Source organism: Allochromatium vinosum DSM 180 (assembly GCF_000025485.1).
GTDB lineage: Bacteria > Pseudomonadota > Gammaproteobacteria > Chromatiales > Chromatiaceae > Thermochromatium > Thermochromatium vinosum.
In genome coordinates, this window is record NC_013851.1 from 1770735 (window position 1) to 1827704 (window position 56970).

General features: G+C 64.7%; 50 protein-coding genes and 1 tRNA gene (2 of these 51 running past the window's edge). 22 read left to right on the forward strand and 29 right to left on the reverse strand.

Annotation, left to right across the window (positions count from 1 at the left end; translation table 11 throughout):
- The 4 genes from feoB to ALVIN_RS07555 all read right to left on the reverse strand — a co-directional run.
- Positions 1 to 277, reverse strand: the beginning of a protein-coding gene (feoB, locus tag ALVIN_RS07540; protein ID WP_012970732.1) for a Fe(2+) transporter permease subunit FeoB. Its footprint begins 2117 nt before the window's first position; the window shows 277 of its 2394 coding nt (coding positions 1-277); its start codon is at positions 275 to 277; its stop codon lies off the left edge, out of view.
- Entirely contained in the window at positions 277 to 510 is a 234-nt protein-coding gene (locus ALVIN_RS07545; RefSeq protein WP_012970733.1) for a FeoA family protein, read from the reverse strand. Before ALVIN_RS07545 ends, feoB begins: the two co-directional genes overlap by 1 nt.
- Complete coding sequence (locus ALVIN_RS07550; protein ID WP_012970734.1) at positions 507 to 833, reverse strand: FeoA family protein; 327 nt, start codon at positions 831 to 833, stop codon at positions 507 to 509. The genes ALVIN_RS07545 and ALVIN_RS07550 overlap by 4 nt, the downstream gene beginning before the upstream one ends.
- 106 nt (positions 834 to 939) lie before the next feature.
- The gene (locus ALVIN_RS07555) at positions 940 to 1215 is read right to left on the reverse strand and encodes a metal/formaldehyde-sensitive transcriptional repressor (protein WP_043795571.1); all 276 of its coding nucleotides are present in this window, start codon (positions 1213 to 1215) and stop codon (positions 940 to 942) included.
- A 68-nt stretch (positions 1216 to 1283) separates the two neighbouring features.
- On the opposite strand from ALVIN_RS07555, the gene dmeF reads away from it, so the two are divergent.
- The 7 genes from dmeF (at position 1284) to ALVIN_RS07590 (ending at position 9024) form a co-directional block, all read left to right on the forward strand.
- A complete protein-coding gene (gene dmeF, locus ALVIN_RS07560) occupies positions 1284 to 2225 on the forward strand; it encodes a CDF family Co(II)/Ni(II) efflux transporter DmeF (RefSeq protein WP_012970736.1) in 942 nt (313 codons plus the stop codon).
- A gap of 91 nt (positions 2226 to 2316) precedes the next feature.
- Positions 2317 to 3264, forward strand: coding sequence for a metalloregulator ArsR/SmtB family transcription factor (locus ALVIN_RS18380; protein ID WP_012970737.1), 948 nt, complete (start codon positions 2317 to 2319; stop codon positions 3262 to 3264).
- 5 nt (positions 3265 to 3269) lie between these two features.
- Positions 3270 to 4223: a permease gene (locus ALVIN_RS07570; RefSeq protein ID WP_012970738.1), complete on the forward strand. Its 954-nt coding sequence runs from the start codon at positions 3270 to 3272 to the stop codon at positions 4221 to 4223.
- 19 nt (positions 4224 to 4242) lie between these two features.
- Positions 4243 to 4479, forward strand: coding sequence for a thioredoxin family protein (locus ALVIN_RS07575; protein ID WP_012970739.1), 237 nt, complete (start codon positions 4243 to 4245; stop codon positions 4477 to 4479).
- Positions 4480 to 4503: 24 nt separating this feature from the next.
- Positions 4504 to 5658: a metallophosphoesterase family protein gene (locus tag ALVIN_RS07580; RefSeq protein WP_012970740.1), complete on the forward strand. Its 1155-nt coding sequence runs from the start codon at positions 4504 to 4506 to the stop codon at positions 5656 to 5658.
- A 14-nt stretch (positions 5659 to 5672) separates the two neighbouring features.
- On the forward strand, positions 5673 to 7652 hold the full coding sequence (locus ALVIN_RS07585) for an ATP-binding protein (protein WP_012970741.1): 1980 nt from the start codon (positions 5673 to 5675) through the stop codon (positions 7650 to 7652).
- An 85-nt stretch (positions 7653 to 7737) separates the two neighbouring features.
- Positions 7738 to 9024, forward strand: coding sequence for a hypothetical protein (locus ALVIN_RS07590; protein WP_012970742.1), 1287 nt, complete (start codon positions 7738 to 7740; stop codon positions 9022 to 9024).
- Here ALVIN_RS07590 and ALVIN_RS07595 read toward each other — a convergent pair.
- The gene (locus ALVIN_RS07595; protein WP_148217473.1) at positions 8984 to 10813 is read right to left on the reverse strand and encodes a GGDEF domain-containing protein; all 1830 of its coding nucleotides are present in this window, start codon (positions 10811 to 10813) and stop codon (positions 8984 to 8986) included. The genes ALVIN_RS07590 and ALVIN_RS07595 overlap by 41 nt on opposite strands.
- Positions 10814 to 11056: 243 nt before the next feature.
- Between ALVIN_RS07595 and ALVIN_RS07600 the strand changes: the two genes are divergently transcribed.
- The 7 genes from ALVIN_RS07600 to ALVIN_RS07630 all read left to right on the forward strand — a co-directional run bounded on the left by ALVIN_RS07600 (position 11057) and on the right by ALVIN_RS07630 (position 23069).
- Positions 11057 to 12079, forward strand: coding sequence for a glycosyltransferase family 2 protein (locus ALVIN_RS07600; protein ID WP_012970744.1), 1023 nt, complete (start codon positions 11057 to 11059; stop codon positions 12077 to 12079).
- Between the two features lie 267 nt (positions 12080 to 12346).
- Positions 12347 to 15262, forward strand: a complete 2916-nt coding sequence (locus ALVIN_RS07605) for a site-specific DNA-methyltransferase (RefSeq protein WP_223295185.1) — start codon at positions 12347 to 12349, stop codon at positions 15260 to 15262.
- The gene (locus tag ALVIN_RS07610; RefSeq protein WP_012970746.1) at positions 15259 to 16422 is read left to right on the forward strand and encodes an AAA family ATPase; all 1164 of its coding nucleotides are present in this window, start codon (positions 15259 to 15261) and stop codon (positions 16420 to 16422) included. The genes ALVIN_RS07605 and ALVIN_RS07610 overlap by 4 nt, the downstream gene beginning before the upstream one ends.
- Positions 16419 to 17018, forward strand: coding sequence for a hypothetical protein (locus tag ALVIN_RS07615; protein WP_012970747.1), 600 nt, complete (start codon positions 16419 to 16421; stop codon positions 17016 to 17018). Before ALVIN_RS07610 ends, ALVIN_RS07615 begins: the two co-directional genes overlap by 4 nt.
- Positions 17011 to 19878: a BPTD_3080 family restriction endonuclease gene (locus ALVIN_RS07620; RefSeq protein ID WP_012970748.1), complete on the forward strand. Its 2868-nt coding sequence runs from the start codon at positions 17011 to 17013 to the stop codon at positions 19876 to 19878. Before ALVIN_RS07615 ends, ALVIN_RS07620 begins: the two co-directional genes overlap by 8 nt.
- A 143-nt stretch (positions 19879 to 20021) precedes the next feature.
- A complete protein-coding gene (locus tag ALVIN_RS07625; protein WP_407637034.1) occupies positions 20022 to 21668 on the forward strand; it encodes an ArnT family glycosyltransferase in 1647 nt (548 codons plus the stop codon).
- 99 nt (positions 21669 to 21767) lie between these two features.
- The gene (locus ALVIN_RS07630; protein WP_012970750.1) at positions 21768 to 23069 is read left to right on the forward strand and encodes a flavohemoglobin expression-modulating QEGLA motif protein; all 1302 of its coding nucleotides are present in this window, start codon (positions 21768 to 21770) and stop codon (positions 23067 to 23069) included.
- Positions 23070 to 23241: 172 nt separating this feature from the next.
- Here ALVIN_RS07630 and ALVIN_RS07635 read toward each other — a convergent pair whose 3' ends face one another.
- The 5 genes from ALVIN_RS07635 to ALVIN_RS07655 form a co-directional block, all read right to left on the reverse strand.
- Complete coding sequence (locus ALVIN_RS07635; protein WP_012970751.1) at positions 23242 to 24519, reverse strand: O-acetylhomoserine aminocarboxypropyltransferase/cysteine synthase family protein; 1278 nt, start codon at positions 24517 to 24519, stop codon at positions 23242 to 23244.
- Between the two features lie 168 nt (positions 24520 to 24687).
- Positions 24688 to 24763 (reverse strand) — tRNA-Gly (locus ALVIN_RS07640).
- Positions 24764 to 24818: 55 nt separating this feature from the next.
- A complete protein-coding gene (pgsA, locus tag ALVIN_RS07645; RefSeq protein ID WP_012970752.1) occupies positions 24819 to 25403 on the reverse strand; it encodes a CDP-diacylglycerol--glycerol-3-phosphate 3-phosphatidyltransferase in 585 nt (194 codons plus the stop codon).
- A gap of 4 nt (positions 25404 to 25407) precedes the next feature.
- The gene (gene uvrC, locus ALVIN_RS07650; RefSeq protein WP_012970753.1) at positions 25408 to 27240 is read right to left on the reverse strand and encodes an excinuclease ABC subunit UvrC; all 1833 of its coding nucleotides are present in this window, start codon (positions 27238 to 27240) and stop codon (positions 25408 to 25410) included.
- Positions 27224 to 28099, reverse strand: a complete 876-nt coding sequence (locus ALVIN_RS07655) for an HDOD domain-containing protein (RefSeq protein ID WP_012970754.1) — start codon at positions 28097 to 28099, stop codon at positions 27224 to 27226. Before ALVIN_RS07655 ends, uvrC begins: the two co-directional genes overlap by 17 nt.
- 140 nt (positions 28100 to 28239) lie before the next feature.
- Here ALVIN_RS07655 and ALVIN_RS07660 point away from each other — a divergent pair, with 140 nt between their 5' ends.
- Positions 28240 to 28899 carry a thiopurine S-methyltransferase gene (locus ALVIN_RS07660; RefSeq protein WP_012970755.1) on the forward strand — a complete coding sequence of 220 codons (660 nt, stop codon included), beginning with the start codon at positions 28240 to 28242 and terminating at the stop codon, positions 28897 to 28899.
- Here ALVIN_RS07660 and ALVIN_RS07665 read toward each other — a convergent pair.
- The 4 genes from ALVIN_RS07665 to gpmI are packed head-to-tail and all read right to left on the reverse strand — an operon-like array spanning position 28883 to position 33263.
- The gene (locus tag ALVIN_RS07665; protein WP_012970756.1) at positions 28883 to 29782 is read right to left on the reverse strand and encodes an alpha/beta fold hydrolase; all 900 of its coding nucleotides are present in this window, start codon (positions 29780 to 29782) and stop codon (positions 28883 to 28885) included. The two genes, ALVIN_RS07660 and ALVIN_RS07665, sit on opposite strands and share 17 nt — an antisense overlap.
- A 48-nt stretch (positions 29783 to 29830) precedes the next feature.
- On the reverse strand, positions 29831 to 30847 hold the full coding sequence (gene sohB, locus ALVIN_RS07670) for a protease SohB (protein ID WP_012970757.1): 1017 nt from the start codon (positions 30845 to 30847) through the stop codon (positions 29831 to 29833).
- A 36-nt stretch (positions 30848 to 30883) separates the two neighbouring features.
- On the reverse strand, positions 30884 to 31723 hold the full coding sequence (locus tag ALVIN_RS07675) for a thymidylate synthase (RefSeq protein ID WP_012970758.1): 840 nt from the start codon (positions 31721 to 31723) through the stop codon (positions 30884 to 30886).
- Between the two features lie 4 nt (positions 31724 to 31727).
- Positions 31728 to 33263 carry a 2,3-bisphosphoglycerate-independent phosphoglycerate mutase gene (gene gpmI / locus ALVIN_RS07680; protein ID WP_012970759.1) on the reverse strand — a complete coding sequence of 512 codons (1536 nt, stop codon included), beginning with the start codon at positions 33261 to 33263 and terminating at the stop codon, positions 31728 to 31730.
- A 152-nt stretch (positions 33264 to 33415) separates the two neighbouring features.
- On the opposite strand from gpmI, the gene argA reads away from it, so the two are divergent.
- From argA to ALVIN_RS07695, 3 genes are all read left to right on the forward strand, one after another.
- Positions 33416 to 34780: an amino-acid N-acetyltransferase gene (gene argA / locus ALVIN_RS07685; protein ID WP_012970760.1), complete on the forward strand. Its 1365-nt coding sequence runs from the start codon at positions 33416 to 33418 to the stop codon at positions 34778 to 34780.
- Between the two features lie 65 nt (positions 34781 to 34845).
- Positions 34846 to 38313 carry a mechanosensitive ion channel domain-containing protein gene (locus ALVIN_RS07690; protein ID WP_012970761.1) on the forward strand — a complete coding sequence of 1156 codons (3468 nt, stop codon included), beginning with the start codon at positions 34846 to 34848 and terminating at the stop codon, positions 38311 to 38313.
- A 12-nt stretch (positions 38314 to 38325) separates the two neighbouring features.
- On the forward strand, positions 38326 to 39300 hold the full coding sequence (locus tag ALVIN_RS07695) for a universal stress protein (RefSeq protein ID WP_012970762.1): 975 nt from the start codon (positions 38326 to 38328) through the stop codon (positions 39298 to 39300).
- A gap of 48 nt (positions 39301 to 39348) precedes the next feature.
- Here ALVIN_RS07695 and ALVIN_RS17980 read toward each other — a convergent pair whose 3' ends face one another.
- Complete coding sequence (locus ALVIN_RS17980; protein WP_223295186.1) at positions 39349 to 39708, reverse strand: PA3496 family putative envelope integrity protein; 360 nt, start codon at positions 39706 to 39708, stop codon at positions 39349 to 39351.
- Between ALVIN_RS17980 and ALVIN_RS07705 the strand changes: the two genes are divergently transcribed.
- Positions 39707 to 41455: a cation:proton antiporter gene (locus tag ALVIN_RS07705; RefSeq protein ID WP_012970764.1), complete on the forward strand. Its 1749-nt coding sequence runs from the start codon at positions 39707 to 39709 to the stop codon at positions 41453 to 41455. The two genes, ALVIN_RS17980 and ALVIN_RS07705, sit on opposite strands and share 2 nt — an antisense overlap.
- Here the strand turns inward: ALVIN_RS07705 and ALVIN_RS07710 are convergent.
- From ALVIN_RS07710 to ALVIN_RS07740, 7 genes are all read right to left on the reverse strand, one after another.
- Complete coding sequence (locus ALVIN_RS07710; protein ID WP_012970765.1) at positions 41424 to 42176, reverse strand: SDR family NAD(P)-dependent oxidoreductase; 753 nt, start codon at positions 42174 to 42176, stop codon at positions 41424 to 41426. The two genes, ALVIN_RS07705 and ALVIN_RS07710, sit on opposite strands and share 32 nt — an antisense overlap.
- A complete protein-coding gene (locus ALVIN_RS07715) occupies positions 42176 to 42877 on the reverse strand; it encodes an SDR family NAD(P)-dependent oxidoreductase (protein ID WP_012970766.1) in 702 nt (233 codons plus the stop codon). The genes ALVIN_RS07710 and ALVIN_RS07715 overlap by 1 nt, the downstream gene beginning before the upstream one ends.
- Positions 42874 to 43398, reverse strand: a complete 525-nt coding sequence (locus ALVIN_RS07720; RefSeq protein WP_012970767.1) for a 6-pyruvoyl trahydropterin synthase family protein — start codon at positions 43396 to 43398, stop codon at positions 42874 to 42876. The genes ALVIN_RS07715 and ALVIN_RS07720 overlap by 4 nt, the downstream gene beginning before the upstream one ends.
- 94 nt (positions 43399 to 43492) lie before the next feature.
- Complete coding sequence (locus ALVIN_RS07725) at positions 43493 to 44371, reverse strand: hypothetical protein (RefSeq protein WP_012970768.1); 879 nt, start codon at positions 44369 to 44371, stop codon at positions 43493 to 43495.
- Between the two features lie 9 nt (positions 44372 to 44380).
- Positions 44381 to 44839, reverse strand: coding sequence for a Fur family transcriptional regulator (locus ALVIN_RS07730; RefSeq protein WP_012970769.1), 459 nt, complete (start codon positions 44837 to 44839; stop codon positions 44381 to 44383).
- An 8-nt stretch (positions 44840 to 44847) separates the two neighbouring features.
- Positions 44848 to 45702: a metal ABC transporter permease gene (locus tag ALVIN_RS07735; RefSeq protein WP_012970770.1), complete on the reverse strand. Its 855-nt coding sequence runs from the start codon at positions 45700 to 45702 to the stop codon at positions 44848 to 44850.
- A complete protein-coding gene (locus ALVIN_RS07740) occupies positions 45695 to 46447 on the reverse strand; it encodes a metal ABC transporter ATP-binding protein (protein WP_223295187.1) in 753 nt (250 codons plus the stop codon). The genes ALVIN_RS07735 and ALVIN_RS07740 overlap by 8 nt, the downstream gene beginning before the upstream one ends.
- A 162-nt stretch (positions 46448 to 46609) precedes the next feature.
- On the opposite strand from ALVIN_RS07740, the gene ALVIN_RS07745 reads away from it, so the two are divergent.
- The gene (locus ALVIN_RS07745; RefSeq protein WP_012970772.1) at positions 46610 to 47305 is read left to right on the forward strand and encodes a hypothetical protein; all 696 of its coding nucleotides are present in this window, start codon (positions 46610 to 46612) and stop codon (positions 47303 to 47305) included.
- Between the two features lie 16 nt (positions 47306 to 47321).
- On the opposite strand, the gene ALVIN_RS07750 is transcribed toward ALVIN_RS07745, so the two are convergent.
- From ALVIN_RS07750 to ALVIN_RS07765, 4 genes are all read right to left on the reverse strand, one after another.
- Positions 47322 to 48191, reverse strand: coding sequence for an HDOD domain-containing protein (locus tag ALVIN_RS07750; protein WP_012970773.1), 870 nt, complete (start codon positions 48189 to 48191; stop codon positions 47322 to 47324).
- 40 nt (positions 48192 to 48231) lie between these two features.
- Positions 48232 to 49452, reverse strand: a complete 1221-nt coding sequence (locus ALVIN_RS07755) for an HDOD domain-containing protein (protein WP_012970774.1) — start codon at positions 49450 to 49452, stop codon at positions 48232 to 48234.
- Positions 49453 to 49597: 145 nt separating this feature from the next.
- Entirely contained in the window at positions 49598 to 50581 is a 984-nt protein-coding gene (locus ALVIN_RS07760; RefSeq protein ID WP_012970775.1) for a hypothetical protein, read from the reverse strand.
- 48 nt (positions 50582 to 50629) lie between these two features.
- The gene (locus tag ALVIN_RS07765) at positions 50630 to 50926 is read right to left on the reverse strand and encodes a PilZ domain-containing protein (protein ID WP_012970776.1); all 297 of its coding nucleotides are present in this window, start codon (positions 50924 to 50926) and stop codon (positions 50630 to 50632) included.
- 275 nt (positions 50927 to 51201) lie between these two features.
- Here ALVIN_RS07765 and ALVIN_RS07770 point away from each other — a divergent pair, with 275 nt between their 5' ends.
- Complete coding sequence (locus ALVIN_RS07770) at positions 51202 to 51414, forward strand: YjfB family protein (RefSeq protein ID WP_012970777.1); 213 nt, start codon at positions 51202 to 51204, stop codon at positions 51412 to 51414.
- Positions 51415 to 51448: 34 nt separating this feature from the next.
- Here the strand turns inward: ALVIN_RS07770 and ALVIN_RS07775 are convergent, their stop codons facing one another.
- Both ALVIN_RS07775 and ALVIN_RS07780 read right to left on the reverse strand, forming a co-directional pair.
- Positions 51449 to 52174: a putative metalloprotease CJM1_0395 family protein gene (locus ALVIN_RS07775; protein ID WP_012970778.1), complete on the reverse strand. Its 726-nt coding sequence runs from the start codon at positions 52172 to 52174 to the stop codon at positions 51449 to 51451.
- Positions 52175 to 52347: 173 nt separating this feature from the next.
- Positions 52348 to 54135 carry an AAA family ATPase gene (locus ALVIN_RS07780; protein ID WP_012970779.1) on the reverse strand — a complete coding sequence of 596 codons (1788 nt, stop codon included), beginning with the start codon at positions 54133 to 54135 and terminating at the stop codon, positions 52348 to 52350.
- A gap of 243 nt (positions 54136 to 54378) precedes the next feature.
- Between ALVIN_RS07780 and ALVIN_RS07785 the strand changes: the two genes are divergently transcribed.
- On the forward strand, positions 54379 to 55995 hold the full coding sequence (locus tag ALVIN_RS07785; RefSeq protein ID WP_012970780.1) for a methyl-accepting chemotaxis protein: 1617 nt from the start codon (positions 54379 to 54381) through the stop codon (positions 55993 to 55995).
- A gap of 13 nt (positions 55996 to 56008) precedes the next feature.
- On the opposite strand, the gene ALVIN_RS07790 is transcribed toward ALVIN_RS07785, so the two are convergent.
- Positions 56009 to 56970, reverse strand: the 3' portion of a protein-coding gene (locus ALVIN_RS07790; RefSeq protein ID WP_012970781.1) for a protein-glutamate methylesterase/protein-glutamine glutaminase. Its footprint extends 157 nt past the window's final position; only the last 962 of its 1119 coding nucleotides appear in the window; its start codon lies beyond the right edge, outside the window; its stop codon occupies positions 56009 to 56011.

Consider the following 56970-nt stretch of genomic DNA (forward strand, 5'->3'; position numbering starts at 1 on the left):
CGAAATCGCGTGCGATGCGCTCGTCGAGCGAAACCGAGGGATCGGTGACGTCGAGCGAATAGGTGCCGGGCAGGTCGACCAGGGTGAACTCGGACTCGCCGAACCGATAGCGTCCGGTCTTGCGCTCGACCGTCACGCCCGACCAGTTGCCGACCTGCTGGCGCGAACCAGTGAGGGCGTTGAAGAGGGTCGTCTTGCCGCAGTTGGGATTGCCGACGACGCCGATGCAGTACGACGGCTTGGATTGGGACTGGGGTTTGGGCTGGATCTGACTCATCACGCGCGCTCCACTTCGAGTACCGCCGCCTCGTCGCGGCGCAGACTGACCGAGGTGCCGCGCACCCGGATCTCGACCGGATCACCCAACGGGGCGACCCGGATCACTTCCAATGCGGCACCGGGCGTGAGTCCCATGGCCAGCAGCTTGCGCCGATAGGTTCCACCGCCGGCCTGAAAACCGAGTACGCGCCCGTGGTCCCCCGCCTTGAAATCCTTGAGTGTCGTGTTCATCCGTCGATCGCCTCCACCAGGATCTTGACGGCCATGCCGCACCCGAGCGCCAGGCGTGTCTCGCCGCGCGCCACCACCAGACCGCCGCCCTGACGTGTCACGATGCACACTTCGGTACCCGGATTCAGACCCAGCTCGGTCAGTCGTTTGGCCAGGCCCTTGCCGCCTTGCAGGGTTTGGATGCGCACCCGCTCACCCTCACCGGCCATGGCGAGCGGGAAGGTCTTGGCTGCCGGCTGACTTTCGCAACGATCGATGTGAACAGCCGGGCAGAAGACGGGGTCACCGATATCGCCCGGATGCGACGAGAGAGCACGAGTCATGGTTAAAAGGCTCCTAGGAATAAGAATAACTCCTAATCCTAGTCAGATGCCTATACGAATGCAATGATTTCTCATTATCCTATCGAGGTCTGATCCCAGACCTGTATCACTTGAGGTATGAGCGCAAGACGCTGACCACCTGTTCGAGATCCTCGCGTCGCTCTTCGGGCGTGCGATCCTCCGCATGCAAGTGGTCGCGCAGGTGACCCTCCAGCACCTGCACCATCAGACCATTGACGGCGCCACGAATCGCGGCGATCTGCTGGAGCACAGCCGAGCACTCGTTTTCCTGTTCGAGTGCACGCTCCAGGGCAGCGGCCTGTCCCTGAATCCGGCGCACGCGCGCGAGCAGGGCGTTTTTCTCTTTGACGGTATGTGGCATGGTGTTTGTCTTGCTGTGACTAGAGTACGGGGGTACAGTATAAATGATGATCAACATCGAGGTCGCTCATGATGCAAGACAGCGCCGTACTCGAAAACCGGCAACATTCCCATGTCTTCGACGAAGGCAATCCGCTCGCTGAGCGCAATACGCGCTGGGTGGTGTGGCTGACGGCCACCATGATGGTCGCCGAAATCACCGGCGGCTGGATCTTCAACTCCATGGCGTTGCTCGCCGACGGCTGGCACATGAGTTCGCATGCGTTTGCGCTCGGACTTTCGGTGCTGGCCTATTGGGGTGCGCGCCGGTTCGCGCATGATCCGCGCTTCGCCTTCGGCACCTGGAAGATCGAGATCCTCGGCGGTTATACCAGTGCGCTCTTTCTGGTGGTCGTCGCCGGATTCATGGTGTATCACTCGGTCGAGCGGCTGCTGGCGCCGATGCCGATCCACTACGATCAGGCGATCGGCATCGCCGTGCTGGGGCTGGTGGTGAATCTGGTCTGCGCCTGGCTGCTCAGGGACGGGCATGGCCACGCGCATCACCATCATCATCACGATGGGCACGCGCACCACGACCATCATCACGATCTGAATCTGCGGGCGGCCTATCTGCATGTGCTGGCAGACGCAGCGACCTCGCTGTTCGCGATCGTCGCGCTGTTCGGCGGCAAACTGTGGGGCGCGGCCTGGCTCGATCCGGTCATGGGGATCATCGGCGCGGCCCTGGTGTCGATCTGGGCCTACGGGCTGCTGCGCGACACCAGTCGGGTGCTCATCGATGCGGAGATGGATCGACCCGTGGTGGCCGAGGTGCGTGAAGTCATCGCGCAGCTGCCGGTCGCGGCCAAGATCGCCGATCTGCACGTGTGGCGGGTGGGGCGGGACAAGTATGCCTGCATCCTGTCGCTGGTGGTGAATGAGCCGCTGGAACCCGATGCCGTCCGGCAGGCGCTGAGCATTCACGAGGAGCTGGTCCACGTGACTGTCGAGATCCATCGTCACCGCTAGCCTCAGACTCTGATTCCGGTACCCGGCACGGTAGATCTCGACGCAAATATACATTTGAAAATATATATAGCCGAATGTATATTTCGTCGCCATGACGACTATCGCCCCACACGATCTCTTTGCAGCCCTCGCCCATGACACGCGCCTGCGCTGTCTGCTGCTGCTCGCCACCCAGGGCGAACTCTGTGTCTGCGAACTGACCCAGGCCACGGGTGTGGTTCAGCCGCATGTCTCGCGCCATCTGGCACAGTTGCGCGAACTGGGGCTGGTGCAGGATCGGCGCGAGGGTGTTTGGATGCACTATCGTTTGCATCCTGATCTGCCGGCCTGGATCCAGGCCATCCTGCGCGAGACGGTCGCGGTCGCGCATACCCAATCACCCTTCATCGAGGATGCGCGCGCGCTGGCGGCGATGTCGAATCGACCCGCGCGCCTCGCTGTCCCCGAACCACTGTTTGCAATAGCCGGCGTCTCGAATCCATCCATCGATCCTGAGTCTCAACGGGAGCCTCCCATGTCCGAGCGTGTCTACAATGTGTTGTTTCTGTGCACCGGCAACTCGGCGCGCAGCATCCTCGCCGAGCGAATCATCGAGCGCTGGGGCAATCGCCACTTCCGGGGCTTCAGCGCCGGCAGCCATCCCAAGGGCGCGGTGCATCCGCTGGCCATCGAGATCCTGAAGCGCAACAACTATCTGACCGAGGGATTGCGCAGTAAGGACTGGGCCGAGTTCGCCCAGCCGGACGCGCCGGTCATGGATTTCGTCTTCACCGTCTGCGATCAGGCCGCCGGTGAGGTGTGCCCGGTCTGGCCCGGTCAGCCGATGACAGCGCACTGGGGTCTGCCCGATCCGGCCGCGGCCGAGGGCGACGAGGTCGCGCGCATGATGGCCTTTCGTAACGCCTTCCGCGAGCTGGAGAACCGGATCAAGATCTTCACCGCCCTGCCGCTGGCCTCGATCGACCGGCTGAAGCTGCAACGCGAACTCGACCGGATCGGCACGACGCACGCACCGGCTCCGGCCGCGGCTGAAGCCTGAGCACGATGTTCGACGCACTCGGCGCGCTGATCGCCTTCCGGCTACTGCACCTGGAGCCGGCCTCGGGTCTGGGCGCGGCGGTCCATTTCTTCGTCATGGACGTGGCCAAGATCTTTGTGCTCCTGGTCATCGTCATCTATGTGATGGGGCTGTTGCGCGCCATGCTCTCGCCCGAGCGGGTGCGCGAGTTCGTGCGCGAGCGTCCCGACTGGCAGGCGCGCGGGATGGCGGTCACGCTGGGCGCGGTCACACCTTTTTGCTCCTGCTCCTCGGTGCCGCTGTTCATCGGTTTCGTCGAGGCCGGGATTCCGCTGGGCGTGACCTTTTCGTTCCTGATTGCCAGCCCGATGATCAACGAGGTGGCCGTCTTCATCTTGGCCGGGGTGCTGGGCTGGAAGCTGACCGCGCTCTATGTGCTCGCCGGTCTGGCGGTGGCCTGGTTCGGCGGAATCGTCATGCAGCGGTTCAGGCTCGAGCGCTGGGTCGAGGGCTATGTCTGGAAGATCCGTCTGGGCGAGGCCAATCGCGTCGAGCCGGATCGGAGTCTGCGGGGACGTCATCGTCAGGCGCTCGCCGAGGTGCGCGAGATCCTGCGCCGGCTGTGGCTGTGGGTGCTCATCGGCATCGGCGTGGGCGCGCTCTTTCACGGCTTCGTGCCGGAAGACTGGGTGAGCCGTCATCTGGGCGGCGAGGCCTGGTATACGGTCCCGGCAGCGGTACTGCTGGGGATTCCACTCTACTCGAACGCGACCGGCGTCATCCCGGTGGCCGAAGCGATGTTGACCAAGGGGGTCGCGGTCGGTACGACCCTGGCCCTGATGATGAGTGTCGCCGCGCTGTCCTTGCCCGAGATGCTGATTCTGCGTAAGGTCATCCGCTGGCCGGCGCTGGCGCTGTTTGCCGGGGTGCTGGCGGTGGCCTTCACGCTGGTCGGCTGGGGATTCAATCTGATTGCCTGATAGTGAGGGATTCTTCCTGATGAAGACATTCAAGGTGCTCGGCGGCGGTTGCCGCAACTGCGAGGTCACGGCCCGCGCGATCGAACAGGCCGCCAAGGAGGCCGGGGTCGCGATCCAACTCGAAAAGATCACGGACATGGCCGAGATCCTGGGGCATGGCGTCATGTCGACGCCCGGCGTGGTGCTGGACGGTCAGGTGATCCACTCGGGCGGCGTACCGGCCCCGGATCAGATACGCGCCTGGATGCGCGACTGATCCGGCCGGATGGAGGGGGCGGCCGTGAAATTCCTCCATACCGCCGACTGGCAACTCGGCAAACCCTTTGCCCGGATTCCGGATCCCGACAAACGGCGCCGGCTCCAACAGGCACGCCTGGACGGCCTGGAACGGCTCGCCGCGATCGCCCGTCGTGCGGAGGCGCGGTTCATCCTGGTCGCGGGCGATCTGTTCGACTCGCCCAGTCCGGCGCGTTCACTGGTCTCGGCGACCTTCCATGCCATCGGCGCGATGCGCCTTCCGGTCGTCGCCATCCCCGGCAACCATGATTTCGGCGGACCGGGCGGCCCCTGGGAGCAGGCGTTCGTGCAGCAGGAAATGGCCGCGCTGGCGCCGAACTTCAGCATCCTCACCGAGGAACGGCCTCTGGTGCTCGACGAGGCCGTGATCCTGCCGGCGCCGCTGCGTCAGCGCCATGTCGCGCACGATCCGACCGGCTGGATCGGCCGGGCCTGTGACGCGCTGCCCGCTGATCGGCCGTGGATCGTGCTGGCGCATGGCAGTGTGCAGGGGTTCGGTTCGGCGGATGAGGAGCAGGGCGCCACCACCTACAATCGGCTCGATCTGAGCCGGCTGCCGGACGGTCAGATCGACTATATCGCGCTCGGCGACTGGCACGGGCTGAAGTCGATCGATCCCAGGATCTGGTATTCGGGCACTCCCGAGATCGACGGCTTTCCGAAGGGCGAGGGCCATCGGCCCGGACATGCGCTGCTGGTCGAGGTCGCACGTGGCGTCGCCCCCCAGGTCGAGGCGGTGGCGACAGGCGCGATTCGCTGGGAACGGATCGGTTTCCACTTCGACGCCGAGTCCTCGCTCGCCCAGCTCGAACGACTCTTCGACGACCGGCTCGGGAGTGGCGCAGAGGGCGCGCTGTTGCACCTGGATCTGAGCGGACAGTTATCGATCGGCGAGCGGCTGGCGCTCGAGCAGCGGCTGGCGACCTGGGAGGCGCGGCTCATTTGGCTCAGGGTCAATGATCAGGTGCGCGAAACGCCGTCCGAGGACGAGATCGAACGCTTGACCCAGCGCGCCGACGATCCGCTGACGGCGCGTGTCGCCCGGCGTCTGCTGGCCGAAACCGCGAGCGCGGATGCCGAAATCGCCGCCATCGCCCGGCTCGCTCTGCGCGAACTCTACCAAGCCGCCAACGCCTGAACGGATTCCCCGCCATGAAGCTCGTCTCGCTCCGGGTTCGTCATTATCGTCTCCATCGCGAACAGCAGATCGCGTTCGATCCCTCGCTGACCCTGATCGGGGGGGCGAACGAGACCGGCAAGAGCACCCTGGTCGAAGCGGCGCATCGCGCGCTCTTCCTCAATCATCGCCGCACCGGGCAGGATCTCGCGGCCATGCGCTCGCGACAGAGCGGGGAGGCGCCTGAGGTCGAACTCGTCTTCGAGCAGCATGGTCGTCCGTACCGGCTGCTGAAGCGATTCAGCGGAGCACGCGGTCATGCCGAGCTGATGCGTCTGGACACGGCCGAACGCTGGCAGAGTGCCGAAGCCGAACTGGCCTTGGCGGCCGTGTTGGGCTATGCCGAGCCGGTGTCGTCCAATCAGGTCCCGTCGCAGTGGGCGCATCTCTGGATCTGGCAGGGGGCGGCGGGCGTCGATCCGACCGGTCAGATCGAGCGCGAACAGACCGCCTTGCTCGAACGGCTGCAAGCCCAGGGCGGAACGGCCGTCATGCAGTCGGCGCTGGACGCGCGCTTGGGCGAGCGGTTTCTCGCCGCCGTCGAGCAGACCTTCACCTCGGCCGGCAAACCGCGAGCCGGCTCTGCCTTGAAGCAGGCCGAGACAGCGCTGCAATCGGCCCGGCAGCGCTTCGAGACCTGTCAGGCCCGCACCGAGGCACTGGCAACGGCCAGACGCGATCATGCGCAGGCGCTACAGCGACGCGCCGAGGCGGCCGAGGCCATACCCCGACTCGAAGCCCGGATCACGGAACTCAGATCAAAACTGGACGAGGCGCAGCGTCTGGCCCAGCAAAGCGCCGCACTCAAGCGATCTCTCGACGAGACCACCAGGCATTATGACGACCTGATCACGGCGGATCGCAAGCTTTGCGCACTGACCGGGACGGCACAGGACTCCGACACCCAGCATCCATTCCATACCGAATCGGATGGACCGCCGGTCGAAGCGGAAACACCGGCCATCCGACCGAATGCCACAATCCTCGAATGGATTTCCGGCTCCGGGCCGGTCATGCTCGACGGCGAGCCGTTGCAGCCCGGCACGACCCGGCTCATCACCACGGCGAGCGAGCTACGGATCGGCGACAACCGTTTCCGCATCCAGCCGCAAGCCGTCGAGCATCCCGACAGCACCGAAGACAACGCAGCTCGCTTGGCCGCCGCACTTCAGACCCTGCTCGAACTCCACGGCGATGAGACCCAGCGCCGGACCCGGATCGCCGACGCCCTGAAGGAGAAAACCCGTCTGGAGCAGGAGATACGTGATCTCGATGAACGTCTGGCCGCACTGCACCCCGACCGCCTGACCGCTGAACTCGCCAGTCATCAAGCTTCACTGAAGATCCGGCAAGACGCCCTGGACGAGGCCAAACAGCGGATCGCCGCGACGCTTGCGCTACTCCAGCGCGATGGTGCCACCGATCCCTACGCCGACCAGCGTGAAGCGCACGCGGATCTGGAACGCATGGAAGAGACCCACAGGACTCAGCTGCGCCGCGCCAAGGCCGTGCAGCGTCTGGCCGAACTGTTCCGCGAGGAGCAGCAGCCGCTCTCGGAGCGCTTCACCGAGCCGCTGATCGGGACGATCGGCGACTATCTGGCGTGTCTGTTCGGTCCCGAGGGCCGCGCCGCGCTGAAGCTTCAGGATGGCGTTTTCCAGGGACTCGAACTCATTCGCCCGGCCGGTCCGTTCGACTTCGATGTACTCAGCGGCGGCACCCGCGAACAGCTCGCCGCCGCCGTGCGGCTGGCCATCGCCGAGGTGCTGGCAGCCAATCATGGCGGCAGCCTGCCGCTCGTCTTCGACGATGCCTTCGCCAATAGCGATCCCGAGCGCATCCAGTCGCTGCACCGGATGCTGGAACTCGCGGCCCGTCGCGGCTTGCAGATCATCGTCCTCACCTGCAACCCCGCTGACTATTCGAGCCTGGGGGCACGAACTATCCTGCTCTGAGGCCGAGATCGAACGACACCCCATGTCGAGCGCGCTTCAACTGCGCTTTACTTGTCGATACGGATTTTCGATCGAGTCACGGCCCATGTGGATCAAACGTCTGCCGCTGTTCATCCTGCTTCTGTCGCTCTGGCCGGCCGGACTGCTCGCCGCACCGGCGCCGGGTTCCGATCTCACGCCGAGCGCCGTGGGCGAAGCGCGCGTCACGCTCCAACTCTTCTGGTCGCGTAACTGCCCGCACTGCCGCGCCGCGCTGGCCTTCATCGAAACCCTGCGCGAGCGTGAACCCTGGCTCGACATCCAGACCTTCGAGCTGACCCAGGATCGCACCAATCTTCAGCGTTATGTCGAGCAGGCACGGGCACTGGGGGAGGAGGCGCGATCCGTACCGGCCTTCTTCCTCTGCGGGCGCATGCTGACCGGATTCGACAACGCGGAGGGCATGGGGCAACAGCTGCTGGGGCTGGCGCGTTTCTGTCGAACGCTTGGTGGGACGTCAGCCGGTTGGATCGGTGCGGGCGGGTCGGCTCTGGAGACCTCCACCGCGATCGACCTGCCGCTACTGGGCCGGGTCGACGCCAACCGGCTGTCTCTGCCTGCGCTGACACTGGTGCTCGCCTCGCTCGACGCCTTCAATCCCTGCGCCTTCTTCGTGCTGCTGTTCCTGCTGAGCCTGATGGTCCATGCCCGAGGACGCGGACGCATGCTGCTGGTCGGCGCGACCTTCGTCGTCTTCTCGGGGCTGGTCTATTTCCTGTTCATGGCCGCCTGGCTCAACCTGTTCCTGGTCGTCGGCGGGGCGGCCGTGGTGACGACCGTCGCCGGTCTGATCGCACTCCTGATCGGCGGACTGAACATCAAGGACTACTTTCTGTTCAAGCAGGGTCCGACCCTGTCGATCCCGGATCAGGCCAAGCCCGGACTCTTCGCCCGAATGCGCGGGCTGATCGCCGCCGATCACCTCGGGACGCTCCTGTTCGGCACGGCCACCCTGGCGCTGGCGGCCAACAGCTATGAGCTGCTCTGCACCGCCGGTTTTCCGATGGTCTTCACGCGCACCCTGACGCTCCAGCAACTCCCGTCCGCGACCTATTACGGCTATCTGGCGCTCTACAACCTGATCTATGTCCTGCCGCTGCTGGCCATTGTGCTGCTGTTCACCTTCACGCTCGGGGCGCGCAAGCTGAGCGAGCCACAGGGCCGCGTCCTCAAGCTGCTCTCGGGGGTCATGATGCTGAGCCTGGGACTGGTCATGCTGCTGGCGCCCGATCTGCTCAGCGTCTACTGGGTCGGGATCGCGCTGCTGAGCGTCGCGCTGCTGGCGACCTGGCTCATCGCGCGTCTGACCCGTCCCGGGAGGAATCCGGCATGACGTACGCCGAACCGTTCGGTTCGCGCTGGAGCACCAGCCCGGAAGGACTCTGTTTGGCCGCATGCTTGAGTTGGGCGATGGTGCGGCCGAGCTCGTCGCCGTCGCTGTAGTCGTCACCCGGACGGATCTCCAGCAGCGCCAGACTACAGCGCATCAGCGGCATCTCGCGGAGCTGACCGTAGCGATCCCTGGCCTGGAGATGGCCGCGCCGGCGATCCTCGGGGTCGTAGAGGCTCTGGACGTCGATCCGGAACTTCTCCAGCAGCCATTCGAGCCGCTTCAGCACTCGGGTCAGCGGCGCGTCCTGAATGCCCGCGAAGAAGTCGTCCCCGCCGACATGCCCGACGAACCAGCCGTGCTGTTCCAGCTCGGCGCGCAGCAGGTCGGCGAAGAGCTGGATGGCGCGATCCCCACGCCGAAAGCCGTAGTAGTCGTTGAACGCCTTAAAGTTGTCGAAGTCGATGTAGGCCAGATGCCAGGCGTGATCGCGCTCGCTGATCGCCCGCGAGACATAGCGATGGATGGGGTTGTTGCCGGGGAGCTTGGTCAGAGGGTTCTGATCGCGTGCCACGGCCAGGTTCTTCTGCTCGACGAGCTTGAGCAGTGAGGTCGCGGAGATGAACCCCTGATAGCGTCCATCGCGGGTGATGAGGATCCCGGCGGTGTCGGAGGCCGCCGAATAGGCTTCCAGCAGCCGATCGATGGGATCATGGATATCGACCAGCGGACAGGGCTGAACGAAGTCGCACACTTGGCGCGCAAAGGCACGATTGACGATGAGGTCACGCCCATAGGCCGAATAGATGAAGTCCTTGATGTCGGATTCGTGCACCAGTCCGAGCGGCCGCTCGGCGTCGTCGAGCACCGGGACGATGTGATGCTGCTTGTCGCGCCGTAGCGCCTCGAACAACCGCGCGATACCCTCGCTGACGCGGATCGGCGGAATGGACTCCAGGAAGGATTCGATCAGCCCCAGATCGCCGGGCAGTTCGCGCTGGTTGCGTTGGTGGATCTCGGCGACCAGGGTGTAATCGGGGAGTAGGGCGCCCGGATCGAGCTGGGGCCGTGCGATCAGATGACCCTGAGCCAGATCGCAGCCGATCTCGCGGCAGGTCAGGAGCTCGCCCTCGGTCTCGATTCCCTTGGCGATGACCTGGACGTTGAGCTGATGGGCCAGTTGCACCGTGTTGGCGACGATCGAGCGTTTGCGGTGATCCGTGTCGATCCCCTGGACGAGGACGCGATCGAGCTTGATGTGGTCGGGCGGGTGCTCATAGAGCCGGCGCAGTCCGGAGTGCCCGTCGCCGAAGTCATCGATGGCGATATGGAGTCGGTGCCGGCGATAGCCGGCGATCATGGCCCCGAGGTTGGGATGGAGGCTATGATCGACGCGCCGGGAGAGTTCGAGACAAAGATTGTCGGGTCTCAAGCCGGGCGGCACGAGCCATTCGAGCGTACATCGTCCATGATCGGTGTCGATCAGATGCGGGTCGAGATTGAAGAACAGCCGGTAGCGCGGCGCGTTCGGCAACGCCGCAAAACGGCTGACCGCCAAGGTGCCGAGCATCGCATCCAGCGCGGCCGAGAGGTTCAGGGTCCGGGCCTGATCGAGCAGGGCATGGACGGTTGCGAATCCCAACCGATCCCAGCCGCGCAGCAGCGCCTCATAACCGAAGACGCTGCCGGTGTGGATGTTGACGATGGGTTGCAGGGCATAGGTCAGGGTGTCGCGAGCCTGGATCATGAACTCGCTTGCCTGATCGCGCTTCGATGTGGATTGTGCGTGCATGATGGTTTGCCGCTGTGATTCAGATGCCGGCCTCACCCGGGGCGAAGGCGGGCGCTGGCTCTGAATCCTCTGATGTGAGTCGATTCTGCTCCGACCAAGATGAGTAGACCAGAGCCTCGTGAAGGATTGATGACCATGTGTCCAGCGTGTGAAAGCGTTCGCACGTGTTGAATTTTCCCCCCAGACCCTTTAGCTTGCCCGCGCTGGGGCGGTGTTGCCCCGAATCCTAGGGTTGTCCGTCCGATGTCCAGTTCTACTGCCACGCCGGGGCGCGCCGAACAGCGCCCACGGCTCTCGATCGTCATTCCGCTCTATCAGGAGATCGACAACGTCGAGCCGTTGCTGACGCGGGTGCACGAGGGGCTGGCGGATTATCGCGGCGACTGGGAGCTGATCTGTGTCGACGACGGCAGCCGCGACGGCACGGGCGCGCGCCTGCGGACTTGGGCCGAACGCTTGGGTTCCCATGTGCGCGTCATCCAGCTGCGACGCAACTTCGGCCAGACGGCGGCCATGCAGGCCGGACTCGACGCGGCGCGCGGCGAGCTGATCGCCACGCTCGACGGCGACTTGCAGAACGACCCGGCCGACATCCCGCGCCTGGTCGACGAGCTGCTGGAACGCGACCTGGATCTGTTACAGGGCTGGCGGCGCCGGCGTCAGGACGATCTGCTGCTGCGCAAGATCCCCTCGCGTTTGGCCAATGCGCTCATCGGGCGGGTGACGGGCGTGGCGCTGCATGACTATGGATGCAGTCTCAAGGTCTATCGCGCCGAGGTCATCCGCGAAGTGCGGCTACTCGGCGAGATGCATCGCTTCATCCCGGTGTGGGTGGCGGCTGTGACCGCACCCGAGCGCATCGGCGAGACCGAGGTCCGCCATCAGGCGCGTCAGTTCGGGGTGTCCAAGTACGGAATCTCGCGCACCTTTCGGGTGCTGCTCGATCTGCTGGCAGCCTTCTTCTTCCTGCGCTTCGGCGCGCGACCGGGGCACTTCTTCGGGTCCATCGGTATCTTCTTCGGTGTGCTCGGCGCGCTGATGATGTCGCACCTGCTGGTGGTCAAGTTCGTCCTGGGCGAATCGATCGGGCAGCGGCCGCTGCTGTTCACGGCGATCCTGTTTCTCGTCGTCTCGATCCAGTTCCTCACAACCGGCGTGCTCGCCGAGCTGATGACGCGGACCTTCTATGCCGCCGGCGAGCACACCCATCATCGTATCCGCTGGGAGTCCGATCCCGAGGCGGCTGGCTGGAAGCCGCCGCGATAGTGGTCGCGGTCGGCATCGCGACCGTATTCGTCCCCGAAGATTCACCCGATCACAAGGAGGCCCCCTGTGTCCGATACCCCTGAGCAGAAGCGCGATCAAGCGTCCGTCGACCTGGCTGATGCCGTCGATCGCTTTGCGCTTCAGAACACGACGGCTCCGGTGTCAGCGCCGAGCGCGCCGGCACCCAAGTCGCGGCGAAAGCAGCCGCCCAAGCCGAGTCGCGACGAGGGGTCGCAGATCCTCAGTTATCGCCATGCCGATCGGCGGGTGAACAATCCCGAGGTCGGCATGGTGACGCCGGCTACCGATCCGGACGCGGGCCGCACGCGCTGGGCCTATGATCCGCATCTCGATCCGGAGTTGCGTTTCGATCCATCGCGCGCGCAGATCGAGGCGTTGATCGATGCGGCGCTGGAGAGCGGCGATCCGGAGCGGATGCGCGAGGCGCTGGAGGAGCTGAAGCGGTTGCAGTCGCCGTATCTCGCTTGGGCGGGGAAGGCCGAGCGGACCAGTTTCGAGCTGGATCTGGTGAGTCTGCATGTGCATGAGCGCATCGATCCGATGAGCATTCTGTCGGCGGTGCGCAAGGCGATGAAGGGGGAGGGGCGTTCCAAGGGCGATGAGCCGTGGCGTCAAGCCGGTCTGTTCGAGGCGCCTTTTGAGAATCTGCCGCTGCGCGATGCCATCGATTTCTATCGTCACGAGCGCGGTTGGGCCAATCGGCTGATCGCGGGCGATAGTCTGCTGGTGATGAACAGTCTGATCCAGAAGGAGAGTCTGGCCGGTCGGGTGCAGATGATCTATATCGATCCGCCGTATGGGATCAAGTACGGCTCGAATTTCCAGCCGTTCGTCGGCAAGCGCGATGTCAAGGACCGCAATGACGCCGATCTGACGCAGGAACCCGAGATGATCAAGGCGTTTCGGGATACCTGGGAGTTGGGCATTCATTCCTATCTGACCTATCTGCGGGATCGGCTGCTGCTGGCGCGCGAGCTACTGCATGAGTCGGGGAGCGTATTCGTGCAGATTTCGGATGAGAATCTGCATCATGTGCGTGAAATTATGGATGAAGTTTTTGGGGTTCGAAACTTTTGTTCAGTCATACAAGTTCAGAAAACTGGCAGCCAAGAAGGCAGCCTTCTCGCCTGCACCGTCGATTTTTTAATTTGGTATGCAAAAGACAAGTCTCAGGTCAAATATCGCCAAATTTACTTAGAGCGGGTTGCGGGTGACAAATCATTTACTCGCTATGATTTTATTCGCTTGCCGAGCGGGATTGAACGGCGCTTATCTCGTCGCGAGCTATTCGGAGAGTCTGCAATTCCTGCAGGCAACCAATTTCGATACACGAGCCTTATCTCGGACGGGCAGTCATCAGGCGACACGACGTTTTCATTTAGAGGGCGGGAGTTTAAACCAAAGACGACCTCGCATTGGAAAACCACTGTCGATTGGCTGCGCCGACTTGATAAGTCTGGCCGAATTAAGGACGGTACCAGCACTGTAAGTTACAAGCGTTTTCTCGATGATTTTCCAGTAGTACCTATCGATGATCACTGGGAGTCTATGCAGATTGGCAAGGAGCTGATGTACGTTGTCCAAACGGCAGAGCGTATTATCGAACGCTGCCTATTGATGACCACCGATCCCGGCGATCTAGTCCTCGACCCAACCTGCGGTAGCGGCACGACCGCCACTGTCGCCGAGAAATGGGGCCGCCGCTGGATCACCTGCGACACCTCGCGCGTCGCCATCACGCTCGCCAAACAGCGCCTGATGACCGCGAGCTTCGACTATTACGAACTCAAATACCCACACGAAGGACTCAAGGGCGGTTTCATCTACAAAACCGTGCCCCACGTCACCCTCAAATCCATCGCCAACAACCCCGAGATCGACGCCATCTACGAGCGCCTGCATCCCGTCATCGAGCAGACCCTGGCCGATCTCAACGCCGCCCTGCGCGCCCACCCCGCGCCACCCTTCAAAGTCCGCACCGGCGGACGCCAGGGCTTCACCGTCGACTTCAGCGCCCCGCTCAACGACACCATGCCCCTGCCCAGCGGCGAACCGGCCCCAACCGGCGCACTGCTCGAATGGGAAGTCCCCTTCGAACTCACAGACCTGCTCGGCGCCGACGCCGAACCCGACGCCACGCTCACCGCTGCCTTCGACGCCTTCCACAGCGCCCGCCAGTCCATGCAACGCCAGATGGACCGCAGCATCGCCGCCCAGGCCGATCAGGAAACGCTCTACGACCAACCCGCCATCACCAAAAACAAACTCCGCATCACCGGCCCCTTCACGGTCGAAGCCGTTCCCTTCCCGAGCGTCAAAGCACTCGACCAGGCCGGCGGCCCGGACGAAGCCGACGACAGCATCGCCCGCACCGGCGAGAGCGGCCGCCAGCACCAGTGGCGCGATGAACTGCTCAAGACCGGCATTCGTGGCAAGGGCGGCCAAATGCTGCGCTTCGCCGACCTCGAACCCCTGGCCGACTGCGCCAGCCTGCACGCCAGCGGCCATCTCGACAGCGGCGAACGCATCGTCGTCAGCTTCGGCCCCGAACACGCCGCCCTCGAACAACGCCAGGTCAGCAACGCCCTCAACGAGGCCGGTAACCTCTTTCCGCTGCCCAAGCTGATCGTCTTCTGCGCCTTCACCTTCGACCCCGAAGCCGCCAAAGACATCGACGCCATCAAAGGCATCACCGCGCTCAAAGCGCAGATGAACACCGACCTGCTGACCGAGGATCTGAAAAAAGCCCGCGCCAGCAATCAGAGCTTCTGGCTCATGGGCCAGCCGGACATCGAAGTCCGCCACCGCGCCGACGGACGCTTCGAGGTCGAAGTGCACGGCTTCGACTATTTCGACACCGCCAAGGGCGAACTCATCTCCGGCGGCAAGCGCCGCATCGCCCTCTGGTCGCTGGATACCGACTACGACGAACGCAGCCTGTTTCCGCGTCAGGTGTTCTTCCCCATGGCCGGCAAGGGCGAGGGCTGGGACAAGCTCAAAAAGAACCTCCGCGCCGAACTCGACGAAACCCGCCTGCGCACCTTCCACGGCACCGTCAGTCTGCCCTTCACAGCGGGCGAGCACCGCCGCATCGCGGTCAAGATCATCGACGATCGCGGGATCGAGTCGTTGAAGGTCGTGAATCTGGAGACGCCGCGATGATCGTGACCCGACTCAAGCTCAAAAACTGGCGTAATTTCCGCGAGGTCGATGTACCGCTCGGGCCGCGCGCCTATGTCATCGGCGCCAATGCGGCCGGCAAATCGAATCTGCTCGACGTCTTTCGCTTTCTGCGCGCCCTGGCTCAAGCCGATGGCGGTGGTTTACAGAAAGCCGTCAAGGAACGGGGCGGACTCGGCAAGTTGCGTAGTCTGCACGCGCGCAAGGATTCCGAGCTGCGCATCGAGGTCGAACTGTCCGAATCCAGTCAGGATGACGCGCCAGTCTGGGTCTATCACCTTGCGTTCAACTCCGATGGCAAGCCCGCGCAACGGGCAATCGTGACCGAAGAGCGCGTGGAACATAACGGTGAACTCATCCTGAGCCGGCCTGATGACTCCGATCGAACAGATCCGGAACGCCTGACCCAGACGCACCTGGAGCAGATCAACAACAACGCCGGATTTCGTGCCATCGTCGAGTTCTTCGCCGCGACCACCTATCTGCATCTGGTTCCGCAGCTACTCAAATACGGTGGCGAGATCAGTAACCGCGTACTCGAAAACGATCCCTTCGGCCAGGGATTGATGCAGCGTATCGCCAAGACGGCGAAACGTACCCGCGACGCACGCCTGAAACGCATCGAGCGCGCCTTGGGGCAAGCCGTGCCGCTGTTCTCCGAGTTGCGCTTCGAGCAGGACAAGGTGACAGGACTCTGGCATCTGGAAGCCAACTTCAAACATTGGCGTCCGCACGGCGCCTGGCAGCAGGAGGATCAGCTATCCGATGGCACCCTGCGCCTGATCGGTCTGCTCTGGGCCTTGCTGGAGAGTGAAGGACTGTTGCTGCTGGAAGAACCTGAGCTGTCGTTGAACGATGGCATCGTCCAGCACATCCCGCTCTTGATCGACCGCGTCCTGCGCGACCGCAAAAAACGCCAGTCGACGGTTCAGGTGTTCATCAGTACGCACAGCGAAATGTTGCTGTCCAAGATCACCGATGCCGACAGTCTCCTGCTGATCGAGGCAGGGAGCGCCGGCTCAACCGTGCGCCAGCCTGATAGTGATGAGCGGCGTGCCATGGATCATGAACTCAACGCCGCCGAAGTGCTGTTACCCAAAACGAGTCCGGCCGGACTGGAGCAATTGGGATTGTTCGGATGAGGCGAGTGCTTGTCGTGGGCGAGGACGCGCTCTGCTGCGCGCTCGGTGAGCGTCTGGTCTCGACCTGTCTCCAAGGCTGGCAGTTGGCCCAAACGCCGATCGATACCAAGGGTGTCACCAAGCTGGCTGCGGCGCTGCCACGCTATCTCGAACAGGCGCGGCATGTTCAGCCGGTGCTGTGCATCGCTGATACTGACGGTCGCTGCGTCGCGGAACTGCTGAGCCAATGGCTGCCGCGTCCGGACGCACGCCTGGTATTGCGCTTGGCCGTCCGCGAGGCCGAAAGCTGGGTGTTGGCTGACCGCGAGGGATTCGCCGAGGCACTCGCTGTGCCGCTGAACAAGCTGCCTCAAGCACCGGATGAAGAATCCGATCCCAAACGGCTGATCCTCACCCTGGTGCGCCGCTCCAAAAAGCGCTTGCTACGGCAGGAAATGGTCTCACCCGACGACCCGAGCAAACCGGGATCGGGTTACAACCTGCATCTGTGCGCTTTCGTGCACCAGCACTGGAATGCGCGTCACGCGGCGCAACGCTCGCCGAGTCTGGCGCGTGCGCTCAGGCGCCTGGAAACCCTTGGAGCCGATCATGGCTGAAGCGACCGACGCCAGACCCTCACTCATCATCAACTCCCCCTTCGAGCGCCCGACACACCACTGGCGTCGCGCCGGCGACAGCCGGCTGGAGCTGATCGCGGGCCGTCGCTCCGCCGGTTACGAAATCTTCGACACCCGCAACAACACCGTGCGCACGGTCGATCTGGAGCTGGTCAACCGTATCCGCGAGCGCCTGGACAACTGGCGTGCGGCGGACTATCCAGGCGTGACCGCCATCACACGCCAACTGCTCGAACACTGGCGCGATCCCGACTCCAGCCGCTCGAATGCGCTCTACTTCTGCCAGCTCGAAGCCATCGAAACCCTGATCTGGCACGTCGAGGCCGCCGCCGAGTTCAAACAGGGGCTGGCCATTCCTGGCGATGGCGGCCCCTGGGAACGGCTGTGCAACAAGATGGCCACCGGCACCGGCAAGACGACCGTGATGGCCATGATCATCGTCTGGCAGGTGCTCAATGCCCTGACCTATCCCAAGCGCCGGCGCGACTTCTCGCATGCGGTCTTCATCGTCACGCCGGGGCTGACGGTCAAGGAACGGCTCCAGGTGTTGCGCCCCGGTCATCCCGACAATTATTACGACGCCTTCGCGCTCTGCCCGAACGAAGCCCTGCGTCAGAAGCTCAACCGGGTCGAGCTGGCAATCGAGAACTGGCACAACCTGATGCCGCTCAAGTCCCAGGAGCGCTCGGTGGTCAAGAAGGGCGCGGAAAGCGACGTTGCTTTCGTCAAGCGCGTGCTCGGACCGCTGGCCGACTGCCGCGATCTGGTCGTCATCAACGACGAGGCCCACCACGCCTATCGCAAACCGGCCGAACTCAAGGTCAGCCGCAAGGAGGCCGACGCACTGGGGCTGGATCTCGATGAGGCCACGCGCTGGATCGAGGGGTTGGACCGCATCCACGGACAACGGCGCATCGGACGCTGTTTCGATCTCTCGGCCACGCCCTTTGCCCCAACCGGCAAGACCAATACCGAGGCTGGACTGTTCGACTGGGTAGTCTCGGACTTCGGACTCTATGACGCCATCGAGGCCGGTCTGGTCAAGACCCCGCGCGTGGTCATCCGCGACGACGCCCTGCCCAACGCCCAGACCTACCGCTCCAAGCTCTACCATCTCTATCGTGAACCCGAGGTGGCCGAGGATCTGAACCGCCGTGGCGCCGAACCGCAGGAAGCCTTGCCGCAACTGGTTCAGGAGGCTTACACCCTGCTGGGGGCCGACTGGCGCGAAACATCGGAGCGCTGGCGAGCCGAAGGGCATGTCACGCCGCCGGCAATGCTGACGGTGTGCAACCGCGTGGAGACCGCTGCGCGCATCGAGCACTATTTCTGCTCCGGCGATGCCTACTGGCCGGAACTGCACGCTCCCGAACGCACGCTGCGCGTCGATTCCAAGGTACTGGACAAGGCCGAGCGCGGCGAGAGTGCCGGCGCCGACAAGGCGTATGAGGCGCGACTGCACGCGATCCTGGACGCCGCTCCGATTCCCGAGACACGCAAAGCCTCGCTGCGCGCGCTGAAAAAGGAGGAGCTGCTGCGCGCCATCGTCGACAACGTCGGCAAGCGCGGCACGGCGGGGCAGGGCGTTCAGAACGTCATCTCGGTCGCCATGCTCTCGGAAGGCTGGGACGCCAAGAACATCACCCACATCCTGGGACTGCGCGCCTTCAGCAGTCAGTTGCTGTGCGAGCAGGTCATCGGGCGCGGCCTGCGTCGGGTGTCGCACGATACCGAGCGGGTCGTGTGTCCGGACGGCCAGGAGCGTTGGCTGTTCAAGCCCGAGTATGTGAACGTTTTTGGGGTGCCGCTTCCCTTTTTCGGCGACACGGGTGACGGCGGCGATCCACCGCCGCCGCCGAAACCCAGCACTCAGGTCGAGTCCATCGCCGAGCGCGCCGAGCTGGAGATCGTCTGGCCGAACGTGGTGCGCGTCGATACCGTGGTCCGTCCTGAGCTGGTCGTGGACTGGTCGCAGATGCCGCCGCTCAAGCTCGACCCGGCCCGGCTCCATGTCAGTGCCGAACTGGCACCGGCTCTGGGCGGCGCGGCCGATCTGTCCAAGGCGGTGTCCATCGACCTGGAACGGCTGCCCGAGGAATTCCGGCTGCAACGCCTGCTGTTCCTCGCCGCGCGCAAGGCGCTGGGCGCCATTGAGCACGGCTGGCGCGGTGGGCGTGACGTGCTCATTCAGCAACTGGTGCGGCTGGTCGAGCAGTTCTTCGACTCCGACCGACTTGAGATCCCGTCGCTGTTCCACCAAGAACCGTCCCGTAAGCGCATCCTGTTCGCGCTGTCAATCGATACTCTCGTCGGTCACGTCGCCGCACAGATCCAGCAGCAGAACAGCGAGCGTCTGGAGCCGGTGTTCGATCCCGAACTACCCATCGGCTCGACCCGTCGGATGCGCACCTGGTATACGACCAAGCCGTGTCTGGAGACGATCAAATCCCAGATCAGTCATGCCGTCGTCGACAGCACTTGGGAGCACTACAGCGTCACCCGGCTGGAACAACGCGCCGAGGTCGTCGCCTATGCCAAGAACGATCATCTGGGACTCCAGATCCTCTATCTGTGGCGCGGCAGCAAGCGACGCTTCCTGCCGGACTTCGTGATCCGGCTGGCCAACGGCAAAAATTTGATCGTCGAGATCAAGGGCGAGGACTCGGAGCAGAACCGCGCCAAGCGGATGGCGCTCGACGCCTGGGTGCGCGCGGTCAATGCGCGCGGCGGGTTCGGCGTCTGGTGCTGGGATGTGGTCAAAGCCGAGCCGGCGCGGCTGGACGATGTGATCTCGCATCACGCCCGGATGGCGACATCGAGCGAACCGCTTGGCGAATGACCGGCTGATGGTCGATCATCGGCCTGGAATTCTTTTCCATCAACCAACCTGAACGGAGGACGCGAGACGGGCAGCCGAGCCGTGCTTGATGCGGTTTGCTCTCCCACCAGGCCGTGAAGCGCCTGGATCTCTCGCACAAGATCATGAATACAGATGCGCTCCCGATGAAGGACGCCGCGCCCAATGGCTGGCGTGGCGCGATGCGACGGGTGATGACCTCGCCCGCACTGCTGGCCCTGGTGGTGGTCCTGAGCTTCTTCTGGCAACTGGGCGCGATGCCGCTCTACGATCTCGACGAGGGCGCCTTCACCGAAGCCACGCGCGAGATGCTCGCCAGCGGCAACTACATCACGCCGCACCGCGACGGCGAGCCGCGCTACGACAAGCCGGTGCTCATCTACTGGCTCCAGGCCGCCTCGACCCAGACGGTCGGCTTCGACGAATTCGGGTTGCGCCTGCCTTCGGCGCTGGCCGCAAGCGTCTGGGTGCTGGCGCTGTGGTTCTTCGTGCGTGAGCGTCTGGATGCGCCGACGGCGACCGTGGCCGGGCTGGCGCTGGCGCTCAGTCTCCAAGTGTCGCTGATCGGCAAGGCGGCGGTGGCCGATGCCTTGCTCAACCTCTTCATCGCGCTGACGTTTTTCGAGATCTATCGCTACTGGCAGGCGCTCGACTTCAAATCCGGCCGGCGCTTCGTACGGCGCGCCTATCTGTGGATGGGACTCGGTTTTCTGACCAAGGGGCCGGTCGCGGTCTTCTTCCCTGTGGTCGTCAGCCTGCTGTTCGTGCTGTCGAGCCTCCGCTGGTCGAAAGCCAGTGCGCTGGCGCTCTGGTACTGGCTGCGCGCCGCCGTCTATCCGCTCGGCTGGTTGATCTTTCTGCTGGTGGCCGGTCCCTGGTATCTGGCCATCTATCTCGACGACGGCGCCGGATTCTTCAAGAGTTTCTTCCTACAGCACAACCTCGGTCGCTTCGAGGGAGCCATGCACGATCACGGCGGCTTCCCCGGCTATTACCTGGTCATGCTGCCGGTCATCCTGCTGCCGTTCACCGGCTGGATGCTGAGTCTGTTCAAGCGCTACCGCTCGGCCTGGCTCGATCCACTCGATCGTTTCCTCTGGATCTGGTTCCTGGTGGTGCTGGTCTTCTTCTCGTTCTCCGGGACGCAGCTTCCGCACTATCTGCTCTATGGCGCCACGCCGCTGTTCATCCTCATGGCGCGCCATCGCGAGGCGCTGACCAATCGCTGGCTGGCGTTCGTACCGCCGCTGGTGTTCTTCGGGTTGCTGCTGGTTCTGCCGTTCGTCCTGGATGTCGCCATGGTGGTGTCCAGCCGGCCCTATGACGTCATTCTGTTCGAGGAGGCGCGGCACGCGATCACACTCGAATACGGCATCGCCGCCCTGGGTGGGCTGCTGCTGACGGCTCTGATGCTGCGCTGGTCGAGTCCGCCGCTGTGGCGGCGGCTGGTGCTGGTGGGGCTGGTGCAGACGCTGGTGGTCTATGGCGAGGTGGCGCCGCGCGTACTCGACACGCTCCAGGCGCCGGTGAAGGAGGCGGCGTTGATCGCCAAGCAGACACAGTTGCCGACCGTGGTCTATCGCACCTCGATGCCAAGCTTCAGTGTCTATCGCGAGGCGATCACGCCCAATCGCGCGCCGCAACCGGGCGAGCTGGTGTTCCTGCGCGTCGACAAACTCGAACATCTGACACGTGAGCATCCCGAGCTGGATCTGGAGCTGGTTTACCATCGCGGACATGTGGCCCTGCTGCGAGCGCGGCCGGGCGCTTGATGGCGGATCGGGTCGATGGCGCGTCAGGCCGGTGACTCGCCGCGCCGGAAAGAGTAGGGGACCGATCAATCCGCGTAGACCGCAGACCGGAGCCATGAGATGACGAACGCGACCGAACGTGAGCAGGAGCGCATCCGTGCCGTCAATCGCGTGTTGCACGGAGCATGCCGGCCACTGCGTATCCTGCGAACGGTTGCCTGGGCGCCGGAAGTGAAGGAGACCTTTCTGGCCCAGGGAGGGCGCGAACTGCCCAATGTGACCTACGCCGCCTTCGATCCCGCACCGACGATCGAAGCCGTGCGCGAGGCACGGCGCCAGATCGTGCCGGTCACGACCATCGATCTCTGGCTCGACCGTCAGGCCAATGCCATCGAACTGAGCGCACGGATGCTGGCGGCAGTCGGTACGTCAGGATTCTTCGAGTACGGTCGCCAGCTCTATGGCGAGCCGACCGCACCCCTACGCTATGTCCCCATCACGCCGCTCGATCTGGCGCAGAGCGTGCTCGACACCATCCGCAATCTGGACCACATCGCGCTCAACACGGCGCCGCCGAGCTATCACACGGCCGAGGAGGTCGCCCAGAGTCTGGGGCAGGCCGTCAGAGCCCACTTCGGAGATCAAGCGCCGGCCATCGAGCTGGTCGACCGGCTCTCGGCCAATGCGCTCGCGACCTCGCGCGCCATCCGCATTCGACAGGGGGCGCGCTTCACCGACCGCGACCTCATCCAGCTCCTGCATCACGAGGCCTATATCCACGTTGCCACCTCGCTCAACGGTCAGGCTCAGACTGACCTGCCGTTGCTGGCGGCCGGGCATCCGGGCACCACGCGCACCCAGGAGGGACTGGCCGTCTTCGCGGAGGTCATCAGCGGCTCGATCGAGCTCGACCGCCTGCGTCGCCTGGCCGATCGGGTGCTGGCGATCCAGATGGCGATCGAGGGGGCGGATTTCCTGGAGGTCTATCGCTATTTCCTGGAGCGCACCGACGACCCGGATCAGTCGTTCGAAAACGCGCGGCGGGTCTTTCGCGGTGGCGTCATCACGGGTGGCGCGCCCTTTACCAAGGATCTGGTCTATCTGCTGGGGTTGCTCCAGGTCGACAACTTCATCCGTGCCGGTTTCGCGGCCGGACGCGCCGACTGTCTCCATCTGCTGTTCTGCGGCAAGCTCGATCTGTTCGACATCCCCGCGCTGTGCGAGCTCTATGCGCTGGGTCTGTGCCGTCCGCCGCGCTTTCTGCCGCCGTGGATCAGCGATCCGCGCTATCTGTTGGCCATGCTGACTTTCTCGGTCTTTACGAGTCGTGTGAGTCTGGAATCGATCGTTGATGTGGCGCGCAAATTGCTAGACAGCGCCCCGGTTGTGCGCATGCCTGCCGATGATGGGCTGACGGACTGATGCGTGGGATCGACGGCCAACTTGGCCACGGCCTTGGGTGGCGTGGCGGCCGATTCAGGCGTCTTGGTAAGTTCGGATAATGTATATTATGTAAAGTGAAGAGTTAAGGCGGCTGTACGTCGGGATTCCATTCCCGCTCCACTCTAGCCTCCTGCTTTAAACACCGCGCGCCTCACCCCGCCGCCGCGAGCGCCTGATCCAGATCTTCGATGATATCGTCGATATGCTCGATACCGATCGAGAGTCGAATCAAATCCTCGGAGACGCCGGCGCGCTTCAGCTCCTCGGGCGACAACTGACGATGCGTCGTCGTCGCCGGATGACAGGCCAATGTCTTGGCATCGCCGATATTGACCAGCCGCACGGTAAGTTTGAGCGCATCGATGAAGCGCCCCCCGGTTTCGCGTCCGCCCTTGATGCCGAACGACAGGATCGAACTTGCCCTGGCGCCATCCATGTATCTCTGGACCAGCGGATAATCCGGGCTGTCCGGCAGCCCGGCGTAACGCACCCAGGCGACCTTGGGATGGTCTTGGAGGTAATTGGCGACAGCGATGGCGTTCTCGCAATGTCGATCCATGCGCACCGGCAACGTCTCGATGCCCTGAAGGATCAGGAAGCTGTTGAACGGCGAGATGGCCGCGCCCATGTTGCGCAGCGGTACGACACGGGCACGCGCGATATAGGCGGCCTCCCCCATCGTCTCGGTATAGACCACGCCGTGATACGAGATGTCCGGCTCGTTGAGCAGCGAAAACCGCTCGGCGTGTTCGGCCCAGGGAAAGCGTCCCGAGTCGACCAGGGCGCCGCCGATGGTGGTTCCGTGCCCGCCCATGTACTTGGTGAGCGCATGAACCACGATATCGGCTCCGTGCTCGAACGGCCGGCACAGATAAGGCGTGGGCACTGTATTGTCGACGATCAGCGGCACGCCATGCGCATGCGCCATATCGGCCATCGGTGCGATATCGGCGACGTTTCCGGCAGGATTGCCGATGGATTCGCAGAAGACGGCCTTGGTGCGCGCATCGATCTGGGCCGCCATGCCCTCGATGTCGTTGGGTGCGGCGAAACGGACCTGGATTCCCAGACGCGGCAAGGTATGCGCAAAAAGATTGTAGCTGCCGCCATAGAGTGTCGACACCGCGATGATATTGTCCCCCGCCTGGGCCAGGGTCAGGATGGAATTGGTCACGGCCGCCATGCCCGAGGCCAACGCCAGAGCGCCGACACCCCCTTCAAGAGCCGAGACGCGCTTTTCCAATACGTCGCTGGTCGGGTTCATGATGCGGGTGTAGATGTTGCCCGCCACTTTGAGATCGAACAGATCCGCGCCATGCTGGGTATCGTCGAACGCATAGCTGGTGGTCTGATAGATGGGTGTCGCCACCGATTTGGTGGCTGGATCAGGCTCAAAACCGGCATGGATGGCCAGGGTTTCGATCTTCATGGATGCTCCTTGGGGCGTTTGGAGTCAGCAGCGGCTGGCTTGCGCGAACCGCCGTGCTTCTCGTTGTTGGGCCAAGGATTATAGATGTTCGTTTGTACGAGTGCCCTACCTGGGCAAAATGAAAAAGGCCAAGCTCGATAAAGCTTGGCCTTTCATCAACTGCGAATTTGGAGCGGGAAACGAGACTCGAACTCGCGACCCCAACCTTGGCAAGGTTGTGCTCTACCAACTGAGCTATTCCCGCTGAAGAGACGCCCATTATAGGCGATTTTTTCAGTCCGTCAAGCTTATTTTTAAATTTATTTTGGCTGACGTTTGTTCGACTGATCCGCTCGCCCCGACAGGCTGGGCCAAGCGGAAACTAAGTATAGCACCATCGACCAGAGCGTGAGAAGGGCCGCGACATAGAGCAGCACCACGCCCAATCCATAGGTCCAGGGACCGAACACCGAGTCGCGCAGGATCAGGATCACGATCGAGATCATCTGGGCCGTGGTCTTGATCTTGCCGAGCGCCGAGACGGCCACCGCCGCGCGCGCGCCGATCTCGGCCATCCACTCGCGCAACGCCGAGACCGTGATCTCGCGCCCGATGATGACGATCACCGGCAAGGCGATCAGTATCCGCGGATCGGCCTGCAACAGCACCACCAGCGCCACGGCCACCATCAGCTTGTCGGCGACCGGATCGAGAAAGGCGCCGAGCGGCGAGGTCTGATCCCATTTGCGCGCCAGATAGCCGTCGAGCCAGTCGGTCAGGGCCGCCGCGCCGAAGACGGCCGCCGCCGCATAGGGCGCCCAGACCGAGTCGAGATAGAAGACGACGACGAACACCGGGATCAGCGCGATCCGCAGCAGCGTCAAGATGTTCGGCAGGTTCCACATGATGTCAGGCTTGGTCTCGATGGAAGGCGGCGTGAATGCGCTGGGCCAGCGGGCGGCTGATGCCCTCGACTCCGGCGATGTCGTCGATCCCGGCGCGCTCCAGACCGCGCAGTCCGCCGAAGTGTTTGAGCAGACGCTGACGGCGTTTGGGGCCGAGTCCGGGGATGTCCTCCAGCGCCGAGGTCGCGCGCGCCTTGGCGCGACGCTGACGATGGCCGGTGATCGCGAAGCGGTGGGCCTCGTCGCGGATCTGCTGGATCAGGTGCATGGCCGGCGAGTCGCTCGGCAGTATAACGGGCACCTCCCGGCCCAACAACCAAAGGCGCTCGGCGCCTGGGCGTCGATCCGGCCCCTTGGAGACGCCGACCAGATTCAGGCCATGCAGACCCAGTTCCTGGAGCGCCTCGTCGACGGCGGCGAGCTGACCGCGTCCACCGTCGATCAGGATCAGATCCGGGATCGGATATTCGCCCTGCCCCACGCGCGTGTAACGGCGCGTCAGCGCCTGATCGAGTGCGGCATAGTCGTCGCCCGGCGTGATGCCGGTGATGTTGAAGCGCCGATAGTCGGACTTGCGCGCGCCCTCGCCGTCGAAGACCACGCATGAAGCCACGGTGTGCTCGCCCTGGGTGTGACTGATGTCGAAGCATTCCATCCGCTCCGGCCGGTCTGCCAGTTCCAGCGCCTCGCGCAGCGACTCCAGCCGCCGCGCATAGCCGGCCTGACTGCCGAGCCGCTGCTGGAGCGCGAAGCGTGCATTGTCACGCGCCATGTCCAGCCAGCGGGCGCGCTCGCCACGCACATCGACCTGAAGCCGAACCGTCCGCCCCGCCCGCTCGGCGAGCGCCGCGTGCAGGATCTCGGCCTCGTCCGGTCGCGTGCTCAGGATCAGGGTGTCCGGAACCTCGTGCATGGCATAGAACTGGGCCAGGAAACCGGCCAGCAGCGCCGATTCCTCCGTGTCCGCCGGAGCCTTGGGGAAGAAGGCGGTGTTGCCGAGGTGGCGTCCGCGCCGCACCACGAACACCTGCACGCACCAGACATCGGCCTCGCGCGCACAGGCGATGAGATCGAGATCACCGTCCTCGCCGATGACCGACTGGCGCTCCAGCACCCGGCGCAGGGCCTGGATGCGGTCGCGATACTGGGCCGCGCGCTCGAATTCCAGCGCCGCCGAGGCCGTCTCCATGGCGCCGATCAGCTCATCGATCACCTCGCCGGCGCGTCCGTCGAGAAACTTAGCGGTGCGCGCCACGTCCTCGGCGTACTGCTCGGGCGTGACCAGACCCACGCAGGGCGCACTACAGCGCTTGATCTGATACTGGAGACAGGGGCGCGAGCGATGGCGGAAGAAACCGTCCTCGCACTGGCGCACCGGAAACAGCTTTTGCAGGATCTGCAGCGTCTCGCGCACCGCCCAGGCGCTCGGATAGGGTCCGAACAGCCGGCCATCGGTCTGACGCGGGCCGCGGTAGAAGGTCAGGCGCGGATAGTCGTCCTGGGTGGTGAGCTGGATGTAGGGATAGCTCTTGTCGTCGCGCAGCAGCACATTGAAGCGCGGCTGGAGCGACTTGATGAGCTGGCTCTCCAGCAGTAGTGCCTCACCCTCGGTGCGGGTGACGGTGACGTCGATGTCAGCGATCAGACTGACCAGACGCGCGTGACGCGGCGTGAGCGTGCGCCCGAAATAGCTGGAGACCCGGCGCTTGAGATTCTTGGCCTTGCCGACATAGAGCACCGTTCCACCGGCGTCGAGCATCCGGTAGACACCGGGGCCGGTGGGCAGATCGTTCAGCCGTCGGCGCGGGTCGGTGGGCGCTTCAGATGCACGGGTCATCGGTCAGGAGACGCACGACGAAAGACCCCCAGGTCTCGGGAGTCACAGCCAGCTCATTGAGTCCCCAGTCGCGCTGATCGAGCAGCACCGGGTTATCCTCAATGCCGCGCCGCAACGCCAGCAGCACGCGCGCGAGTCGGGCGACGGCGATCAGGGCACGCAGATGGACACCGAAGCCACGGGGCGGCTCGAAGTCGTGTTGATGATAGATCGCCAGGGCCACGGACTCGGGCAGACGCCAGGTTCCAGCCAGCAGGAAGCCGACCGTGACATGATCGGTACCCAGGGCGCGGCGCTCATAGTCCATCAGAGCCTGGGGCGCGGTCAGCGCCTGGAGCGTCCATTCGTTGCCGTAGTCTGCGATCAGATCGGCGAAAATGAGGCAACCCACGCCCTGCATCAGACCGAACAGATAGGCTTCGTCCGGCGTCAGTTCGGATGCCAGCGAGGCTACGGCTGATGCGATGCTTGCCTGTTCCTGGATGAAGTCGAGGATCAGACGCGCCCCGCCCTCGCGCTCACCGAGCAGACGGCTGAAGGCTTCGGCCGTCACCAGATTGGTCAGGCGCCGCAGTCCGATCAGGGTGACGGCCTGCCGGATGCTGCTGATCTTGGCACGACTGGCGAAGAGCGGCGAATTGATGGTCTTGAGCACCTGGCCGGTCATGGCCAGATCACGTGCGACCAGATCGGCGGCTTGGATCAGGTCCGGGTCGGGGCGGTGCAATTCGTCGCGCAGACTCAGAACGATGTCGGGAACCTGTGGCACCTTCGCGCGTCGCACAACCTGGAAGGCGGCTTCGAGATCGGAGCGCGGTGGATAGTGATCGCTATGGTTGGAGGCGGCTGAGTTGACCATGAACGCTGAGATTGCCCCTAGATGTCTGAACCCTGAGTACGACCATTAAACCGCGTTTGGACCCGAATCCCAACGACACAATTTCACCGCACTTTTAGCGCATCATGGCGCGCTTCGTCCTCGAATGTGGAGTACGGCTTTTGGACACGCAATTCTGGTTGGACCGCTGGGACCGGCGTGAGACCGGCTGGCATCTCGGCGAGATCAATTCCCACCTCCAGGAGCATTGGCCCAAGCTGGGTCTGGCGCATGAGACGCGCGTCTTCGTGCCGCTGTGCGGCAAGACGCTCGATCTGGTGTGGCTAGTCAGCCGTGGGCATCGGGTCGTCGGGGTGGAGCTGAGCCGGCTCGGCATCGAAGCATTCCTGGCCGAGCATCGGCTCGAACCCCGGATCACCGAGCAAGGGGCGGTGCGCCGCTATCAGGTCGACGAGCTGGTGCTGTTCCAGGGCGATTTCTTCGACCTGCGTCCCGAGCATCTCGACGACGTGGGCGCCGTCTTCGATCGGGCCTCGCTGATCGCCTTGCCGCCGCCGATGCGCGTGCGCTATGCCGAGCATCTGCGCGCCATCCTGCCGCGTCCGGTCGATCGGCTGCTGATCACACTCGACTACGATCAGGCCCAGATGAGCGGTCCGCCCTTCTCGGTCCAGCCGCCCGAAATCGAGCGGCTGTTCGGCGTCGATCATCACATCGAACCGTTGGCCGAGATCGACGCCCTGGCCGAGTCGCCAAACTTTCGCCAGCGTGGACTCACCGCGCTCGTCGAGCGCGTCCACTGGCTCAGGCCGCGCGTTTGAGGGGCGGATGCGCCCAGAAGTCATCGAGCGCCGCGACCGTCTCGGTAAGCTTTTCCCAGTGGGGCAGCCCCTTGTGCGGCTCCAGGGCCACACGATGCCAGGTATCGTGACGCACCACGAAGCTCGGCAGGCGGTCGAAGCGGATGTAGGGATCCTGGTCGGCGATGACCAGCACGGGGAGCTCGGTGAGCCGGTCGTAGAGCAGATCGATGGCGTCGGGCGTGAACAAGCGCATGGCCAGAAAGGTCAGGGGTGCGTGATGCGCCCCCGGCTGGTGCGCGGTGGCCCAAGCATAGTCGATCATTTCTTCCGGCACCGCACCGACGAAGGAGCGCCCGAGGAAATGACGGATGCTCGGGCGCGAGGCGACCAGTCCATAGAGCCACTGGCCGAGCCTGGGCCATTGCATCAGCATCCCGATTGGGCTGGAGCTTGGCAGCGGCTGTTCGCCGAAGCCGGTCGGCGAGATCAGCACCAGCGAGGTCAGATGCTCCGGCGCCAGCCGCGCCGCCTGGGCGGCGAACTCGCCGCTCAGCGAGAGCGCGATCAAATCGGCCGGCTCGCCGACGACCTGGGTGAGGAAGTCGGCGATGGCGTGCGCATAGAGCGCAGGCGAATAGCCTTCGGCACGGCGCTCCGAGTGGCCGAAGCCGGGTAGATCCAGGCTGTAGACCGGGCGCGAGAGACGATAGTGCTCGAACAGCGGGCGCATCTCGAAGCTACTGGACGCGGCGTTGATGCTGTGGATCAGCACCAGCGGCCGGCCTGGATGGAGACGTTCGGCGTAATAGGTCAGGCGCCAGCCGTCGCGGGTCGTGAAGTCGGCGCGCGGAGCCGCGATGGCCTCCGGGAGTGCCTGTTGGCCTGGGTGTTGGCGATGCATCTGTCAGGTACCTCGGTCTAGGAAGACGAAATGTTGGGAGAACCTCACCTACAGCCGTGACGCCGCCGCCAGCACCTGATCCAGCACCCCGCGCACACTCGCCACCAACCGCTCGATCGGTTTCTTGTGCGCCCGGTACTTGAGTTTGAGCAGCTCCATCTCGGCCCCCGCCTCCAGTATGAAATCGTCACTGGTCTGGATGGCGTCGACCAGCCCCAGCTCAACGGCGCGCCGGCCGTGCCAGTATTCGCCGGTCGCCACCCGCTCCAGATCCAGACCGGGCCGGTACTCGGAGACGAACGCCTTGAACAGCCGATGCGTCTCTTCCAGCTGCTCGCGCAGCTTCTGACGCCCCTCGTCGGTGTTCTCGCCAAAGAGCGTCAGCGTGCGCTTGTACTCACCGGCCGTATGCAGCTCGAAGTCCACGCCATAGCGTTCGAGCACGCGATGGAAGTTGGGCAGCTCGGCCAGCACCCCGATCGAACCGATGACGGCAAAGGGCGCGGCAATGATGCGATCGGCGACACAGGCCATGAGATACCCGCCGCTGGCTGCGACCTTGTCGACGGCGATCGTGAGCGGAATGCCCCTGGCACGCAGCCGCGCCAGTTGTGAAGCCGCCAGCCCATGCTCGCTGACCATGCCGCCGGCATTGTCGAGCCGCACCAGCACCTGATCGCCCGCGCGCGCCTCCTGGAGCAGGGTCGTCACCAGCACTCGCAGCGCGCTGACCTCACTGGCGCGAATGTCCCCATTGAACTCGATGATGAACAGCCGCCGCAGCTCCTGATCGCCGGTCTTTTCGCGTTCCTTCTCGCGCTTGCGCTCCTGCTTGAGAAAGGCTTTGTACGCCTTCTCCGGCAGCGAGATCTCCTTGAGCGCATAACTGAGCGAGCGATAACGCTCCTTGAGATCCGTGATCTCCAGTTGCTCGCGCTGCAATCCGCCGCTGGAGCGCACGCGCAACGCCAGCACGATCAGCACCGCGATCCCGGTCAGCAGGGTCAGGGTCTTGGCCAGGAAGAAGAGATAGTCGATCGATGACTCCAGAAACACATCCAGCATGGGCAGAGAACCTTCCGAGGTGAAATGGACCGTGGCTCAAACCGCGATCGGCGCACGAATCGCCGGATGCGGATCGTATCCCTGGAGTTCGATGTCCTCGAACCCATAGTCGAACAGCGTCTCCGGTCGGCGCTTGAGCACCAGACGCGGCAGCGGACGCGGCGCGCGCCCGAGCTGGGCGTGGACGATCTCCGAGGTCAGATGGTTGCGATACAGATGCAGATCGCCGAAGGTGTGGATGAACTCGCCCGGCTCCAGATCGCACTGCTGCGCGATCAGGTGCGTCAGCAGCGCATAGCTGGCGATGTTGAACGGCACACCGAGAAAGAGATCGGCACTGCGCTGATAGAGCTGGCAGGACAGCCGCCCATTGGCCACATGGAACTGGAACAGACAGTGACAGGGCGCCAGCGCCATGCGGCCGGCGCGTACATTGTCCTGTGGACTCAGGGTCTCGTCGGGCAGATCGGCCGGATTCCAGGCCGAGACCACCAGCCGGCGCGAATGCGGCCGGGTGCGGATGGTCGCGACCAGCTCGGCGAGCTGATCGATCGCGCGCCCGTCCGGCGCCGGCCAGGCGCGCCACTGAGCGCCATAGATCGGGCCGAGCGCGTCATGCTCCGTCGCCCACTCGTCCCAGATGCGGATGCCGTGTGCACGCAGCCAGCCGTTATCAGTCGAACCGGACAGGAACCACAGCAGCTCGCCGACCACGCTCTTGAAATGCACGCGCTTGGTGGTCAGCAGCGGAAAGCCCGCCGCCAGGTCGAATCGCACCTGCCGCCCGAAGACCGCGCGCGTCCCGACGCCCGTGCGGTCGGCCTGATCCTGGCCGTTGGCAACGACGTCGCGCAGAAGATCCAGATAGACCTGCATCGCGTCAGACCACCGCCGGGCCGAGCAGCAGCGAGCGCCCGTCCATCACGTCAGGGACCGGGATACCCATCAGCGTGAGCACCGTGGGCGCGATGTCCTTGATCCCGCCGCCGATGGTCAGCCGCCAGGGCGCCTCGTCGACGATCAGGCAGGGCACCGGATAGAGACTGTGCTGGGTGTGCGGATCGCCCGTGACCGGATCGACCAGCTCGTCGCAGTTGCCGTGGTCGGCGGTGAGGATCACCGAATAGCCGCCCGCGACCGCCGCGTCCAGCACCCGCCCGGCCTCGCGATCGAGCACCTCGACCGCCGCGATCACTGCCTCGCGCACCGCCGTGTGCCCGACCATGTCGCCATTGGCAAAGTTGACGACGATGAAGGGATAGACCTGTTTCTCGATCGCCGCGATCACGGCATCGGCCACCTCGGGCGCGCTCATCTCGGGCTTGAGATCATAGGTCGCGACCTTGGGCGAGGGCACCAGCACCCGTTCCTCGCCCGGATACGGCTCGTCACGTCCGCCGTTGAAGAAGAAGGTGACATGGGCGTATTTCTCGGTCTCGGCGCAGTGGAACTGCGGCAGACCGTCGTGGCTCAGCACCTGACCGAGCGTGATCTTGGGCATGTCGTGATCGAAAGCGATCGGCAAACCGTACCACTGGTCGTACTCCATCATGCAGGTCACGTTGACCCCAGTGACGCCGCGCCGGTCGAAGTGATCGAAATCCGGCTTGAACAGCGCCGAGACCAGTTGGCGCGGACGGTCCTTACGGAAGTTGAAATGGATGACCTGATCGCCGCTCTGGATGGTCTCGCCGCCTTCGATCAGGGTCGGACGGATGAACTCGTCGTCCTCGCCCCCGGCATAGGCCGCCTCGATGGCTGCGCGCGCACTCTCTGCCCGGCGCCCTTCCCCGTCGACCAGCGCCCGCCAGGCCAGCTCGGTGCGATCCCAGCGATTGTCGCGGTCCATGGCATAGTAGCGACCCGAGACGCTGGCGATCTGACCGCCGGCCACTTCGAGCGCATTCTCGACGCTCTTGAGATAGTTCAGCGCCGAGCGCGGCGGCGTGTCGCGTCCATCGGTGAACATGTGCACCATGGGGCGCGCGCCCTGATATTTGCACAGCTTGATCAGTGCGTTGAGATGATGGACATGACTGTGCACGCCGCCGTCCGAGACCAGCCCCATCAGATGCAGCGGACGGTTCTGAGCCGCCGCCGCTTGCGCTGCCGCGACCAGGGCGCGGTTCTCATAGAAACTGCGGTCGGAGATCGCCTGATCGATCAGTACCAGATCCTGACGTACCACGCAGCCGGAGCCGAGCGTCATGTGCCCGACCTCGGAATTGCCCATCTGACCGTCCGGCAGCCCGACTGACAGACCAGACGCCTGGATGGCCGTGTGCGGATGGGTCGAGAAATAGCGGTCCAGATTCGGCGTGCGCGCGATCGCCACGGCATTGTTGGCCTTGGACGGATTCAGGCCGAAGCCGTCGAGGATGATCAGGACGACGGGACGGCGTGGGACGTTTTTCATCAGTGACTCCGCGAGAAACTCGACCCTTCCGGGCCGGGAGCGAGCGTGTTCGTCGACTGTCGTGATCCGGCTGTCGGCCCGCTCGCAAAATCAGCTATTCTAAACGGCCTCTGACCTCATCGCCCGGCTTTAAATTCCTGCCTCTACCTTCTATGACCACCAGGCCACATCGCCCTCGCCCAGACGACACCCAGCCCACGCGCGACCCCTTCGTCGACTGGGTGCGCGAGGCCACGCCCTATATTCACGCCCACCGCGGCCGGACCTTCGTCATCGCCTTCGGCGGCGAGGCGGTGGCCGATGCGCGCTTCCCCGAGCTGGTACACGACATCGCCCTGCTGCACGGACTCGGTATCCGGCTGGTGCTGGTGCATGGCGCGCGTCCGCAGATCGAGCAGCGTCTTCGCGATCAGGGGGCGCAACTGCGCTATGTCAACGGTCTGCGCGTCACTGACGACCGGGCGCTCGCCTGTGTCAAGGAGGCCGCCGGCATGGTACGGGTCGAGATCGAGGCCCTGCTGTCGCTGGGACTGGCCAACTCGCCCATGGCCGGGGTGCGCATCCCGGTGGTCTCGGGCAACTTCGTCGCCGCGCGTCCGCTCGGGGTCATCGATGGCGTCGACTACGCCCATACCGGCTCGGTGCGCCGCGTCGATCATCGCACTCTGCGCACCCTGCTCGACCAGGGCATGGTCGCTCTGATGCCGCCGCTCGGCTACTCGCCCACCGGCGAGGTCTTCAACCTGAGCGCGGCGGACGTGGCGCGCAGTGCCGCCGTCGCCCTGGGCGCCGACAAGCTGATCTTTCTGACCGAGAGCATGGAGTCGAGTCAGCATCCGACACTGGCGCCGAACCTGCTCGCGCGCGACGTCGATGCCCTGTTGGCGGCCGAGACGCTCCCCGACGAACTTGCGACCTGTCTGCGCGCCGGCGCCGAAGCCTGCCGCCACGGCATCCGCCGGGTGCATCTGGTCGAGCGCGGCGACCCGGGCGCGCTGCTGCGCGAACTCTTCACCCACGATGGCAGCGGAACCCTGATCTCAGCCGAACCCTACGAGGATCTGCGCCCGGCGCGCATCGACGACGTGACCGGCATCCTGGAGCTGCTGCGTCCGATGGAAGAACGCGGCGTGCTGGTGCGCCGTTCGCGCGAGCGGCTCGAAACCGAGATCGAGTGCTTCCATATCACCGAACGCGACGGGCTGGTCACCGCCTGTGCGGCGCTCTACCCCTATCCGGCCGACGACATGGCCGAGCTGGCCTGTCTGGCCGTCCACCAGGACTATCGGGGCGGACATCGCGGCGAGCGCCTGCTCGAACACCTGTCCACCCTGGCGCGCGCCCAGGGCATCAGCCGGCTGTTCGTGCTCACCACCCAGACGGCGCATTGGTTCCAGGAACGCGGCTTTCAGCCGGCCGGACTCGATGCACTGCCGATGGAAAAGCGCGCGCTCTACAACTTCCAGCGCAATTCGAAGGTCTTCATCAAGACGCTCCAGTCAACGTCCCCGGCCTGAAGGCCGGAACTTGGATATCCGGTATTCCGTCTCACATGACCGCCTCGACAGCCTGCTCTAAGATCATGCCCCAGACATCGCCCACCCACCCGAACGCCTCCCGCTCAGGGGCGCGCATCGCCACGCTCATGGCGGCTCTGTTCGCCGTCCTGATGCTGACCGCGATCAGTGTCCCGGCTCAGGACACAGAGGCCAAAACGTCACTCGCCAGCGTGGCGAGCGCCACGACCTCGCTACCGACCAAGGCCCGGATCGAGGAAGAGCTCGCGGGACTCGAAGCGAGCAGCGGCCTGGACGAGGCGCTCAAATCGACCCTGACCGAACTCTATCGCCGCACACTGGCCAACCTCGATGACATCGCGAAATTCGACGCACGTCTGACCGAGTTGACCGAGTCGCTGAAGACCGCACCCAAGCAGACCCGCGAACTCCAGAAGTCACTGGAGCGCCAGTCGGCCACCAGCGGCGCCCAGCCGCCGAAGATTCCGGATGGACTCACGACCGATCAGCTCAGCCAGCGACTCAATCAGGTACTTGCTGATGCCGCCGCCAACGAGATCCGTGTCAGCGAGCTCGAGAAGCTCATCGATGCCAATCAGGCGCGTCCGGCGACGGCACGCGAGCGCCTGATCGTCATCAAGCAGTCTCTCGACACCCTGGATCAGGATCTCCAGCAAGGCGCACCCGTCGGCGAGTCTCCCGAATTGACCCAGGCCAAGCGCTGGGCGACCGAGACGCAACGTCGGGTTCTCTGGGGCGAGGCCCGGATGCTCGAACAGGAGCTGCTCACGCAATCGGCGAATGAGGCGCTGATCAAAGCCCGTCACGACCTGGCCGCCCTGGAGCTGCGCGAACTCAAGGTTCAGCAGCGCGCACTCGAGGAGGCGTTGAACGAACGGCGCGCCGAGCAGGCACGCACCGAGCAGCTCGCCTCCGAGCGTGCTCAGCGTGAGGCCGAGGACAAGCATCCCCTGGTGCGCGACCTGATCCAGCGCAACGCCGCGCTGACCCAGGCGCTGGGCGAGAGTGCCGACCGCCTCTCGGGGTTGCGCGATGAACTGGCGCGCGTGGAGGCCGAACGCAAGCGCATCGAGGACGAATATCGTGGAGCCAAGCAGCGCCTGGACGTCGCCGGACTCACGCGGGCGCTCGGCCAGGTTCTGCTCGATCAGCGCACTCAGCTTCCCGACCGGCGCCAATATCGCAGCGCTATCGATCAGCGTGAGAGCCAGATCGCCGACGCCACCCTGCGCCAGATCCGTTATCGCGAAGAGGAGCGCCAACTGCGCGATCTCGATCGCTATATCCAGGATCTGGCCCTCAAGGAGCCGGCTGTCGGCAGCAAAGCGGTTCGCCCCGAGTTTCTGGAGGCGCTCAAACAGCGCCGCAGTCTGCTCGGCCAGCTGATCAAGAGCCAGGACGATTACATCCGCCAGCTCGGTGAACTGAACTATGCCGCCGAACAGGTGGTGTTGACCACCCAGCACTACGACGACTTTCTGGCCGAGCGCCTGCTCTGGGTGCGCAGTTCGTCCGCCATCGATCTGGAGACGGTCCGGAGCCTGCCGGCGGCGCTGGGCTGGCTGATCTCGATCGAGGGCTGGAGCGAGGTCGGGCGCGCGCTCATCGAACGTTTGCGCCACTCGCCGCTGTTCTGGGGCGGGCTGGTATTCGTGGCCGTCCTGCTGTGGAAGAATCCAGCCATGCGGCGCGCGATCCGGGCGCGCGCCGAACCTGTGCGCCGCGTGCGCACCGATGGCATCCAGTTCACGCTCGAATCGATCGGTCTGACGCTGGTCGCCGCCCTGCCGTTGGCCGTCCTAAGTTGGCTGATCGGTCAGCAGCTCCTGCTCTCGACCGAGGCTACGGCTTATACGCGCGCCTTCGGTGTTGCCCTGACCCAGGTTGCCTTTGGACTCTATTATCTGCGGGCTTTCCGCCTGCTGTGCATGACCGACGGTGTCGCCGCGCGGCATTTTCGCTGGAACCCCGAAGTGCTCAAGCGTCTGCGGCACGACTTCGGCTGGTTCACGTTCTATATCGTGCCGATCGCGCTCATCGTCATCGCGCTGCATCAATACAATGATCCCGCCCATGCCGATGGACTCGGACGCTTGCTGCTGATCGCCACCATGCTCGGCTTCGCGGTCTTCTTCGCGCGTCTGCTCAATCCCAGTCACGGCGCCGTCAGCCGCTTTCTGGCCGACAACCCCGACGGCTGGTTCCATCGCATGCGTCGGCTCTGGTTTCCGCTGATCGTGGGTGCACCGCTGGCGCTGGCGGTCCTGGCCATCATCGGCTATGTCTACACGGCCGGCATCCTGTTCCAATCGCTGGTCTATCAGGTCTGGGTCATCCTCGCCCTGATCATGCTGCATCAGACCATCGTGCGCTGGCTGATCGTCACGCGCCGTCGCCTAGCCTTCCAGGCGGCACTGGAGCGTCAGGCCGCGCGTCGGGCGCAGGCCCAGCAGGCCGCCGAGGGCGAGCGCAGCGAGACCGGAGCCGTGCCCGAGGTCTTTCAGGTCGAGGAGCCCGAACCGGATCTGGCCGCACTCGATGAGCAGACGCGACGCCTGATCAATGCGTCCATCTTCATCGGCGGCGCCTTCGCCATCTGGGCCACCTGGTCCGAGGTGCTGCCCGCGTTCGGTTTCCTCGAACGCTTCGCGCTCTGGTACCACACCGGCGTGATCGATGGGACCGAGCAGACGATCCCGGTCACGGTGGCCGACATGGGATTGGTGCTGCTGATCCTGGTCGTGGCCACCATCGCCGCGCGCAATCTGCCGGCGCTGTTGGAGATCCTGCTGCTCCAGAGTGATTCGGTCTCGGCCGGGGCGCGTTATACGATCAAGACCCTGTCGAGCTATCTGATCACGGCCGTGGCCTTTCTGCTCGTCTTCAGTACGCTCGGTTTCGACTGGGGGCAGGTGCAATGGCTGGTGGCGGCGCTCGGCGTAGGTATCGGTTTCGGTCTCCAGGAGATCGTCGCCAACTTCATCAGTGGTCTGATCATCCTGTTCGAGCGCCCGGTGCGGGTCGGCGATATCGTAACCATCGGCGACACCACGGGCGTCGTGACCAACATCCGTATCCGCGCCACGACCATCCGCAACTGGGACAAGCAGGAACTGCTGGTGCCGAACAAGGAGTTCATCACCGGACGACTGCTCAACTGGACGCTGACCGATCAGCAGAACCGCCTCACTATTCCGGTCGGAGTCGAGTATGGCAGTGACACCAAGCGGGCGCTCGAACTCCTGACCCGGATCGCTGACGAGCACGAGCGCGTGCTCAAGGATCCGGCACCGCTGATCAGCTTCGAGGCATTCGGGGACAATGCACTGACACTGGTACTGCGAGCCTATATGGACTCGCTCGATGGCCGTATCGGCGTCATCACCGAGCTGCACCAGCGGATCTATGACACCTTCAACGCCGAAGGTATCGGGATCGCCTTCCCGCAGCGGGACGTGCATCTCTATACCAAGGCGCCGCTGGATGTTCGGCTACAGTCCAACGATCAGTAGCAGAGGGACTTCATGCAAGACTTCGACAGGATACTCTTCGTGCTGCAACCCGGAACCGAGTCGGACGGGGCCTTGGCGCGCGCCGGCGCCTTCGCGGTGAGCGTACAGGCAGATCTGACCCTGTTGATGGTTGTCGACCGCCCGGTGGCGACCGCTGAGCTGAATCAGGCGCAGGTCGACACCGCGATCCGCGACCGATGTCTGGCGACGATGCAGCAGGCGTTGGTCGCCCTCGATCCGCCGATCGAGGCCGAGTGTCTGGTCGCCTTCGGTCGGCCGCACATCGAAATCATCCGCACCGTGCTGCGCGGTGGTCATGATCTGGTCATCAAGGCGGCCGAAACCCAGAACGGCGGTCTGCGGGCGCGTCTGTTCGGCAGCCACGACATGCATCTGCTGCGCAAATGCCCCTGTCCGGTGTGGCTGCTGAAGCCCGAGGAACGTCAACCCTATCGCCGAATCCTGGCGACGGTCGATTTCGCGCCCGGTGCCGCGGATGCCGAGACCGAGGGTTTGAACCGCCGCATCCTGGATCTGGCCAGCGCGCTGGCGTTGGCCGAGTTCGCCGAGCTGCATGTCGCGCATGCCTGGGAAGCGCCGGCCACGGGGCTACTGCATCGCTGGGGGGCGGGTGTCTGGGCGACGGATACCACGACCGATGAATTGCGCTATGTCGAGCAGACCCGTAATCAGCATGTGCTGGGCGTGGATGGCTTGATCAAGGGACTCGGCGAACGGATCGGGCCGGAGGGCTTCGCGTATCTGAAGCTCAAATCATACCTGCCGCGCGGCTCGGCGATCGAGGAAATCCCGGCGTTGGCCGCCGAGCTGGACGTGGATCTCATCGTCATGGGCACGGTCGGGCGTGGCGGCATTCCGGGACTACTGATCGGTAACACCGCCGAGACCCTCCTCGATCGCTGCGATCGGGCGGTCCTGGCCGTCAAGCCACCGAGTTTCGAGACGCCTGTCAGTCTGGACGCGTGATGCGAGTGCGGGCGGCGTGAAACGGGACACCGCCGCCCGAGCGCGCTGTCAGCTCAGCTCGTTGAAGTCAGGGTCGTCGAGCAGTTCGCGCAGGCGCTTGATCTCGCGCATGTGCTCGATGCGGCGGCGCACGTCCAGGCTGGCCGCCTGAGCGCGCGGCTCTTGTGACAGGATGGACGGGACGCGCTCCAGGAGCTCATCGCCGTAGCCAACTTCAGGATCCAGCATCTCCTTCTTACCTCGGGGATTGAACGATAACGAGACAATGATGATAGAGGCGCCATATAGCGGATTCAGGTCAGACAGGACAGTCCATTTATTCAATTCTTTGGATTGAGATAAAAAATAGATCGAAGCGTGTCTGGAGGCGCGCCACTCGATACGCCACCCTGGAAGCACTTGATTCATGTTCGATCAGCTCCTGATGCATCTGCTCCTGCTGCTCGGCGCGGCAATTGCCCTGGTCTGGGTCTTCCAGCGCCTGCTGGCTCCGCCAGTGCTCGGTTATCTGCTGGTCGGTGTGCTGCTCGGTCCCTATACGCCCGGCCCCGTGATCGAGGGGCATCAACTGCGTCTGCTGGCCGAGTATGGAATCGTCTTCCTGCTGTTCACGATCGGGTTGAGCTTTTCACGACCGCAGTTGCAGGCATTGCGGCACACCGTGCTGTGGCTCGGCACCGCGCAGGTTGTCCTGACCACGGCCCTGGTCGGCGTACTGGCCTGGCTCCTGGGTCTCGCGCCGGTCGCGGCCTTCGTCGTCGGTGCGGTGTTCGCGCAGTCCTCGACCACCATCCTCAGCAAGCTCCTGGAGGAGCAGCGTGAGGAACAGAGTCGTCATGGACGCCTGGGGCTGGCGATGTCTGTGTTCCAGGACGTCACCGCCGTCCCCTTCGTCGTCATCATCCCTGTGCTGGGTCTGGCGGTGGGTGCCGAGGCCATCGCGCACTCGCTCGGCTGGGCGATGGTCAAGGCAGCGCTGGCCCTGGCCCTGGTCTATGCCGCCGGACGCTGGCTGCTGCGTCCGCTCTTTCATCTGATCGTGGCGCGTCGCTCCACCGAGCTGTTCACGCTCACGGTGCTGTTCGTCTCGCTGGCGGCGGCCTGGATCACCGGCAGTCTGGGGCTGTCGATGGCCTTCGGCGGCTTCCTGGTTGGGATGATGCTCGGCGAGACCGAATTCCGGCATCAGATCGAGGCGGCGATCCGCCCCTTCCGCGACGTGCTGCTCGGGCTCTTCTTCATCGGGATCGGGATGCTCTTCGATCTGTCGGCCTTGCCGGCGGTCTGGCCCCTCGCGTTCGGCGGGGCGCTGGGGCTGCTGACGCTCAAGGCGCTGGTGGTGGCGCCCATCGTCCGGCTGAGCGGAACCGACGCGCTGACGGCCTGGCGCACCGGCCTGCTGCTGGCGGTCGGCGGTGAGTTCGGTTTCGCGCTCTTGGCGATCGCGCTGGAATCGGGCGCCATCGCCGGTCAGGCCGAACAGGTCGCGCTGATGTCGGTGCTGCTGTCGATGGTGATCGCGCCCTTCATCATCCGTCACAATGGCGCGATTGCCCGCCGGCTCACGCGCTCGGGCGCGCGGGCGGACGAGGCCGAGTCACGACTCCAGCCGCTCAACGTCGCCGACCTGCGTGACCATGTCATCATCTGCGGTTATGGGCGCGTTGGCCACACGGTTGCGACGCTGCTGCACGCCAGCGCCGTGCCCTTCGTGGCTTTCGACGCCGATCTGACGCGGGTGGCACGTGGGCGCGCGGACGGCTATGCGGTGTTCTATGGCGATGTCGCCGATGCCGGACTCTTTGCCGCCGCGCATGGCGAGCGCGCGGCCCTGGTGGTCGTGACCATCGATCAGGCCGACACCGCCTGGCGCACCGTTTCTTTCTTGCGCGCGCACTATCCGCCTCTCCCGATCATCGCCCGCGCGCGCGATCTGGAACAGAGCGCACGTCTGATCGCCGCCGGGGCGACCCGCGCCTATCCGGAAGCGATCGAGGCCAGTCTGCGGCTCGGAGCCACGGCCTTGAGTCTGGTCGGGGCCGCACCCGAGAACATCGATCGGCTGATCCAGGATGTTCGGGACAGCGATTATCGACTGGTCAGCCAGGATAACGGGCCGCGCGTCAGCCGAGCGTATAACCGGCATCGACGTTGAGCGTGGCGCCGGTCACGAGCCGGGCGCGCGGCGAGGCGAGGAAGAGCACGGACTCGGCGACGTCGGCGGGCGTGACCACCTGCCGACCCAGGACGTGACGGCGCTCCACGGTCGCCTGCATCAGATCGTCCGCCCCGCTCCACATCTCGGACGCGACCACGCCGGGGGCGACCCCATTGACCCGAATCCCGCGCGGACCCAGCGCCAGCGCCAGCCGGCGCGTGAGCATGTCGAGTCCGGCCTTGGCCACCGAATAGCTGGTCGAGGTGCAGGTGGCGAAGGGATGCTGGGCGCAGGCCGAGGACAGATTGATCACTACGGGCGCGGCTGACGGGTCCATCAATGGCGCGCAGAGCTGCGTCAAGGCGAAAGGCGCGACCAGATTGATCTCCAACGTCTCGCGCCAGTGCTCCAGGCTCTCTTCCAGAGTACCGCTACTGCGGATGACGCCGGCATTGTTGACCAGCACGTCCAGCCGACCGCCGTCCTGCTCCAGCCGCTCCGTCAACTGTTGGAGAAAACCGGCGTCCGTGACATCGCCGGCCAGGGCCACCAGACGGCCCGCCGCGACCGCCTCCGGCCAGCGCGCGTGCACGGCAGCGATCTTCTCCGGCGAGCGTCCGAAGGTGTAGACCCGATCACCGGCATCGAGAAAGGCCGCGACCAGTCCAGCGCCGATCCCCGATGTGCCGCCGCTGATACAGACGATGCGCGCATCCATCAGCGCTCACGCTGCCCGAGATTGGCATGGATGACCGATCCGTTGAGCATGGGCGACTCGGCCGCGAACGCAACCGCCGAGGCGATCTCCTCGGGCGTGATCAGGCGGCCGAAGGCGTTCATCGCGGTAATGGCGGTCAGCGTCTCAGGATGGCCGTCGATGAGGGCGCGCACTTGCGGGGTATCGGTGAAACCGGGGCAGATCAGACAGGTATGGAGGCCGCGCCCGGCCAGATCCTGACAGGTCGCGCGCATCATGCCGACGAGCGCATGTTTGACGATTACATAGCTGGCGGCTCCCGGCACGGCCTTCTCGGACAGGGTCGAGCCGATGTAGAGCACGCTCGATCCGGCGCCCATTCGCGGCAGGATGAGCTGATTGAGCCGATTGGGCGACAGCAGATTGAGTTCGAGCACCGCGCGCAGATCGGCATCCGGCAGGGCGTCGATGCGGTCGGCACGCATGATCGAGGCATTGTGCACCAGACAGATCCGGCCCTCGGTGGCGATCCGTTCCGGCAGTGTCTCGGCCAGTGCGTCCAGACTCGCGGGCGATTCCAGATCGACGCCCAGGTTCTCGACCCCAGGCTCCGGGCAGGGGCGGCGCGACAGATTGAGCACGCTCCAGCCGGCGGCCAGGAAGCGTGCGGCGATGGCCTGTCCGATGCCCGAGCTGGCACCGGTGATGATGAGTTGGTTCATGCGGATACAGACTCCGATTGAGCGATGGCCCACTGCCCCTGGCCTGAGGAGACACCGAGTTCGATGGCCCGGATCGCCGCAGCCATGGCCGCGATCTCGGGGTGCGCGCGCAGCCGTCCGAGCAGCAGCGGTGCCAGTTCCTCGATGGTGACGTTACGGATGGGCAAGAGCAGGACATCGCGGTCCAGAAAAGGGATGCGCTCGTCGGCAAAATGCGCCAGCACCAGACCATCCCGGCGCTCGATGCGCAGATAGGGCGATTCAAGCGGCAGCAGCATGCGCTCGTCGAGGGCGTCGCAGAGTTCCTTGAGCGCGCGCTTGAGGATTACATAGTCGAAGGTCAGACCACCCTCGCCCACCTGAGCCGTGACCGCGCAACGCACCCGAAAGTTGTGACCATGCAGGTTCTCGCGTTCGGTGGCCGAGAACAGCGTGAAATGGCCGGCACTGAAATTGAGATAGTCCTTGCTGATCTCGATACGGGTCAGGATGGCTTCGGCCACGAACGTCTCCATGGGCATGATCGGCGGTCGGCCAGTTTGACGTGCTCGTCCAGGGTGTCAAGCCGGCGGCGGTCATTCGGGAATCCTGAGCATGCGGGTCGTCGCGGTCGGATCAAGCCGGTTCGGCGCGCCTGAGCGCGGCGGCGGCCAGGATCGACATCAGGATCACCAGCGGCCAGGACAGCAGCAGCGTCTCGCGCGTGAACGGGAGGCCGCCCGGTATCGTCAGCGCCGTCAGGCCGACGAGGCCGAGCAGATTGATGAGGCTGAAGTCAAACGCGAGGCTCGGCGCGATCCGTCCCGATGGGCCGTCACTCCATTGCGGTCCGGCGAACAGGATCGGCGCCCAGCCGGCCAGGACGCCGACCGGCGCCACGAGCGTCAGGCCCAGCATCCAGTCGTCGAGATCCAGAACCAGCGCCAGATCGCGCGCGCCCATGGCCAGTACGCGCGCGCCCATGGTCAGCAGGGTCAGCCCCACACAGACACGTGCGACCAATCCCCAGCGTCGCCGCCTGGAGCCTGCCGGAGGCGTCAGGTGTGCCGTGTCGGAGGCGGATTGTCGCGTCGCCCAGGTCATCCGGATCAGATAGAGCAGACACAGCAGAACCAGTACGCTCCCATCGACCCGTCCAAGACGGCCATCGAACGCCAGCCCCCAGACGCCGACCGCTGCACCCATCAGGCTCCAAGCACGCGACCGGGCATGATGAACACCTTCAGCCTCCACACGCGCCGACGAGCTGGTGCTTATCGCCAACAGAGTACCGAGAACATGGACACCAACGATCGCACCAAGCCCCAGATCGCTCGCGTCAGGCCCAACCGACTGCAAGGTCACGGCCATCACCGGCAGCATGGCGATCAACGCCGGCCAGGGCGAGTGTCGTCGGATCGACGGACCGATCCCGCTCTGCGCGACGACACGTCCCAGAATAAGCCCGATCAGGCCCAGGATCAGCACGGCCAGCGAGAGGCTCCAATCCGGCATGTTCGAGGATCAGGGATGCTTGAGCACGCAGTCGGCACAGGTGCCGATCAATTCGACCACCGGGCGGCTCGGCCGAAACCCGGTCTCGCTGGCGGCCAGCGTCAGACTCCGGGTGATGGCGGCATCCTCCAGCTCGGTCACGCGCCCGCACTCGGCGCAGATGAGGAACTGACTGGCATGCGGATGCTCGGGATGGGTGCAGCCGACGAAGGCATGCAGACTCTCGATCTTGTGCGCCAGCCCCTGTTCGAGCAGGAAATCGAGCGCCCGATAGACGGTCGGCGGGGCCAGGGCGCGCGCGCCCTCGCGCATGGATTCCAGGATCTCATAGGCGCCGAGCGGACGCTCCGCCGCGCACAGGATCGACAGCACCCGCCGCCGCTGCGCTGTGAGTCTGACGCCGCGCTGCTGGCAGAGCGACTCGGCGCGATCGAGCACCCGATTCAGGGTCTCACCTGTCGTCGGCATGGCGCGCCCTACCCTCTGACCGCTGTCGCCTGACGCCAGGCGCGTCGACGGTGCAACTGACGGCTGATCAGCGCCGACAGGATATAGACGCCTCCCGCGAGCAGGATCATGGTCGGCCCGGCCGGCAGATCCGGCCCGAACGACAGCGCCAGCCCCAGCGTGGTGAAGAGCGCCCCGAGTCCGGTGGCGATCAGCATCATGGCCCCCAGCGAATGGACATAATGCCCGGCGATGGCTGCCGGCAGCGTCAGCAGCGCAATGACCAGGATCAGCCCCACCACCTGGATCAGCAGCACCACGGTCACAGCCACCAGACACAGCAGCAGCAGATAGAACAGCGTCACCGGCACGCCGCGCAGACGCGCGAATTCTTCGTCGAAGGTGACGGCCAGGAACTGCCGATAGAAGAGCGCGACCGTCGCCACCAGTACCAGATCCAGCCCGGCCATCCACCACAGTTCACGCGTCGGCACCAGCAGAATGTTGCCGAACAGAAAACTCATCAGATCCGAGGAATATCCCGGCGTCTTGGCGATGAAGAGCACGCCGACCGCCATGCCGATGGCCCAGAGCGCACCGATGAGCGTGTCTTCCTGGGTCTTCCAGCTCAGCCGCACCGCCCCGATCAGCAGCGCTGAGAGAATGGCCGCGATCAGCGCCCCGGCAAAGGGGTCGACCCCGAAATAGAGCGCCGCGCCCATGCCGCCGAGCACCGAATGCGCGATGCCCCCGGCCATGAAGGCGATGCGCTTGACGACGACGAAGGTGCCGATCACGCCGCAGCCGACGCTGGCCAGAAGCCCTGCAATCAGTGCGCTCTGCAGGAACCCATAGGTGCCGAGTGCCGTGAGGAATTCAGCCATGCTGGTGCTCGACCTGGCGGATATGGCCGCCGTAGAGATGTTGGATGGTATCGCTGTCGATTGTGCTGGTGCCGTGACAGGCCAGGGTCCGGTTGAGACAGGCCACGCGGCTGACGTACTCGGAGATGAAGGCAATATCGTGCGAGACCAGCAGAATGGTCAGACGCTGGTTGAGTTCGGCGAGCAGATCGAAGATGTCGTTCTCGACGCGCTGGTCGATGTTGGCCGTGGGCTCGTCGAGGATCAGGATGCGTGGTTCACCGACCAGCGCGCGCGCCAGCAGCACCCGTTGCAACTGTCCGCCCGAGAGTTGGCCGATCGGGCGCCGTGCCAGATCCGCCGCCTCGACCTCAGCGAGCGCCTGCCGGGCCGCCGCACGGTCGGCGCGGCCCGACCAGCCGAGCGGCCAGCGCGACCCGAGTCCGATCCGCCCCATGGCCACGACGTCCTCGACGCAGATCGGAAAATCGCGCGGAAAGCTGGGGAATTGGGGCACATAGCCGATGGTGCGCGCGGCCTCGCGCGGCGGACGACCAAGCACGCGAATGCGCCCGGACTGAGGTTCGAGCAGACCCAGGATCAGCTTCAGCAGCGTGCTCTTGCCGCCGGCATTGGGGCCGACCAGTCCCACGAACTCGCCGGCAACGATGCTCAGGTCGATGCGTTCGAGCACCAGCGTCTCGCCATAGGAGAAGCTGACGGACTCCACGCGGATCACGGGTGAGTCGGGCATTGTGCTCGGCATGGGATCGAGTCGATGGTGGGTGTGTCGATGAAGAGGTTGTCCGGCATCCGCGCCAGCGCGGCCGGATCGGGAGCGTACAGTATAACGTGAATGGGCGCCGCGCCGGTCAGGACGATTGAGTATGATGGCGCGCCCATTCTTCTCGACGAGGATTCGACACGCATGACCCTCGACCCGCCATTCCATTCTCAGCTCTACTGGGCCGCCGGCCTGAGCCTCTATGTCCTGGCGGTGCTGGTCCTGACGCGCCTGCCCTATCAGGCCATGGTCCGGCGCGGTCTGGAGCCGATCCGGGCCGTCTACTACAACCGCAAGATCGTGCACATGCTGGCCGGCGGTGTCGGTTCACTGGCCGTGCCGCTGGTGTTCGTCGATCCCTGGTTTCCGCTGGTCAGCGGCCTGCTGCTCACACTCCTGACCAATCTGGCCCACGCCACCGGGATGCGCTTCTACTGGTTCCAGACCGACGACAACCGCAACGACGTCAAGTTCGCGCTCATGTGGTCGACCTCGGTCGCGGCGCTGTGGTGGATTCTGGACGATCCCTGGCTGGCGATCCTGCCCGCGCTCTACATGGCCTTCGGCGACGGCGTGACCGGGATCGTGCGCAATGCCTTCATCCGCAAGCGCTCCAAGAGTCCGATCGGCAGTGTCTTCATGCTGATCGTCAGCGCGCCCATGGGCTGGGTCATCGGCAGCATGGCGCAACCGGCGATCCCGGTGTGGGGACTGATCTCAGCGGTGGTCGCCACCGTCGTCGAGCGCTATGAGTTCGGCCCCATCGACGACAACATCCTCATCACCGTCTCAGCCTCGGCGGTGCTGCTGTTCGGCGTCTACTGGGGGCCGTTGCTCTGAGGTTCGGGGCAGGCACCTACTCGGCCAGCTTGGGATTGCGCAACGCCTCGACGGCGAGGATCTGATATTGCGCCTGCTCGACCAGTTCCATGAGCTGATCGTTCCGCAAGTTCAGACGCGCCAGGATCTCGGGTTCGATCGGCGGGGCGTCGTGCAGATCCCTGGAATCGAATTCGGCCAGATGGGCGATGCTGTTGGCCACATGCACCAGGGACACGGCGAGCGCGTGCTCCTCGGGCGCGGCAAGCGGATCGTGATGGTAGCGGATGCAGACCACCAGACTCTCGGGCAGCCCCCAGTGCTCGGTCAGTGCGCCGCCGAGCTGGGCATGGTCGAAACCGAGCACGGCGCGCTCGGCCTCTGCCGGCGACAGGGTATCGAGCTCACCCAGCGAATTGAGGAACGCCTGATGTTCGGCCTGCGGCTCCTGGGTGAAGAGCAGGAGCTGTCCCAGATCGTGCAGCAGGCCGCCGATGAAGACCGATCCGGCCAGACGGGGCGCGATCTGTTCGGCCAGCAAACGCGCGATGACGGCGCAATAGGATGAATGGCGCCAGAAGATCTCGAGCGGCAGCATGTCCTGGTTCGGCAGATGATCCGCCGCCTGGGTGACGGCGCCGGCGATCACCAGTCGGCGCAGATGCTCACGCCCCAGCAGCATGATGGCGCGTTCGACCGAATCGACCGTGCGCGCAGGGGCGAAGGCCGGACTGTTGGCCAGCCGCAGCAGGATGGCCACCAACGCCGGATCCTGCTCCAGATGCCGGGCGATCTCGGACTGGCGGCTGTCTGGATCGTCCAGAAGACGCAGCACCTCGCCGACCACGCGCGGGATCGCCAGTAATCGCCCGGTTCCCTTGACCAGACTCTCGATGGTTACGGACACGCCGCACACTCTCCCAACACGCCGACAGTGACGCGATCCGTCACAGATTGAACATGGACTTCAGATTGTCGAGCATCTGCTCGCTGCCGGCCAGCTCGGCGATCGGTTCGCCCGCAGCCGGCGGCGTCAGACCCAGCACCGTGAACGCCGGCACCGTACCGGCCTCCGGAACCTCGCGGCCCTCGCTCTGCATGGCCGCCCAGCGTGCAATGATGGCGATGCTGGCATAGTCCGGTTCGCAAGCGCGATAGCCCCATTCGCCATAGTGCTCGGCGACCGCCACCAGATCGTCCCCCAGCCCCCAGTAGTTGATCACCAGCACGCCCGTGATGCTCGCCAGCTTGGCGACGAGCGACTGGACTCTGGACAGACTCTGTTCCTGTCCGCGCGCCTCGATGAACTGGATGATGGGCACGGCGCCGATCCCGGCCACGAGTCCGGCGAGCAGCGCACGTTCGCGGTCGAGATGATGAGCGACCTCGGCAATCACGTAGCCATAGGCCGAGCAGAGCACACTCTCGGTCCAGGACTCCTGTATCGCCGCGCGCGTGACGTCGTTCTTGGCATGAAAAGCCTGACGCAGGGCCAGATTCACAGCCAGCATCCGGGTGTTGCGGAATCCCAGACGCAGCACCGCCTCGCGAATGGTCTTGATCTCCTTGGTGGCGCGGAACAGCGGGCTGTTGGTGGCATGCAGCAGAGCGCCGGCGATGGTGCCGTCGCGCTGGATGATCTCGGTCAGGGCATCGATGCCGGCGTCCGGATCGTTGGTCATCTCCTGGATCTTGAGCGCCACTTCGGGGCGCGCCGGCAGCACGAGCTGATTGTTGTTGATCAGATGATAGAGTTCGGCCAGGAATTCGCCCTCGGCCGGATCCAGTTCGATGTCGCTGACCTCGGTGCCACTGGAGCGCACGGCGTCGAACGCGGCGGCGGGAATCCGCAGGAACACACAGGGGGTTTCGGTCACGAGACAGGCATCGGGCGCCAGGGTATCGCCCATGAGGTCGACTGGCTCACTGAGTCCCTGAAACGCCTGGTGGCGCTCGATGACGCCATTCTCGAGACGCGCGACATGCCCATCGACCAGGAAGAGTCGGTCCGGCTTCAGTTCGGTCAGCCGCATACGGTGCTTGAGCGAATGTTCCTCGATCCGGCACTGCTCGGCGAGCCGGCCTCGATCTTCTTCACTGAGATCGCGTGTCAACTCGATCTCGGCCAGGATCGAAAACACCTCCAGTGTCTCGGGTGTCTGCTGCATAACGGGTAGATTCCTTGGACAAAGGGATCAGACGGCACTGGACTCTAGTCTAGCAGCATCGACACGCCTTCCGACATGCCTGGACGACCCGTTCGTCGTTTTTACGGCGCGGCATGGGCTGGACAGGCGCCGGGTCGTCGTGGATTCACGCCAGATCGTTATAGCCGAGCATCACGTCGGCCGCTTCGCCCTGGCGACCATCGGTGTGGATGAAGCGCCCGGTCTGGGCCACATGATCGTAGGCATCGATGGCCCGATGGACGTTCCGATGTCCGAGTTCGATCGCCGTGACCCCGGCCTCGTCGAGGGTACGACTGGTCTGCGAGCCGTCGGCTCCCAACTGCACCAGACGCAGATGCTCGAAGACCGCGTCCTGAGCGTCGATGCGCGCATCGCCATTGGTGTCGTGACGCGCCAGCTCGGCGAACCCGTGTTCGGCGCCGTTCTGATCGCCGAAGAGTTCGCGACCATCGTCGATGCGGCCATTGGCGTTCCAGTCGAGCGCCAGGAACCAGGAGTCTCCAGTCACCGTGCTCATGCGTTCGAGCCGACCATCACCGTTGAGGTCGAAGTCGACACCGGCAGCGACCCCCGTGGTCGTGATGCCCTGTCCGCCGAGGTCGAGTACCAGTGGATCGGCGGTCTGGATCTGCATGTTTTCTGCGGCACTGATGTTGAGTTCGAGCCGCCGGGTGTTCGCGCCGACCATCGACACCATGAACGCCGCCTCGCCCGCCCGCACGGAGATCTCGAAGCGTTGGGTGGAGACGGCCTGGAGTTCAAAGGACTCGGCCCATGAGGCGGACTGCACGGCCGACGCATCGAGCTGGCCTCTGGATGCCGTTTCGGCGGTCTGCCCCGGCCTCACCGCTTTCAACTCGTCGACATCGAGCGCGAAGGCACGGCGCAGGATCTGATAATCCTGATCCTGCTCCAACTGTTCCCTGATCTGTTCCGAGAGGCTCAGTCTCTCGGAACCGGAATCGGTCTGGCCGACACGGGTTGGGATCGGTGCCGGAGTTGACGTGATCACGCGCACCTCGTCATCGTTGCGCGTCGCATCGCCCCGGGTCGCGGTCCGGGTCGTGGACAGCGCGAGCGTGGCATTGGACGAGACTGTCACTAACATCGCCTTGACCTCACTGGAATTCGCCTTACCTGGAATCTCGTGCCGACTTCATTCGCGCGTCGGCGTCTCGTCGAAGCGAACGGCGATCCCCGCTTCGGTGTGACGTACCACGATGGCATCGACCAAGGGCGATTCATCGTCTCCACCCAATGGACACGAGACCCGTATCTGTACCCTGGCCCCAATCGGCGGCCAATCGCCATGACCGTTCATCATCAGCGACACGCCGCCATTGCTCAGGTCATCGGTCCACACCAGACACATGGACCGACCGGAGCGATGGAGCTCGACCTCGACCTCGACCGGAAGGCGCGGATGCTGACGTTTTTCGTTGTTGTCGTTCATCGTCGGTCAGCCATTCACCTCATGTGAAGCCTACGCGCGGGTACACGTCGGTTAACGACGCCTGGACACGAAACTTGAGCGAAACATCACCGATGATCGGGGAACCCGGATCGGACGATGGCCGTCCAATCCTCGGAAATGAGGCATGAATCCCAAATAGCGCCAAGGATCTGTTCTATCATGTCATTGATACTTCATCCATTCGGACGCTCGGAAACGCCGATCCGAGCGACTGCAATCCTGGATCGATCACTCGAACAGCACGAGGTCAAACGATGGACGTCTCATCAACATCGGGCCTAGCCGGTTACACCTATACGCCCTCCAGCAACAAGACTGATACGAACACCAGTCTCGCCATGCTGAACAAGGCCAACGAGATGCAGGCCGATTCGGCCGAGCAGATGATTCAGAGCGTCACCGAGACGACAGCGTCCTCGCAAGCACTCCCCGATCACATCGGCCGCAATATCAACATCACGGCCTAGCCTGACCCCCACTCGCCACAGCCGCCTGCTCGGCTCAGGCCAGTTGGCTCAAACCCGTCTCGACCGGCGCGGAGAACAGGGCCGCAATGCGCTGTGCCAGACGTGCCTGTCCGCTCGAAACCCCCGGATTCTGCGGTGCCGCTGACTCTGATCCGGCCTCCCCGTTCTCTGCTGTCGAGGCGGTTTGCGCCGTTGTCGCTCCAGTGGACGTCGGGGAGCGGTCGGTCGAGCCGGTGGTGCTCATCACCTGCTCGTATTCCTTGACCTGAAGCTCCCGGATCTCCTGCAACGCCTGTGACTCCATCGCCCGGGCCGAAGCGGCGACACGTACGTCCTGAGACGAGGGTTCGGCGGGTGCCATGGCGGCACGAATGATGGCGCGGGACTTTGCGAGATTGCCATCGGGGTCGCCCGCTTTCATTGAGGTGTCGATCCCGACCTCGCCGCCGATGGCATAGCGTCTGCCATCCGGGCCGCTTTGGTAGGAATAACTCGGACCACTGGTGATATGACCACCACCGGCGGAGACATGCGCCTGTTCGTGGGCGCGGACTTCGGCATCGCGCTGCTTGAGCTGCTCGACGAGAAGCTGATCCTCGTCCGAGAGCGTCTCTCCATTCACCCCCTTTGCGGCCGTCGGGTCGTCCTCCCCGGTCGCACGCTCGGCCTCGATCCGGCTCGTTTCCTCGATGGCGCGTGGATCCTCGACCGGTTCGTCACGCGCGAGCGCCGCCGCGGCCTGGGAGCCGGACGCGGACATCTCGCGTGCCTCGTCGAATCGACGCATCGGCGACGCTGACGAAGACCGGATGATTGAATGGATCTCCAACGGGAGGCGACCTCGATCCAGGGGTTTCCCCTGGTAGTCTAGTCGATACGCACGCCGAAAGCGGATGGCAAAAGACCGATTCCGTGAACTGGGTATCGGTTCATTCAGGGCAGACTGTCGCGAATCGAGCCGATGGTGCGAATCCAGGGGCCGTTGTCACGCACGGGCGCCGGCAGGGCCGGCAGCTCACGCGCCGCCTGGGTCCGGCTCGGGAAACTCCCGAGCACGGCGATCACATAGGAGCGGGTCTGGACATAGCGGATGCCTTCCAGGGCCTGCGGATCGAGCACGCCACGTGCAGTCTGAAGATCACGCGCCGCCACGAGCTGGATGGTGAAGCGTTCTGGATCCTGACGCATCAGCCAGGCGAGATCCTCGGCCCATTCGTCACGGGGGACGTCTGCAACGGGCACCGGCTCGGCGGACGAGTCCTGATCGTCCGGTGCGTCACGGGGTTCCGGCGCGATACCCTCGGGGGTATCCAGGGGCGACGCCGGCGGCGGCTCGGTGGCGGCCGCCGTCACCGGCTCCGGCCGATTCGGCGTCGAAGCCGTCTCAGGAGCGGCGGGCCGAGGCTCCTCGGTATCGGCCGCCTCAGACTGACCGGACGGCACCTGAGAGACCGGCTTCGATCGTTCCAGCGACGCCGAGGGTTTGGCGTCCATCACGAGCTGCAAGACCACGGGCGCGGCGATGGCGGCGAGTACGACGACCAGGATGACCGGAATGAACCAGGGACGGTTCCAGTACGGCGTCCTGGTCTTGGGTGCCGTGGCCTTGATCTCCTCGCGCGTGGCGGCCTTGGGTTCGGGCGCCGCGGCCGCGGCGGTCTCCCAGGGCTGATGCTGACGCACGCGCTGGAGGATCTGCTCGAACTCGCTCTGAGCCAGCGCAGTGGGCACCTCACCGCCGACCAGGAAGTCTGAGAGCTGTGGTTCCTTGGGGGGCGGCGGCACGGACGGCTCATAGGTATCGGGTTCGAGATCCAGGAACTCCTCGGCTTGATCCTGGGAGTCATCCAACGGCTCGGGAGCGGGCGGAGGCGCGGTGGCGCGCGCCGGGGCGGCACTCGCCGCCGCTGGTGCGGCGCTCGCGGCTGTCGAGCGTCGGCTCAGTGACGAGCCGAGTCCACCCTCCAGGCTCTTGCAGCGACGCGCCAGCCAGGCATTGGCCTGGACATTGAGCGCGGCCGGCAATCCCTTGGCACTGCCCTGCAACACCGCGATGTCGCCCCGGCTCAGCAGGCTGTCCGGATCGTCCAGACCCGCGACCCGCAGACGATGACGCAGATAGGCGCCCGCCTGTTCGAGATTGAAGGGTCGCAGATTCAGACGCACCACCTGCGAGTCGTCGAGCAGATCGGGCAAGGGCAGTCGCCCGCGACTCAGGGACGGATCACCCACGAGGATCAGCCGCAGCCCCTGCCCGCCCGCTTCCAGGACGGTCGCGCGCAAGCGCACCAGCTTGACCAGCCCCTCGCCGCCGAGCAGATGCGCATCGTCGATCGCCAGCACCAGCCGCGCCTGCGCGCGTGCACGCTCGGCCAGCAGATCGGCGACGGAGCGGTTAGGATTGTCGAATCCACCGTTGCGCAGATGGGCGCGAATGGTGACATCGACCGCATCGAAGGGAATGTTCGGCCGACTGCGGAAGGCGATCAGTTCATACTGTCCATCGAGCGCACCGAGCAGCCGCATCAGCTGGATGCTGCGACCGGAACCGTCCGGGCCGGCCAGGACGACGACAGCCCCCGGTGCGGCGAGCGCGCGCGCGGCGGTCTCGACCAGGCTTTCCAGCAAGGGGTCGCTGTAGAGAAAATCCTCACTGGTGAGGGTGTCGAATGGCGCTTGCCGCAGTTTGAGCCGGGCCAGGCAATCTGGATCCAGTGACATGATGCCGATCGTCGATGGGGGCCTCTTGGCCCGTGAGTGGTTTGCGTGGATGCTTATACCAGGACGCCACGCTATTTTCAGTCGGCACGCGCTCAGGCTCAACAGGCGTGATCGGGAGACGCGCCGGGGCTTTACTGAACTAGACTGCAACCAGGATTCTGGAGCTCCGCGCACGACTGTGCGGCGTCTATCGTCCGACCCAGAGACATCTTGACGCAAGAACAACGATAAGTGAGAACGCTGATGCGACGAATCAATGATCTACCGATCTGGGTACGCCTCGTAGGCGCCATGTGGCTCATCCTGCTCCCGGCCTGGACCGGACTCATCATCTGGGCCGCGAGCGAGCAGCGCCAGACGGCCATCGACCAGGCCACAGCCTTCACCAGCACCCTGCACGAAATGACCCTGGCCGGACTGACGACCCTGATGATCACGGGAACCATCAGTCAGCGCGCCGCGTTCCTCGATCAGATCGTCGAGCTGGAGAACGTCGAGGATCTGCGCGTGCTGCGCGGCGAGAACGTCTCCAAGCAATTCGGTCCAGGCACCGAGCACGAGCAGCCGCGCGACGACATCGAGCGCCGGGTGCTGGAAACGGGCGAACCCTATCTCGAACTCTCGGAGGATGGCCAGACACTGCGCGCCGTGACGGCGGCCTTCGCCCGCGAGAACTATCTCGGCAAGAACTGCACGAGCTGCCATGCGCTCGCGCCACGCGACTCGGTGCTCGGCGCGGTCAGCATGCGGATCGATCTCCAGGCGGTCAATCACGCAGTCGATGTCTTTGCAATCAAGATCTTCGCCATCGCCGCGATCCTGAGCCTGCCGGTCCTGCTCTTTCTCTACTTCTTCACGCGGGGTTTCGTCACCCGTCCGCTCCAGCAGATGACCCTGGGACTCGACGGCATCGCCAAGGGCGATGGCGATCTCAGTCGCCGGCTCCCGATCCAGGGGCGCGACGAGATCGGCCAAGCCAGCCTGGCCTTCAACGCCATGATGGACAACTTCCGCGATCTCATCGCCCGCATCCTCGACTCCACCCGGCAGCTCGCCCACGCGGCGCAGAACCTGGCAAGCGCCACCGAGCAGACCAATGCCGGCATCAGCCAGCAGCGCCACGAGGTCGACCAGCTCGCCTCGGCCATGAACGAGATGAGCGCCACGGCCCAGGAAGTCGCACGCAGCGCCCAGCACGGCGCCGATACCACGCGCGTCGCCCACGAGGCCGCCACCTCGGGCAAGGACGTGGTCTATGGCACCATGTCGCGCATCGAGCAGCTGGCCCAGGAGATCCAGAACGCCTCGTCGGTCATTCGCGATCTGGGCCAGGACAGTCAGGAGATCGGTAAGATCCTGGACGTGATCCGGGGCGTGGCCGAACAGACCAATCTGCTGGCGCTCAACGCCGCCATCGAGGCCGCACGCGCGGGCGAGGCCGGCCGGGGTTTCGCGGTGGTCGCCGACGAGGTGCGCTCACTGGCCAACCGGACCCAGACCTCCACCCAGGAGATCCAGGCCATGATCGAGCGTCTCCAGCAGGCCAGCCGCCGGGCGGTGGCGGTGATGGAGGACAGCCGCAAGCATGCCGATGACAGTCGCAACCGCGCTCTGGAGGCCGAGCAGTCGCTCGATGCCATCATGAGCGCCGTCACCACGCTCAACGACGTCAACACCCAGGTCGCCAGCTCGGCCGAGGAGCAGAGCGCGGTGGCCGAGGAGATGAATCACAACGTCACCCGCATCTCGGATGCCGCCGAGGGCAATGCCCAGGCCGCGCTCCAGACCACCGAGGCCTCGGATCAGCTCGCGCGGCTCGCCGCCGAGTTGCAGGAGCTGGTGGGGCACTTCAAGGTCTGATCGCGAGAGGCGATCATCCGGGCACGGATGCCCCATGCAGACGCTTGTAGGCCAGACGTGTCGGGGCCTGCGTGACGAGCTCGGGGATGCGCGGCAGCCCGACCACGGCATCCACGCCGCCGAGCTTGACCGCCTCCTTGGGCATGCCATAGACGACGCAGGTCTGCTCGTCCTGGGCGATGGTCAGGGCGCCGGTCTGATGCATCTCCAGCAGACCGCGCGCGCCGTCGTCGCCCATGCCGGTCATGATGATGCCGACCGCGTTGGAACCGGCCGCCTGGGCCGTGGAGCGAAAGAGCACGTCGACCGAGGGACGATGCCGGCTGACCAGCGGCCCGCCCTTGACCTCGACCCGATACTGGGCACCGCTGCGGCGCAGCAGCAGATGGTCGGTGCCGGGCGCGATCAGGGCCAGTCCGGGGAGGACACGGTCGCCGTTGCGCGCCTCGCGCACCTCGATCTGGCAGAGCTGATCGAGTCGCGCGGCGAAGGCGGCCGTGAACTGCCCCGGCATGTGCTGGACGATGACGAGTCCGGGGGCGGTGCGCGGCAGTCGGGTGAGCACGTATTCGAGCGCCTGGGTGCCGCCGGTCGAGGTGCCGATGGCGACTACGCGCTCGGTCATGCCGGCGATCGGCGCGGCCGCACGCTCGGCCAGCACCACATCAGCCGGGAGTTTCTGGGTCGGTGTCATGATCGGCCTGGCGCGCGAGCCGGCCGAGACGCGCTCCATGCGCGCATGGCCGGCCGCCTTGATGGCATCGCCGAGCAGCGTCCTGGATTCTTCCAGGAACTGGCGCAGCCCGATCTTGGGCTTGGCGATGATGTCGACCGCCCCGGCGCTCATCGCCTGCATGGTGATCTCGGCGCCCTGCTCGGTCAGGGTCGAGCAGATGATGACCGGCGTCGGGCGCTCGGCCATGAGCTGACGCAGGAAGGTCAGACCATCCATGCGCGGCATCTCGATGTCGAGCA

Excerpts from the sequence above, each read along its gene's own strand:
- ALVIN_RS18380 (WP_012970737.1), top strand. The coding sequence starts at position 2,317 with ATGACGACTATCGCCCCACACGATCTCTTTGCAGCCCTCGCCCATGAC.
- ALVIN_RS07635 (WP_012970751.1), bottom strand. The coding sequence starts at position 24,519 with ATGAAGATCGAAACCCTGGCCATCCATGCCGGTTTTGAGCCTGATCCA.
- ALVIN_RS07740 (WP_223295187.1), bottom strand. The coding sequence starts at position 46,447 with ATGCCGAGCACAATGCCCGACTCACCCGTGATCCGCGTGGAGTCCGTC.
- ALVIN_RS07765 (WP_012970776.1), bottom strand. The coding sequence starts at position 50,926 with ATGAACGACAACAACGAAAAACGTCAGCATCCGCGCCTTCCGGTCGAG.
- ALVIN_RS07730 (WP_012970769.1), bottom strand. The coding sequence starts at position 44,839 with ATGCCGACGACAGGTGAGACCCTGAATCGGGTGCTCGATCGCGCCGAG.
- ALVIN_RS07630 (WP_012970750.1), top strand. The coding sequence starts at position 21,768 with ATGACGAACGCGACCGAACGTGAGCAGGAGCGCATCCGTGCCGTCAAT.
- ALVIN_RS07785 (WP_012970780.1), top strand. The coding sequence starts at position 54,379 with ATGCGACGAATCAATGATCTACCGATCTGGGTACGCCTCGTAGGCGCC.
- ALVIN_RS07590 (WP_012970742.1), top strand. The coding sequence starts at position 7,738 with ATGTGGATCAAACGTCTGCCGCTGTTCATCCTGCTTCTGTCGCTCTGG.
- ALVIN_RS07695 (WP_012970762.1), top strand. The coding sequence starts at position 38,326 with ATGCAAGACTTCGACAGGATACTCTTCGTGCTGCAACCCGGAACCGAG.
- ALVIN_RS07720 (WP_012970767.1), bottom strand. The coding sequence starts at position 43,398 with ATGCCCATGGAGACGTTCGTGGCCGAAGCCATCCTGACCCGTATCGAG.
- ALVIN_RS07780 (WP_012970779.1), bottom strand. The coding sequence starts at position 54,135 with ATGTCACTGGATCCAGATTGCCTGGCCCGGCTCAAACTGCGGCAAGCG.
- ALVIN_RS07555 (WP_043795571.1), bottom strand. The coding sequence starts at position 1,215 with ATGCCACATACCGTCAAAGAGAAAAACGCCCTGCTCGCGCGCGTGCGC.
- ALVIN_RS07710 (WP_012970765.1), bottom strand. The coding sequence starts at position 42,176 with ATGGATGCGCGCATCGTCTGTATCAGCGGCGGCACATCGGGGATCGGC.
- ALVIN_RS07615 (WP_012970747.1), top strand. The coding sequence starts at position 16,419 with ATGAGGCGAGTGCTTGTCGTGGGCGAGGACGCGCTCTGCTGCGCGCTC.
- dmeF (WP_012970736.1), top strand. The coding sequence starts at position 1,284 with ATGATGCAAGACAGCGCCGTACTCGAAAACCGGCAACATTCCCATGTC.
- sohB (WP_012970757.1), bottom strand. The coding sequence starts at position 30,847 with ATGCTGGATGTGTTTCTGGAGTCATCGATCGACTATCTCTTCTTCCTG.
- ALVIN_RS07610 (WP_012970746.1), top strand. The coding sequence starts at position 15,259 with ATGATCGTGACCCGACTCAAGCTCAAAAACTGGCGTAATTTCCGCGAG.
- ALVIN_RS07775 (WP_012970778.1), bottom strand. The coding sequence starts at position 52,174 with ATGTCCGCGTCCGGCTCCCAGGCCGCGGCGGCGCTCGCGCGTGACGAA.
- ALVIN_RS07620 (WP_012970748.1), top strand. The coding sequence starts at position 17,011 with ATGGCTGAAGCGACCGACGCCAGACCCTCACTCATCATCAACTCCCCC.
- ALVIN_RS07595 (WP_148217473.1), bottom strand. The coding sequence starts at position 10,813 with ATGCACGCACAATCCACATCGAAGCGCGATCAGGCAAGCGAGTTCATG.
- ALVIN_RS07735 (WP_012970770.1), bottom strand. The coding sequence starts at position 45,702 with ATGGCTGAATTCCTCACGGCACTCGGCACCTATGGGTTCCTGCAGAGC.
- ALVIN_RS07600 (WP_012970744.1), top strand. The coding sequence starts at position 11,057 with ATGTCCAGTTCTACTGCCACGCCGGGGCGCGCCGAACAGCGCCCACGG.
- pgsA (WP_012970752.1), bottom strand. The coding sequence starts at position 25,403 with ATGTGGAACCTGCCGAACATCTTGACGCTGCTGCGGATCGCGCTGATC.
- ALVIN_RS07655 (WP_012970754.1), bottom strand. The coding sequence starts at position 28,099 with ATGGTCAACTCAGCCGCCTCCAACCATAGCGATCACTATCCACCGCGC.
- ALVIN_RS07625 (WP_407637034.1), top strand. The coding sequence starts at position 20,022 with ATGAATACAGATGCGCTCCCGATGAAGGACGCCGCGCCCAATGGCTGG.
- ALVIN_RS17980 (WP_223295186.1), bottom strand. The coding sequence starts at position 39,708 with ATGAATCAAGTGCTTCCAGGGTGGCGTATCGAGTGGCGCGCCTCCAGA.
- ALVIN_RS07675 (WP_012970758.1), bottom strand. The coding sequence starts at position 31,723 with ATGCAGGTCTATCTGGATCTTCTGCGCGACGTCGTTGCCAACGGCCAG.
- ALVIN_RS07585 (WP_012970741.1), top strand. The coding sequence starts at position 5,673 with ATGAAGCTCGTCTCGCTCCGGGTTCGTCATTATCGTCTCCATCGCGAA.
- gpmI (WP_012970759.1), bottom strand. The coding sequence starts at position 33,263 with ATGAAAAACGTCCCACGCCGTCCCGTCGTCCTGATCATCCTCGACGGC.
- ALVIN_RS07545 (WP_012970733.1), bottom strand. The coding sequence starts at position 510 with ATGAACACGACACTCAAGGATTTCAAGGCGGGGGACCACGGGCGCGTA.
- ALVIN_RS07725 (WP_012970768.1), bottom strand. The coding sequence starts at position 44,371 with ATGCCGGATTGGAGCCTCTCGCTGGCCGTGCTGATCCTGGGCCTGATC.
- ALVIN_RS07690 (WP_012970761.1), top strand. The coding sequence starts at position 34,846 with ATGCCCCAGACATCGCCCACCCACCCGAACGCCTCCCGCTCAGGGGCG.
- ALVIN_RS07755 (WP_012970774.1), bottom strand. The coding sequence starts at position 49,452 with ATGCAGCAGACACCCGAGACACTGGAGGTGTTTTCGATCCTGGCCGAG.
- ALVIN_RS07550 (WP_012970734.1), bottom strand. The coding sequence starts at position 833 with ATGACTCGTGCTCTCTCGTCGCATCCGGGCGATATCGGTGACCCCGTC.
- ALVIN_RS07570 (WP_012970738.1), top strand. The coding sequence starts at position 3,270 with ATGTTCGACGCACTCGGCGCGCTGATCGCCTTCCGGCTACTGCACCTG.
- ALVIN_RS07760 (WP_012970775.1), bottom strand. The coding sequence starts at position 50,581 with ATGTTAGTGACAGTCTCGTCCAATGCCACGCTCGCGCTGTCCACGACC.
- ALVIN_RS07715 (WP_012970766.1), bottom strand. The coding sequence starts at position 42,877 with ATGAACCAACTCATCATCACCGGTGCCAGCTCGGGCATCGGACAGGCC.
- ALVIN_RS07705 (WP_012970764.1), top strand. The coding sequence starts at position 39,707 with ATGTTCGATCAGCTCCTGATGCATCTGCTCCTGCTGCTCGGCGCGGCA.
- ALVIN_RS07665 (WP_012970756.1), bottom strand. The coding sequence starts at position 29,782 with ATGCATCGCCAACACCCAGGCCAACAGGCACTCCCGGAGGCCATCGCG.
- uvrC (WP_012970753.1), bottom strand. The coding sequence starts at position 27,240 with ATGACCCGTGCATCTGAAGCGCCCACCGACCCGCGCCGACGGCTGAAC.
- ALVIN_RS07575 (WP_012970739.1), top strand. The coding sequence starts at position 4,243 with ATGAAGACATTCAAGGTGCTCGGCGGCGGTTGCCGCAACTGCGAGGTC.
- argA (WP_012970760.1), top strand. The coding sequence starts at position 33,416 with ATGACCACCAGGCCACATCGCCCTCGCCCAGACGACACCCAGCCCACG.
- ALVIN_RS07770 (WP_012970777.1), top strand. The coding sequence starts at position 51,202 with ATGGACGTCTCATCAACATCGGGCCTAGCCGGTTACACCTATACGCCC.
- ALVIN_RS07745 (WP_012970772.1), top strand. The coding sequence starts at position 46,610 with ATGACCCTCGACCCGCCATTCCATTCTCAGCTCTACTGGGCCGCCGGC.